The sequence below is a fragment of the Pseudonocardia nematodicida genome (assembly GCF_040105385.1).
GTDB classification, from domain to species: Bacteria; Actinomycetota; Actinomycetes; order Mycobacteriales; family Pseudonocardiaceae; genus Pseudonocardia; species Pseudonocardia nematodicida.
Genome location: NZ_JBEDNQ010000004.1, coordinates 1 through 54,770, shown reverse-complemented (window position 1 = coordinate 54,770; position 54,770 = coordinate 1). Strand labels below are relative to the sequence as shown.

The window sequence follows — 54,770 nt, the reverse complement described above, 5'->3', positions numbered from 1 at the left end:
CGCGACGGCGTCCGGCACGTCGTGGTGCGCGGGCCGTCGGTGACCGGCTACGCCCAGCTCGACGGCGAGTACGCCGAACTGGCCGTGCACCCCGGCGTCCGGCGGGCCGGGGTCGGGTCCGCGCTGGTCGCCGCCCTCGAGGGGCTGACCGCGTCGCCGCACCTGTGGGCGCACGGCGACCTCGACGCCGCCCGCGCGCTGGGGGAGCGCCGCGGCTACCGGCGGGACCGGGTGCTCTGGCAGATGCGCCGCCCGCTGGCCGGTGCGGACGCCGAGCCGCTGCCCGACCTCGCGATCCCGGACGGCGTGACCGTGCGCGCGTTCCGGCCGGGAGCCGACGACGACGAGTTCCTGCGCGTCAACAACGCCGCCTTCGACTGGCACCCCGAGCAGGGCGGCTGGACCTCCCGCGAGCTGGCCGCCCGGACGGGGGAGGACTGGTTCGACGCCGAGGGGTTCCTCGTCGCCACCGACCCCGCCGGGACGATGCTGGGATACCACTGGACGAAGGTGCACCCGGCCACCGGCGACGAGCCCGCGATGGGCGAGGTCTACGTGCTCGGCGTCGACCCGGCCACGCACGGCCGGGGGCTGGGCAAGGTGCTGACGCTCGCCGGCCTGCACCTCCTCCGGGACCGCGGCCTGGAGACGGTCCTGCTCTACGTCGAGGCCGACAACGCGGCCGCGGTGCGTGTCTACGAGAGGCTCGGTTTCACCGTGTATGCGGCGGACGTCAACTACGTGCGGTGACCATCTGTCACCGACCGGGCCGAGGTTGCGTCGATCGACACGATGAACGTGTGACGATCGTCCACCCGATCGGCGGCCTGTTCATGCTGCGTTCATCTTGCGTGGGTCCTGCGTCCAACGGCGGCTCCTAGCGTGTGCCGCCGGACGACCCGCTCGTGGTCGTCGACCCGGACTGATCGAACCGTTCACGGAGGAACTGCAGTGAAGACGATGCGGCGTGCGCCCCGAGCGCGTCTGGCGGCCGTCGGTGTCGCGACGACCTGTGCGCTGTTCGTGGCCGGGTGCGGTGCAGCGAACGAGGGCGGGGGTGGCGGCGAGGCTGCCGGTGGCGGCGTCAGCGGCACCATCTCCGGTGCCGGTGCCAGCTCGCAGCAGGCGGCCATGCAGGCCTGGATCGCCGGGTTCAACGAGGCGAACCCCGACGCGACCGTCAACTACGACCCGGTGGGCTCCGGCGGTGGCCGCACCCAGTTCGTCGAGGGCGGCACGCAGTTCGCCGGCTCCGACGCCTACATCAAGGACGAGCAGCTGGAGCAGGCCCGCGAGCGCTGCGGCGGCGAGATCATCGAGATCCCGAACTACGTCTCGCCGATCGCGGTCATCTACAACCTGCCGGGCGTCGCCGACCTGAACCTGTCGGCCGCGACCATGGCCGGCATCTTCAACGGCACGATCACCACCTGGAACGCGCCGGAGATCACCGCCGAGAACCCGGGCGTCGAGCTGCCGGCCACCGGGATCACCCCGGTGCACCGCTCCGACGAGTCGGGCACCACCGAGAACTTCACCGAGTTCCTCGGCGCCGCCGCCGGCGACGTGTGGACCGAGGAGCCGGACGGCAACTGGCCGATCCAGGGCGGCGAGGCCGCCCAGGGCACCTCCGGTGTCGTCGGTGCCGTCGGTGCCGGCGAGGGCGCGATCGGCTACGCCGACGCCAGCCAGGCCGGCGACCTCGGCACCGCGAAGCTGCGGGTCGGCGACCAGGACGTCGAGGCGACCCCGGAGGCCGCCGCGCAGATCCTCGAGGAGTCGCAGCGGGTCGAGGGCCAGGGCGACGGCTCGTTCGCCTTCGACCTCAACCGCACCGCCGAGGGCGGCGCCTACCCGATCGTGCTGGTGTCGTACCTGATCGGGTGCCAGACCTACTCCGACCAGGCCCAGGCCGACGTCACCAAGGCCTTCTTCGACTACGTCGTCAGCGACGAGGGTCAGCAGGCCGCCGCCCAGGCGGCGGGGTCGGCTCCGCTGTCCGAGACGCTGCGTGGTCAGATCACCCCGGTGATCGACGGCATCACGGCCGCGGGCTGAGAACCGGGCCGACCGAGTCGCATGTCATCTAGCCAGGAACCCCGGGCGGTGGTCATCATGGAGCCGCCGCCCGGGGTTTCGGGCGCCTCGAACCCCTGCCCAGCGCACCCCTTGCACCCACAGGGATCATCGTGACCACTGCGCCTTCCACGGACGCCGAGCCCACGACCGCCAAGCCGGTCAGCCAGCTCGGGGACCGCATCTTCGCCGGCTCCGCGAAGGGGGCCGGGATCCTGATCCTGGTCGTCCTCGCCGGGGTCGCGGCCTTCCTGCTGATCGAGGCCTTCCCGGCGATCACCGCCGACGAGTCGCAGCTTCCCGGCGGCCTCGTCGTCTACGTCGCCCCGCTGATCTTCGGCACGCTGCTCAGCGCCGTCATCGCGCTCGTGGTGGCGACGCCGCTGGCGGTCGCGGTGGCGCTGTTCATCAGCCACTACGCGCCCCGCCGGCTGGCCCAGGGGCTCAGCTACATCGTCGACCTGCTGGCCGCGGTCCCGTCGATCGTCTACGGCCTGTGGGGCGCGTGGACGCTGGCGCCGCTCTCGCTGGGGCTGACGACCTGGCTGGCCGACAACCTCGGCTGGATCCCGTTCTTCGCCGGGCCCCCGTCCGCGACCGGCCGCACGATGCTGGTCGTGGGCCTGGTGCTGGCGGTGATGATCCTGCCGATCATCACCGCGGTCACCCGCGAGGTGTTCCTCCAGGCGCCCAAGCTGCACGAGGAGGCGGCGCTGGCACTCGGCGCCACCCGCTGGGAGATGATCCGTCTCGCCGTGCTGCCGTTCGGGCGGTCCGGCATCATCTCCGGCGCGATGCTGGGACTGGGACGCGCGCTGGGCGAGACGATGGCGGTGGCCATCATCCTGTCCGCGACCGGCGTCGTGACGTTCAACCTGATCAGCTCGCAGAACCCCTCCACGATCGCCGCGAACATCGCGCTGCAGTTCCCGGAGGCCTCCGGCCTGCGCGTGAACGTACTGATCGCCTCCGGTCTGGTGCTGTTCCTGATCACCCTGCTGGTCAACATGCTCGCCCGCTACATCGTCGAGCGCCGCCGCGACTTCTCCGGAGCGAACTGAGATGTCCACCGGAACCGAACGGAACCGCACCGAGGCCGAGAACGTGACCGGTACCGGCCTCGAGGCCCCTGCCACCACTCCGGCGGTGCTGCGCCGCAAGGGCACCCTGCCGCGGTGGGCGATGCCGGCCCTGCTCGCGGGGTGTGCCGTCGTCACGGCCGGAGCGGTCGCGGCGATCGGCTTCAGCATCGGGCTGTGGCTCTTCCTGACCGTGGTCGTCTACGCGGTCGCCACCCTGCTGGTGTCGCGGGCCGTCGAAGGCGGCCGCCGCGCCGCCGACCGGGTCGTGACGGTCATCGTGACCAGTGCGTTCCTGCTCGCCATGATCCCCCTGGCCTCCGTGCTCTGGACCGTGGTCTCGACGGGCTGGGCGCGGTTCGACGTCCAGTTCTTCACCAACTCGATGCGTGGCGTCGTCGGTGAGGGCGGCGGTGCGCTGCACGCGATCCAGGGCACCCTGATCATCACCGCGCTCGCGGCGGTGATGTCGATCCCGGTCGGCGTGCTGACCGCGATCTACCTGGTCGAGTACGGCCACGGCGGCCGGCTCGCCCGGGCGATCACCTTCTTCGTCGACGTCATGACGGGCATCCCGTCGATCGTCGCCGGCCTGTTCGCCTACGCGCTGTTCGCGCTGCTCCTCGGCCCCGGGGTGCGGTTCGGCTTCGTCGGTGCGGTGGCGCTGACCGTGCTGATGATCCCGATCGTGGTGCGGGCCACCGAGGAGATGCTCAAGATCGTCCCGAACGAGCTGCGCGAGGCCTCGTTCGCGCTCGGCGTGCCGAAGTGGCGGACGATCCTCAAGGTCGTCATCCCGACCACCGCCGGCGGCATCGCCACCGGCATCACGCTGGCGATCGCCCGCGTGATCGGGGAGACCGCGCCGCTGCTGGTCACCGTCGGCCTGGCGACCGGGGTGAACCTCAACCCGTTCGACGGCCGGATGGCGACCCTGCCGGTCTTCTCCTACTACTCCTACGCGGTGCCGGGCGTGCCGCGTGAGCCCTTCATCGACCGTGCGTGGACCGCGGCCCTGGTACTGATGGTCATCGTGATGGTGTTGAACATCATCGCCAGGCTGATCTCCCGCTACTTCGCCCCCAAGACCCGATAGGACTGCGTCGCCATGGGAAAGAGCGTCGAAGCCAAGGACCTGAACATCTACTACGGGTCGTTCCTCGCCGTCGAGGGCGTCAACATGACCATCAAGCCGAAGTCGGTGACGGCCCTGATCGGCCCGTCCGGCTGCGGGAAGTCGACCTACCTCCGGTCGATCAACCGGATGCACGAGGTCATCCCCGGCGCGCGCGTCGAGGGCCGCCTCGAGCTGGACGGCCAGGACCTCTACGGGGCGAACGTCGACCCGGTCGGCGTCCGCCGGCAGATCGGGATGGTGTTCCAGCGGCCGAACCCGTTCCCCACGATGTCGATCTACGACAACGTGATCGCGGGCATGAAGCTCAACAACAAGCGGGCCTCGAAGAAGGAGTTCGACGAGACCGTCGAGCGCTCGCTGCGCGGGGCCAACCTCTGGAACGAGGTCAAGGACCGGCTGGAGAAGCCCGGCTCGGGCCTGTCCGGCGGCCAGCAGCAGCGGCTGTGCATCGCCCGCGCGATCGCGGTGCGCCCGGACGTGCTGCTGATGGACGAGCCGTGCTCGGCGCTGGACCCGATCTCCACCCTGGCGATCGAGGACCTCATCAACGAGCTGAAGAACGACTACACGATCGTGATCGTGACCCACAACATGCAGCAGGCGGCGCGGGTCAGCGACTTCACCGGGTTCTTCAACATCGAGGGCACCGGCAAGCCGGGCAAGCTGGTCGAGCTCGACGAGACCAAGACGATCTTCTCGCAGCCGAGGCAGAAGGCCACCGAGGACTACGTGTCCGGCCGGTTCGGCTGAGCGTCCTTCCGGTACGACCGGCCCCGGAGCCCTCGCGGTTCCGGGGCCGTCGTGCGTCTACAGCGCGATCTCCTCGGGGGTACTGCCGGTGACCGCGTAGACGACGTGCGAGGCCAGGTGCACGGTGTGGTCGGCGAACCGCTCGTGGAACCGGGCCAGCAGCGCGAGGTCGACCGCCGCCGGCACCCCGGCGGTCCAGTCCGCGCCGAACATCAGCTCGAAGACCTGGCGGTGGACCTCGTCGACGGCGTCGTCGTCGGTCTCGAGCTCGCAGGCCAGCACCACGTTGCGGGTGCGGAGCACGGTGACGGCCTTGTCGCCCATGGCGGCGACCCGGGCGCCGTACTCGGTGAACAGCGCATGCGCCTCGGGCGGGATCGCCGACCCGTCCCCGGTGCGCGCGACCGCCTCGGCGATGTGCCGGGCCAGGTCGCCCATCCGCTCGAGCGCTTGGGCGCAGCGCAGCGCGGTGACGACCGAGCGGAGCGGCGCCACCACGGGCTGGTGCAGGTTCATGGTCTCGACGGCCAGCAGCTCGATGGCGGCGCGGTGGCCGTCGATGATGGGGTCGCGGGCGACGACCTGCTCGGCCAGCCGGTGCCGGTCCTCGAGCAACGCGGTCGAGGCGTTGCGGAACGCGGCGGCCACCAGCGGGGCCATCTCGTCGAGCATGGACTGCAACTGCGTCAGGTTGTCGTCCAGCGTCTCCCTGCGCATGGCTGGAACCTTAGGTGCGGCGTCGGAGCGGCTCGGCCGGGGTCCGGTGAACGGTTGATGAACGGACTTCTCACGCGGCGGCGCGGACACCCAGGCGCAGATCCACCTGGAAGCGCTCGGTCGAGCCCAGCACGGTCGAACGGACACCGGTGACCTCGAACCACTCGAGCGCCTGGCTGACCCGGTCCATCCCGTTCCGGATCGCGTCCTCGACGCTGTCGTTCGACGTGCCGATCACCTCGGTGACGACACAGCCCGAATGCTCCATGGGGCAGAAGTGCCCCCATCGCATTCGTGCCAAACCCGATCCGGACACCGCTCACCGACCGGCACGTATGTTCGCCGGACCGGACTGGGCCGTTCAGACGGCGAGCGGACCGGGCATCTGGCCGGTCACGACATACACGATGCGGCGGGCGACGGCCACGGCGTGATCAGCGTAACGCTCGTAGAACCGCGCGAGCAGGGCCACGTCGACGGCGGCCGACACCCCGTGCGTCCAGTTCCGGTCCATCAGCACGGTGAACATGTGCTGGTGCAGGTCGTCCATCGCGTCGTCGTCGGCCTCGAGCTCGGCAGCGGTCTCGAGGTCGCGGGAGCGGATCACCCGGCCCGCCTTCTCCGCGAGGGCGACACCGACCCGGCCCATCTCGGCGAAGTACGGCTTGATCTCGTCCGGGACGACCGCCTGCGGGTGCCGCCGTCGCGCGGCCTGCGCGACGTGCAGGGCGAGGTCGCCCATGCGCTCGATGTCCCCGGCGCCGTGGATGGCGGCGACGACGACGCGCAGGTCGGTCGCGACCGGGGCCTGCAGCGCGAGCAGTCCGAAGGCCTGGTGCTCGGCGGAGGCACGGACGTCGTCGATCCGGATGTCCTCGGAGATGACCTGTTCGGCCAGCTGCAGGTCCGCCTCCAGCAGGGACCGCGTGGCGCGCTCCATGGCGTGGGCGACGGCGTCGCACATGCCGGCCAGGCCGGAGGCGAGCTCGTCCAGCTGCTCCTGGTAGGTGTCGCGCATACCCACGAGCCTAGAGCCGGGCGCGTCACAGTTCAGCCGTAGGAGGTGAACCAATCATGAACGCTGTGCGACGCAGGCTCTCCGGGCCGTGGGCGGATCGGTGTCAGGAGCACCCGGCGACGTCGTCGTCCGGTCCGGGACCGTCCACGACCGGCGGGCCGGCCGCGGACGCGTCGTCCTCCGCGCCGGACGGCCCGGGCAGCGGCTCCTTCTCCCGCAGCGCCGAGAACAGCTGCCGGGCCTCGGTGCGCTGCAGCTCGAGGTGGCCGCGCGTGTTGGGGCCGTCGGCCACCGGCACCGGGAGGAGGCGGGGGCCGGCGTCCGTGGCGGTACCGGCACCGCTCAGGCCCCGGGCGACGGTGAGGATCTCGCCCGCGTCGACGCCGTCCGCCACGACGGCGTCCGACAGGCCCTCCGCGGCCCGGCCGGCGGCGCCCGGGGTGAGCAGCGTGCCGGCGGACAGCGCGTCGCCGAGCGCGGCGGCCAGCACCCGCTGCTGGCGCTGCACCCGGTCGGCGGGCGAGGTGTCGGCGGTCGCGGTCGCGGCGGCGAAGCGGATGGCCGCCAGCCCGTCCAGGCCGACGGTGCCGGCCGTCTCGACGATCGGTCCCAGCACCGGGTCGACCACCGGCCGCTCGGTGCACACCTCGATCCCGCCGACGGCGCCGACCAGGTCCGGGGTGCCGGCCAGGTCGAACGCGACGAACCCGCGCACCGGCATCCCGGTGAGCTGCTGCACGACGCCGACGGTGCAGGCGGGACCGCCGACGTCGTAGGCGGCCGCGAGCGGGGTGCGCGACTCGGCGGGGACGGTCTCGCCGTACCGGCTGGTCCCGGGGTCCCAGCGCGCGCAGGGCGGCCGGGCGACCTCCAGCGTGGCGGGCAGCGACAGCGCGACGGCCGGTCCGCCCCCCGCCGGCTGGTGCAGCAGCACGGCGGTGTCGGTGCGGGCCGGCTCCGGGACCTCCTCGCGGTCGGCCTGCAGGCCGACGACGAGCACGTTCCGGTCACCGGCCTGGGCCGCGGCGTCGGAGACGGAGTCCGAGTCGGGGGAGAGCGCGGCGACCTCGCGGACGCCGTCGTGGACCACGCTGCGCCCGCTGAAGCCGAACGCGGTGCCGGTCAGTACGAGGACGGCCGCCGCCGCGGCGACGATCCGCCACGGCCGCATGCCGGACCAGGGGCCGGCGGCGCCGCGTGGCGGGGCGGCCTCCGGGGGCCCGGACTCCGGCGCGTCCGCGTCCGCGTCCGCCGCCCCGTCCGGGGACGGCGGCGGGGATTCCGGGGGCTTCCGGGACTCGGCGGATTTCCGGGGTCTCGACGGCTGCGGTGCGGCCGGGGACGGTGGTCCGTCCCCGGCCGCACCGGGCGCGCGGCGACGGTGCCCAACGCCGTCGCGACGGGCGCGGGCGGGCCCGTCGGCCCCGGAACCGGGGTCGGGCGTGACCGGCGGCGGGGCGGCCGGACCGGGCCGGCGGGGCGCGTCGCCGGGTGCGGTCCGGTGTGGACCGCTCGGGGCCGCGTCGGTCCCCGGGCGGCCCGGCCCGGGACCGCCACGGGGATCGGGCGGCACCGGGCCGCCGGGCTCCCGGGGCACCGGCCCGCCGCGGACGCGACGCACCCGGGTGGGCGGCGCGGGAACGCCGGGGACCGCCTGCGGTCCGGCCTCGTCCCCGCGGGACGCGGGAGGCGCACCGTCCGGTCGCCGGGGTGCGTTCCGCGGCGGGCCGTCCGGCGGCGGGACGCCGGGCCGGTCGTCGCCGGTTCCACCCGGCGGAGGGGGATCACGGTCGTCGTCGGCGCGGCGGGCACGCCGGGGACGGCGCGCGTCGTCGCCGTGCTGCACCGGGCCTCCTTCTCGCCCGCTCGCCCGAGGTGGTGGTGCGGCGGCGGTGCGCGTGGTCACCGGCCGCGCACGCCGGGGGCCACCGGTCGCGGGACGACCGGCATCCCGAGGTGAATTCTAGGAGGCCGTGACGGGCGGCGGGGTCTCGGGGCGGAACCGGCGCGGGGCCGGTTGGGGGATCGCCCGGCGCCCGGCCGCGGCTCCGGCGAGCAGCACACGGCCGTCGTCGGCCCGGTGTGCGACGGCGTTGCGGCCGGCCTGCTTCGCCGTGTACAGCAACAGGTCCGCCTCCCCGACCAGCGGTTCGACGGGGCCGTCGCCGCTACGGCCGTGCGCGACCCCGATGCTGATCGTCATCCGGAGGTCCGGGTGCAGCTCGCTCCAGCCGTGCGCGGCGACACGTTCCCGGGCCGCCTCGCAGGCGGCGACGCCCTCCTCACGGCCCAGGCCGGGCAGCACCAGGGCGAACTCCTCGCCGCCGTAGCGCGCGCAGAAGGCGCCGCGGGGCAACGCGCGACCCAGTTCGAGGACCATGCGCTGCAACACCCGGTCACCGAAGGGGTGGCCGTGGGTGTCGTTGACCTGCTTGAAGTGGTCGATGTCGGCCAGAGCCAGGCAGACCTGCTGCCCGGGGGCGGACACGAGCAGGTCGGACAGGCGCTCGTCGAGGTAGCGACGGTTGTAGGCGGCGGTCAGGCTGTCGCGGCGGCTCTGCTCGTGCGCTTCGGCGTGCTCGCGCCGCAGCCGGTCGAGCTCGTCCTCGACGGTCGCGGTGCCGGTGCTGCCGTGCAGCAGCCGGACGGCCTCGCGCAGGTGCAGGTAGGCCTGCTCGAAGCGGCGGTTCTCCGCCAGCCGCTCGGCGGCCGCGGTGTGCAGCGCGGCGCGGGCGGCGGGGGAGGACGGCGCGACGCCTGCGGTGTCGTCGCCGGCCGGCTCCGGCGGAGACGGCGGCGTCACCGGGACCGGATCGGGCAGGGTGCGCCACGTCGAGCGCACGAGCCTGCGCACCGTCCACGCCGTGTCGGTCACCGTCCACCTCCCGTCCCGGTTCCTGTCCCGTCGACCTATCAACATCATTCGGCGCAGCCGGCGCACCGCTTGAGGGCGCCGGCACGTGCGGTACCCGTTCCGGTTGCCGCGTCCCCCGGGCCGGGGAACGCCATGATCGCGCGCAGCGTTCAAGATCAGCCGCCGGAGTGCCCGACGTCCGCCGCGAAGGGCACCGACGGGTCGTCCGGGTCGTCGAGCCAGTGTTCGGGCAACACGACGCGACCGGGCGAGCCCTGCCGGCCTCGGGGGCCGTCCGCCTCGGCGGGGAACGGCTCGTGCGGGTCCAGTCCGGACTGCAGCTCGTCGAGGTGGTCGATCGACTCGACCATGCCCAGGCTGCGCCGCAGCTCCGGACCGACCGGGAAGCCCTTGAGGTACCAGGCGATGTGCTTGCGGACGTCGCGGATGCCCTTGTGGTCGCCCATGTGCTCGCAGAGCAGCACTGCGTGCCGGCGCAGCGTCGCCGCCACCTGACCCAGGTTCGGGGCCGCCGGGAGCTCACGCCCGGCGAACGCGGCCTCGAGGTCCCCGAACAGCCACGGCCGGCCGAGACATCCCCGACCGACGACGACGCCGTCGCACCCGGTCCGGGCGACCATGTCCAGCGCGTCCTGGGCGGAGAAGATGTCGCCGTTGCCGAGCACCGGGACGTGCGCCGGGACCGCCTCGCGCAGCCGGGCGATGGCCGACCAGTCGGCCGCGCCCGAGTAGCGCTGCGCGGCGGTGCGGGCGTGCAGCGCGACGGCGACCGCGCCCTCGTCGACCGCGATCCGGGCGGCTTCGAGGTGGGTGTGGTGCTCGTCGTCGATGCCGATCCGCATCTTGACGGTGACGGGCAGGTCGCCGGCGCCCTTGACGGTGGCGCGGACGATGCGGCGGAACAGCTCCCGCTTGAACGGCAGCGCGGCGCCGCCGCCACGGCGGGTGACCTTCGGGACCGGGCAGCCGAAGTTCATGTCGATGTGGTCGGCGAGATCGCGCTCGGCGACCATCTCCGCGGCCCGGCCCAGCGAGGTGGGATCGACGCCGTAGAGCTGCATGGAACGCGGGCTCTCGTCGGCGTCGAAGGCGATCATCCGGAACGTCAGCGGGTTCTTCTCGACCAGCCCGCGGGCGGTGATCATCTCGCAGACGTAGTAGCCGGCGCCCTGCTCGCGGCACAGGCGTCGGAAACCGGGGTTGGTGATACCGGCCATCGGCGCGAGCACCACCGGCGTCTCGACCTCGTGGGGGCCGATGCGCAGCGGGGGCAGCACGCGCCGCCGGGGGGCGGGGGCGTCGGTCCGGTCGTCACGGACCGTCGTAGCGGTCACGTCGACCATTGTCCCAGGCATCGACTGCCGGGGTCGCCCCCGCCCACCGGGTGGCGCCTCGCGTGCGCCGAGATCAGAAGTCGACGGTCACGCAGGCCGGGCGGCCACCGGCGGTGCCGGCGTGGCCCGCGTGGGTGGCGGTCGGCTCCTCGTGCAGGACCACCGAGGCGGCGCGACGGTCGTCCGGGAAGGCCCACGGCACCGTGCTGGTGGCCTCGCCGGCCCCGTTCTCGTCGGTCGTCACGTCGAGCCAGATCTCGTTCTGGGCGTTCGCGTAGGCAGGGTCGACGCTGGGGGTGACCGGGTCGAGGGAGTACTGGAAGTGCGGGCCGGCGTCGCCGCCGTCGGTGGGGGTGCACGGCTCGGTGTGCGCGTGCGAGCCGTAGGTCCGGTTCGGTACCAGGCCCTCGACCCGCAGGGTCGTGGTGGTGGAGCCGTCGGCTTCGGAGTTGGTCACCTCGACGGTGGCGCCGGCGGGGACCAGCTCGGTGTCGTAGGTGAAGGCGGGGCCGTCGCCGCCCTCGGTGTAGGTGGCGGCGACCTGGACCTGGCTCGTCCCGGTCTGCTGGGTCTGCTCGGTGGTCTGCGCTGCGGCGTCGGCCTCGTCGGCCGGGGCGTCGGCGCCGGCGCAGGCGGTCAGGACGAGTGCGGCCGATGCGGCCAGCAGGGCGATCCGCGCTGGGGTACGGACAGTCATGATCGACAGCATGGAGTAACCGGACTAATCGGGCGAGCCGAGTCGGTCGGATACATCAGGTCGGGTGTCGGCTACCGTGAGCGGGTGACTGCTCAGGTTGCGGAGCGTGTCGACGACGATCCCCTGGACGCGATCGCCGAGCCGGTGCCGTGCGTGCGGTGCTCGAACGGTGCGTTGCTGACCATCGTCGGGAGGTGTCCCGACTGCATCTCCGACATGGGGCGCAACTTCCCGGACGAGCGGGAGGCCTGGAAACAGGAGCTCACCGCGGCCATCGAGAGCCGCGAGGAGTGATCCTCCGGCGCTTGGTGTCGGAGTGACGAGATCGTCCGGACGGGTTGTACGGTGATGTCGGTCCGCTCCGGCGGTGGGTGGGTCAGGGCCTCTAGCTCAATCGGCAGAGCAGCGGACTTTTAATCCGCGGGTTCGGGGTTCGATCCCCCGGGGGCCCACACAATCCCCAGCTCACAGCGTCGGCGTGATCGTCCGACCAAGATCGCAGTACCACTTTGGGGCCACTTACTCGTTCTCTTCGGTCTCGAACATGCCTTCCAGGACCTCGGCGGTCTCACGGTCGGTGAGCCGGCGCCCGAGGTAGCGGTCCTGCGTCATGCTGATCTTGGAGTGGCCGAGCTGGTCGCTGATCTTCCGCGCGGACACGTTCGAGTCGTCCAGGAAGCTCGCCACCGTCTTTCGCAGCGTGTGACTCACGAGTCCGTCGAGCTCGGCGTCGTCGCGGACCTGACGCCAGACGCGGCGGACGTTCGTGGGATCACGCCAGCCACCGAGGGAGTCCGGGAACACCGCTTCTACGCCCGGACCGATGGCCAGACGTCGGCGCTTGAGCATGGTGATCGCCCACGAGGGGAGCGGTACCAGTCGCTCGCCGTTGCGGCCCGACTTGGTGGACGGCAGCCGCAGCAGGCCGACCCCGGTCCGGCGGACGAGGCGCCAGCGGATGTCGACAGCTCCCGCGTCGAGGTCGACTTCCGACCAGCCGATGGCCAGGGCCTCGCCGATCCGGACCCCGGTCGCGAGCATCATCCGAGTCAGGTCGGGCAGGTCCCAGTCCCGGGCCTTCTGGCTCTGCTCCACGGCGTCGAGCCAGGCGGTGCGTTCAGCGGCGGTCAGTGAGCGCGGCGGCCGGCGGGGCTCGGAGTCGATCCGGGCCACCTCACGTACCGGGTTGTAGGCGATCGCGCCGTGCCGGGCGGCGAGCTTCATGACGCCCGAGATCACGATCTTCGCCGTACGGGCGCGGGAGGCCGAGCGCTTCTTGATGACACTGAGCGCGCGGTCGACGACGGGCGTGGTGATCTCCCGTATCCGCATCTCGCCGAGGGCCGGCTTCACGTGGCGCCGGTAGATCGAGCGGTAGATGTCGAGCGTGCCCGGGCTTCGCCGTCCGGACTCGACGGCCTCCTCGACCTCGGCAAGCCACATGTCCGCGACCTTGCCGACCCGGGTGTCCGGCACGACCTCCGACTCCTTCACCGGCGTATGGCGGTCGACCAGAGCGGCCCGGAGAGCGCGGACGGCGGCGGCCTTGGACTTGCCGCGCCGCTTCACCTGGCGGGACACGCCGTCGAAGTCACGGAAGCGGGTCTCGGCCACCCAGCCGGAGCCGTCCTCCCAGGTGGTGATGGCTCCGTAGCTGCCGAGCGGCATCGGTGGCCGTGCCATCAGGCCACCCCGTCGTCGAGGTTGTCGAGCCACGTCGCGACGTCGGTGGGCCGGTAGCGCAGGTGCTTGCCCACCCGGCGGCACGGCGGCCCGTAGCCGGTCTGGCGCCACGAGTAGAGCGTCTGCACCGGGACCCGCAGGTACTCCGCGACGTCCTGCACCGTCCACAGCGGAGCGATGAGCTGGATCTCGTCCATGTCGGGTCTCCTGTCAGGCTGCGTGATCGTCGGTTGCCGAACGGCCGTCGGGTAGTGCGTCGGTGGTCGCCAGGACGGCAGCGTCGTAGTCGGCGCGCCATCGACTTCGCTGGTTGATCGCGTGCAGCAGCAGCACCGTGCGCGGCGGCACGTCGGTGTCGCCGGGCTTGGTGGTCTCCCAGGCGAACGGGCCGTCATCGACGGCGTAGGCGGGCTGGACTCCGGCGCGGTCGAGGAGTTGCCGAACGAATGCGGTCCGCTCGGCCCGGTGATCGGACAGGCTCTTGTTGGACCACTTGCGCGAGACCAGGACGCGTCGTCCGGCGATGCCGAGGTGTTCAGGCTTGTGCGCCTTGCCCTTGCAGTGCCCGGGCACGGTTCCGGGCCGGGCGCTCTTGGGTTCGATGCCGTAGATCAGCCAGATCGGGCAGCGCGGCGAGCAGGGGGTGGTGGCGAGTTCGGCGGCCAGGCGGCGGGCGTGCTCGCGCTGCCGGGTGGTGGCGGTGTCGTCGAGGCCGGCGGCCTGCCCGACGGACTTGGTGAGGTACTTGGTCAGGTAGCCGATGTGGCGCCCGGCTTCTTCGGAGCCGCCGAGGATGCCCTTGACGTGGACCTGGGGTCCGAACACGACGGTGTGCGCCGGGGTGGTCAGGGTGTCGGGGTCGGTGGCCTCGTCCCAGGTCGGGAGCGGGGCGCGGGTGTCGGGGTCGACGAAGGCGCGGTGGTGGTTGTCCCAGCGCGGCAGCTTCTCGCCGCTGTAGCGGATCTCGTCGTGCGCGGGCCACCACACCTGGTGGTAGGTGGCGGCCGTGATCGCGCGTAGTTCGGCGCGCGGGATGGTGCCCCGGATGGCGGCGTGGAAGTGCGGGGCGCCGCGTTTCTGGGGTTCGACGGTGCCGAAGTACTGGACGTCCCAGCCGACGCAGCGGCGCGCGTTCTGCCAGAACCGGTCGAGCAGTTTCGGGAAGTGGATCGCGTCGCGGGCGGCACGGCGGTAGTCGTAGCTGTCGGGGTCGAGCGCTGCGCCCTGCTTGTCGACCCGCCCGTACGAGTCGAGCGTGAGCGTGAGGAAGGTGGAGGGCCGGTACTTGCCGCCGAACACGCGCCCGACGGTGCGGTCCTCCACCGGCCGACGCGGGAGGTTCGGCGCATCCTGCCGCCGCCGCGTGGTCCGGCGCACGGTCTGCGGAGCGGGGTCGAGCGGGGCCAGGCGGCCGCGGACGCCGAGGGCGCGGAGTTCGGCGTCGATCTCGGCGACCGTCTCACGGATCTCCTCGCATTCGGCGTCGTCACCGGCGGTGCGGGCGTCGGTGTAGGCGACGTGCAGGTCCGCCCGCACCGCCATCAGTTCCTTCTGCGCCGCGGTCGGGTCGGCGGGTTTGGCGATCGGTTCGTTCTCGAGGTGCCAGCCCTCCCGGCACTGCACCATCCGCAGCCGACGCGCCTTCTCCGCACACGGGCGGCACTGGTCCTCCCGCGTCGACCCGCACGGCACGGGGACGACGTCGACCCGGCCCGAGGTCTGGTCGATCCGGCGCATCGCGAGCGGGCGGACGCAGACCCCGTGATCCTCCGCGAGCTGCGTGGCCACCTCGTTCGAGAGCGCCAGCATCGCCTTCTGGGCGCGAGTGAGCTTGTCCTGATCGATCGGCTCCGCAGGTGTCTCCGGCGCGGTCACGCAGCACCTCCGGCCTCGTGCTCGGTAGGGGACGGCAGCGCCAGCACCGGCGCCGCGGCGGTGCGCGGGAGTGCTCCGGAGACGAAGCCCTCCAGCGCCTTGATCGCCTCGTCGGACACCCAGCCCGCCCGCACCCGGAGCGGTTCGCGGATGCCCTCGCCGAACAGGTAGCCGACGCCGGCCTCGGACTCGCCGATCCGGTTCGCCCACGCTCCGCGGTCGTACGCGTGATCACCCAGCACCATCCCGACGTGGCTCTTGGACGCCACCCGAAGGCACACCCGGCGCGGGAACAGCTCCCGGACCGGGACGGTGTCCTTCGTCGGCTCCTGGACGTAGCCACGCACCGTGAAGCCCAGCGCGCGCCCCTGGGTGGTCAGCAGCGCGATCCGCTCGGTGATCGCCTCCCGAGTCTTGCGGTCCCCGACATAGCGGATCAGCGCCCCGATCTCGTCGAACTCGATCAGTTCGAGCGGTGTCTCCCGGGTTATCGGGACGGTCCGCACCGAACCGGCGTGCGCGCGCTTGCGGGCCTCCATGGACTCGACGAGCTCGTCGAGCATCTCCAGGGTGTCCCGGCTGGTCACGGTGTAGCGGTGGAACAGCCGGCGGCCGTAGGCCAGCTCCATGCCCTTCGGGTCGATCCCGTTGACCCGCACCAGGCCGTCGCGGATCGCCGGGGCGATGGCCAGCAGTGGGGCCCACATCAGCGAGCCCTTGCCCGCCCCGGTGGCCCCGGCAACCAGCGTGTGTCCGCCGATGAGGGACTGGTGCCAGTCGGTGCCGTACTCGGTGCGCCCCGACCACACCCGGCGCAGATCCACCGCCGCGCCGTTGACACCGGCCAGGTGCTCGACCGCCGGAGCCGCGGTGACCCCGGCCAGCAGGTTGCGCCGCTGGAAGTCGATCGACACCACGTTCGGCGCCAGCTCCCGGACCTGACAGCGCGCGACCCCGCGGGCGACGGCCAGCGCACGAGCGGCCTCGTCGAATGCCTCCGGGGTCTGCCCGGGCACCAGCCGGACCCGGACCTCGTCCCACGACGGCCCGGACCGCACCCCGAGCACGCGCGGGATCTGGTCACGACGCGGCCGGTGGCGGGGCGCGGTCGAGGTCCGGGCGAGCGGGTTCACCTGCAGGACGACCGGCGTGCCCGGGTCCGGGACGGTGAGGTGGCAGGCGCGCAGCCAGCGCGGGAGCCGCGGTGCGTAGAACGCCCAGCGCAGCCACCAGGCCCGCAGCCGGCGCCCGGCGAGCCGGTCGAACGTCGGCACCGACGCCATCCGCCACCACCCGAGCCCGACACCGGCGACCACGGCGGTGACCAGCAGGGAGGGCCAGCCGAACAGCCAGCACCATGCCGCGACACCGGCGACGGTGGCGGTCGTGCGCCAGTGCCGGGCGAGCCAGACGACCGTGATCGCGGTGGCCTTGCAGACCAGCCAGAGCGCGATGAACACGACGGCGACGACGGCCAGCGCCTCCAGGACACGGCCGAGGACCTGGCCGAGCAGGTAGAGCAGGTACAGCAGCACCGCGGCTCCGGCGCCGAGCAGGACGAGCGTTCCGGTGGTGGTCATCGACGTCCTCCCTTCCGTCGGACGGTCGTGAGCGGGACGAGGGCGAGCTGATCGAGGTGGTCTGCGCAGCGACGACGGCGCGGGTCGGGCCGCTCCTGCAGGGGGGTCCGGCAGACCTCGCAGCGGGGCGGACGCTCCGACTTGGCGGTCATGCGACGTCACCCCCGATCTCCGGGGTGGTGATGGCGAGCCCGGCACGGTGCAGGACCCGGCGCTCACCAGGTGTGGTGCCGCCGACGACCCCGAAACGACGGGCCGGGTCCTCGGTGGCAAGGACATCGGCCAGGCAGGCGGCACGGACCGGGCAGCCCCGGCACACCCGGCGCGGCGGCTCGGTCGACGCGGCCCGGTCATCGACGGGGAAGAACAGCTCGGTGTCGAGGCCGAGACACGCCGCATCGTCACGCCAACCACGCCCAGCCGTGGCGTCGGCGAGAACGAGGCGCAGCAGCGGGAACCGGCCGGCGCGGGCGCTCACCGAACCGCTCCGTCCACCAGACCGGGCACCAGGGGCTCGGTCAGGCCCAGCTCGTGCCAGTTCGACATGGCGCCGGCGACGTCGGAGGTCGGACGCTGCTCCGCGCGCGCCGTCCAGTCGGCAGCCGTGTCGGCCCAGAACCGCACCTCGCGCTCGGCCGCGCAGCGAGCGACGACGACGGCCTCGATGAACACCGCCGGGGTGTCGTGCCGGCGGACGGTGTCGCGCTCCAGGACGCCCCACCAGCGGGCCCGGCGGGCGTACAGCTCGGCCAGCCGGTGAGCGCGCGCAGCGTGACCTGCTGCGTCCCCGGCCCGTGCGGGACCGATGTCGAGGATGGCCTTGGAGACGCGGCCGAGCCCGGCCTGGACGAGCCGGGACACCGGCACCACGGCGGCGATGTGGTCGGTGGTCTGGGCATGACGGGGTAGGGAGACGTGCGGGGTCATCTACGCTCGGTGTCCTTCCGAACTTGTGTGCCTGCCAGGGCGACGGGTGAGGGAGATCCGGAGGGGAGCCCGGTGCTAGCGGGCTTCCCTCCACCTATGCGACGGCTCCGGACACACTGATCAGGCCGCGTCCTGGTTCTTGCTCGGCGCCGGGCGGTGGTTGCCCGGAGCGCGCATCCCGGAGGCCCGGAAGCTGTAGGCCACGCGGGGCCGGCCACCGTTCTCCTGCACGTACGGGGTGACGGTCAGGCCGTCGAACTCCACCGGCCGGAACGGCAGCCCGGCCGCGGTGTCCGGCGGGACCGGCTGGTGGGTGGCGGCGATCTTCACCGTCACGGTCTTGTCGGATCGACGGGCGTTCGGGTCCGCGTCGAGGACCGACACCGACCACACCGGCAGCCCGGACTCCTTGTCGAGCTGCTGCACCGGGCGGCCCGGGGCGGACTTGTCGAAGTCCCGGACCGGCTCGACCTCGGACACGATGAACGCGCCGTGCGGGAACACGTCGCCCATCGCGACTGGGAACTTGTTGGTGATCGCCATCTCGGACCCTTCGTTTATCCCTCTAAACTCGGATGGCCGGACTGACCCCGAGTTGGTTGAGGGGGGGTAAACGCAGAGTGGCCGGTTCGCCAGGCGGTGTCAAGACCCCCTAAACTCGCCGACGTGAGCGGTCCTGACGACTTCGACGCCGTACGCGCCGACCCGGACCCGATCAGCCGCGGGCGTCGGGCCACGGCGCTGATGTCGCTGTACCAGCAGCGGGCGACCGAGCTGGCCCGATTGCGCCGAGAAGCCATCGAGCAGGCGCACGCCGAGCAGGAGATGACCTACTCGGAGATCGCGAACGCGCTCGGGATCACCAAGGGCCGCATCACCCAGATCCGTAGCGGGGCGCCGGCTCGCGAGCGTGCCTTCTTCGGAGTAGGGCCGGTGGCTGTCGGGGTGCCGCTGCGCGAAGGCACGGACACACGGATGCGGTCCTACGTCGACGCCACCGACCTGACCAGCCAGTCGGAGGCAGCAACGCTCCTCGGGACGCTGTCGCTGGCCGCCGAGCCGGTCACGATCGCTCCGGACCAGCAGGAGCCTCCGACGGGCGACACCATCGTGATCTGCGGGCCGAAGTCAGCACCCGTCGGCGCCGAGCTCCTCGACTCCGACCCGGCCCTGGGCATGGTGCGCGAGTCTGACCGCTGGTGGATCGCGGTCCGTGAGACGGGGGAGCGGCTCGGGTCCCCGCTCGGGGACTCCCCGCCGGCCGAGGCTGACCTCGGATACCTGTCTCGCCGTCGCGACGGTGGTCGGGTCGTGGTGCACGTCGCGGGCATCCACAGCCCGGGATCGCTCGGCGTCCTGCACTACCTCGCCGGGAACCTCCGTTCGCTGCATCGCACAGTCGGCGAACGAGACTTCAGCTTGGTCGTGCGCTGCGATCTCGACGGCCCGAGGATCGCCGACTCGGCGCTGGTCAGCGGACCGCACTTCTGGTGATGCGCGCAGCCACGGCTCAGCTCGCAGGAGGCGAGCGTAACGCTGACCGTGTCCTGGTCGCCGAGGACGCTGTAGTCGTGCTCGACGGGGCCACTGCGTTCGAGCCCGTCGACCTGGACCCGGGGGAGTACGCCGAGGCCATCGGCCGGGAGATCGTCCGGCGGCTCCCTGGCGCGACAATCACAGACGCTGTAGCCGGAGCCATCGAGGACACCGCGGACGCCTACGATCTGCGCGCCGGGCAGTCGCCGTCGAGCACGGTAACCGTGCTGCGGGTCCGCGAAGAAGAGGCCGACCTGTACGTCTTGGGTGACAGCCCAATCCATTACGGCACTGGCGGGTGGGTGAACTTACTGCGAGACGGTCGGCTCGACCACCTTGCGCCGGCGGAACGAGCCGCCTATGTGGACGCGCTCCGAGCCGGTAGAGGCTACACCGCGCTGCACAGGCGGATCCTTGTGCAACTCCAGCAAGAGCAGCAACGGCATCGGAACCGACCCGGCGGGTATTGGATCGCCGAGGCCAATCCCGATGCCGCACATCACGGCGTCACGCGCGCCGTCCCGCGGGAGGAGATCTCCTGGGCGGTCCTGGGCACCGACGGAGCTACTGATCTGCTCACTGACCGAGCGGACACGGCATGGCCGCATATCGCCGCCTACGACGACGCTCAGCTCCAGGACTTGCTCGTCCGGCTGCATCGGTGGGAACGCGATGCCGACCCGAATGGCCAGCGACTCCCACGAGCCAAACGCCACGATGACAAGACTCTTGCGGCAATAACCGTCACCTATCCGTAGCGCTAGAACCCAAGGACAGCCATTCGTCCACGGAGTGCTGACTTCTGGATTCTCAAGATCTCGGGCCGCTCGTGCACGGCGCGAAAGGTTGTAACAGCCAGCTCAATGGCTCGACGCCGGTGTGAGTCAGCATCTGTTTCGTCTAGCTCCTGTCCGCCATGCACCAGACGGCTCCTTGCCCTGTACAGCCCTTGAAGCTCTCGCATGAGTGGCTCGCGGAGGGGCGGATTATCGGCGTGGATGATATTTGCCATTGCGCCACATACGCGGAACGTGCTCTCGCCTTCAGACGTTCCGAAGAGATTTTCCCAGGCGATGATTGAGTCGATAAATCCGTCCATCGGGTCTGGACGGTTAGTGGCAGCGTTTACTAGGCGTCGCATTCCCATGTCGAGCGACTCAGGTTGCTGAACGACGCGGGCTGCCCAGTGTCTAAGGAGGCCTTCATCGTCCCGTGTGATGGTTTGCCTGGGGAAGAGTCCCGAGAAATTTGCATTCTGCCCTATCGCCGTACCGTTTGCATATGTCAGCGGGTTCGCGACGGTGCTGCTCAGATATATGGGAGCAATCATCTGCTCGGCTGATCTAGCGAGAAGAAGCGAGAATCTAGCTTGATCGAATCGCCTGCTTTGCTCTTTATAAAAGGCTGAGTACACCTTATCGAAAGTACCGAATCGCCTATGTGTTTCTTCAACTGAGTCGCTAGGAGGAGGCCAAGGCTCGGCGCCCAGCATTCGTACGTCGGTAGGGATTTCGAGGACGCAGAACTCCTGCCAGTCAGAATGTAGGAGCCGCCGGTCTGGCTTGGTGGCCGGCCTCAGTTTGAACATCCCTAGGTCAACGTGCTCCTTTACGTCGATATTCGATACGGCGAAGATTGAGCGAACCTGCGTGAGCTGCCCAGAGGCCAGTCGGCGCGCGCATCGTATGGTCTCTTCGGTCGCGCTAAGAAGTCGGTCGAACGATCCAGAATACTGAAAATGTAGTTCATCGAGAACGTTCTGAACCAAGGAGTTGACTGCGCCAGCTAGTTGGTAAGTGCCACCGAAGCCATTTGACCAGATTGTATCACTCTGAATGTTGAAAATCTTTGAAACTGATTCAGTGTCATGCGGCTCGTCGCCGACGGGGAATAGTTTAGTAAGTTCGGAGTCGTTCAAGAATGCCGTACAAAGTCGGGTGTAGGCGTTGTGTCGGAATGCGCTGTACTCGAAGAAGTGTCCAGGTCCACTCTGGCCGTGCTCGTCCCTGTGTGAGGAGTTGATTAGAGTGAGGGCATAAACGTCACGACAAATTGAGTACAGGGCATCTACAACTTCGTCGCCAGTCTCAACGGCGGACTCTTGTTCGTTCCTACACTGAAGCCGGAATCCACGAATGGAATTCGAAAGAGGATTCTGTTCCGTACACTGGAACAGTAACTCGACAAATTGGTGAAGCTGATGCGAGTCGACACCTCGAAGGTGTCCGCCAAGGTCGTCGAGCTCTGACGCTACTTCAGCCTGCGTGGGTGACAGGACTTCCGGAAAATCTGGCGAGTCAAGACCCAAGGTGTACGCGACAAACTCCGAGCCGAAGGCCCATGCGGCGCTATGAAGCACAACTCCAACCGTAGCGCATTGCCGAATCCGCCTCTATGGGATCAAGGCGCCGCCTCCGGCGGCGCGGGGCCGGCCACGCCGGCCCCGTCGCTCGCTCACTACACCTCCGGCCCGTTCGCGGCGCCGTGACCGGCTACCCGACCCCGTGCAGCGAGTCCGCCCTCGCTCTCCGATGACTCTGCACCCCATCGCGGGTCTACCGAGTTGACCAAGCACGTCGGAGGGAGCCAGATGCTGGAAGCACGAACGGCGGTCGTCTACGTTGCCGCCGGTTCAGTCGGTAGAGCAGTCGCACGAGCCTTCGCGGACAAGGGCGCGCGCGTCCATCTCACGGGCCGAACACTTACTTCGCTGCACGGGCTCGCCGATGAGTTAACGGCATCAGGTGCCAGCGTCTCCACCACCGCGCTCGATGTCACTGACGCTGCAGCGATGTCCGACCATGCTCGTTCGATGAAGGAGTCGGACGGCCGAATCGACATCGCCTTCACTGCCGTCACCTACGACGAGGTCCAGGGCACGGCCCTGCACGACATCCCCGTCGACGATGTCGAGCGGACACTGATGACGACCTCACGTGCTCACCTGCACGCCGTCCGGGCGATCGCGCCCTACATGATCGAACAGCACGACGGCGTCATCCAGACCATGGTCGGGTACGGCCCGCCCCATCCGCTGATGGGGTCGACCGCACTTGCCTGGCAACTGGTCGAGGCGATGTACCGCCAGTTCGCCGTCGAGCTCGGGCCCTCCGGTGTGCGGGTCCAGTGGTTTCGGACTGGGGGATTCCGAGAGTCGATCCTCGACGCCCCTGACTACGGCAGTAGCTACGCCCGAGACACCTCGACGGCTGAGCTGCTGGCATCCCTGGAAGAAGGGACTGCGCTGGGGCGTATCCCGTCGGTTCACGACGCCGGAGCGTTCGCTGCCTTCGCGGCGAGCTCGGCCGGCCGTTCCCTGACGGCTACTGGGTTCAATATGACCAGTGGGGCGTTCTCCGACTGACTCTCAATAGCGACTACGACCGGGCTCCGCCCGCACCCGACACCGCTCGGAGATCCGGGTAGTGCGACGGGGCTGCTGATCTCCTCACGGCGCGCCGAGACGGCAGCCAGACCGAGGGGCGGGGAACAAGGCTGGACCCCGTACCTTGCACCCCACCCCTCGGCCCGGCAGGGACGAGCCCGCGCCGCGAGGAGATCACCAGCAGGCCGGGTGCATGGTCGAGAAGCCCCGCGTGGGACGCTTTTGGGACACGAAACGACGCGAGAAGGGTCGGATTTGACCCCGAACGACCACCAGTCTGCGGGTGAGAGTTCGCAGGTCACCCTAGGTTTCGAGGCCCAGCCGTCAGCACGGCTTCAAGATCCGCGGGTTCGGGGTTCGATCCCCCCGGGGGCCCACCAGGCGTTTCTCTTGATCCACAGCCTCGATCGCGGCGTTCGTGGAATCAATTGTGTACATGCCTGCCGGCAGAGTTTCGACGGTGTCGCGGTGAGTGTCCTGGCTGATTCGACCCCGCGGGCCACGTCGGGGTGCGTGTGGCCGTCTCGCGTTACCGAGACAGGCGGCCGTCCGCGGCGAGACACGCTCGGCGAATGGACGGGGCGGCCGCACCCTGCGAGAGCGGAGTGGACTGTGCCGCGCTCGACCGCGGGTGATCGACGGCAGCCCCCCGGCACCTCCCGCGCTGCCGTCGCATTGATCTCGACATGCTGGACCTTGGTCGCACGCACCGCTATGAAGACGGTTCACGATCGGTCGTGCTGGACGGTTGCGCGGCAGACACAACGAGCGGGTCGGGGGAGACGCATGCCTGAGACGCCGGTAGGCGGCTTCCCCGCAGCGTGGGCTACGGGCTGCGACGCGCTGTACTCCGCCGAGCGTCTGGACGCTCTGAAACGCACCGGTCTCGGGGCAGACGCGGATCAGGAGATGGACCGCATCGCCGCGTGGGTGAAGCGGGCGTTGTCCGTGCCGACGGCGCTGGTGTCGCTGGTACAACCCGACCAGCAGGTGTTCCCAGGGATGGTCGGGATGCCCGAGCCTGTCGCCACTAGCCGTGCGACCCCCCTGTCGCACTCGTTCTGCCAGTACGTCGTTGCGGCCGCGCGCCCGCTGGTGATCAGCGATGCGCGTACCGATCCGCTGGTGGCCGACAATCTCGCGATCCCGGATCTCGGGGTCATCGCCTACGTCGGGATGCCGCTGACCGACGAGAACGGCCAGGTCCTGGGCTCGCTCTGCGCCATCGACGGCCGGCCACGCGACTGGCGTGTAGAGGAGATCGCCACCCTCCGCGAGATCGCGCGATCCTGCTCGACCGAGCTGCGACTCCGGCTCGCCCAGTACGACGCGCTCCTCGAGAGCGGCCGCCGTGATCGCGAGGAGGACACCCGACGCCGGTCCCACGAGCGCAGCCGCATGCTGCTGACGGCGTCGCAGGACTTCACCGACACCACCACGGTGCAGGACGTGCGTGACCGGATCGGGGACCTGCTGCGTAGTGAGCTGCACCCCGTCTACGCCGAGACGGTCCTGCGGGATGCCAAGGGGCGGCTGCACAACCTGCCGGTCGGAACCGAGACACCGACGGGGACCGAGTCCGGCGATGTCGACCCGACGGCTCCCGCGACATTGACCTCGTCGCCGCGCGAGCGGACACCGTCGGCGACCGCGATCCGGGAAAGACGGGTCGTCCACTACAGCGATCTGGCCTCCTTCGCGGCCGACCATCCACCGGAGGTCGTCGCCATGATTCGCGACCGTGGCCTGCACACCGTCGTCGCTGCTCCGGTGCCGGGAAGATCGGAGCCGGACGGAGCCATCCTGCTGGGCTGGGACCGGCCCGATGCCGTCGAGACCTCGGATCTGCTGACGATCGCCACGGTCGCCGGTTACGCCGGTCAGGCGCTGCTACGCGCGCGAGTCCTGGAGCATCACGCCACTGTCGCCCACGAGATGCAGGACGCCCTGCTCACCGTGCTACCCGAGGTCGAGGGGATCACGATGGCGGCCCGCTATGCACCGGCCGACAGCCGGCACAACGTCGGCGGAGACTGGTACGACGCGGCGCCGCTCGCCGATGAGCGGGGGCTCGCCTTCTCCGTGGGCGACATCGTCGGGCACGACCTGCCGGCGATCACGTTGATGGGACAGACACGGTCGATGTTGCGTCAGGCCGCGTGGGACCACCCCGGGGAGGGACCTGCCGCGATCCTCTCTGCGTTCGAGCTGGCCAACCGTGGCTTGGGGCTCGGGGCGAAGGGCACCGCGGTCGTCGCTCAGCTGAGCGTGGACGGACGAACGGGCCGCATGATGCGCTGGAGCAACGCCGGTCATCCGCCCCCGATCCTGCTGCACCCGGACGGACGCACCGAGTCCCTCGTCGACCATGACTCGCTCTTCGGATTCGACCTCATGCTCGCTGAGGACCGGCATGACCACGTCCGCCGACTTGTACCGGGAACGACGGCCTTCCTGTACACCGACGGTCTTGTCGAGCGGCCGGGACAGGACATCGATGCCGGAACCGACGCGCTGGTCGAGGTGCTCGACCGTGCGCGGAGCGGGTCTCCGGACGAGATCGTCGACGCAGCGATGGCGATGCTGCCCCCGGCCGCCCGCGACGACGCTGTCGCGTTCGCGATCCGCATCGACTGATCGCCCCGCACTTCGATGCGGTCACGTCGCCGCAGGTAGCCGGGCCGGCATCTCGTCGAGGCGGCAATTATGGTGCTGTCGGCGTCGGCCCGTTCCCACGGTGCCGACGGCGCTCCTGATCGCTCGTCGTCGCAGGGAGAGTGTGCTGGAGATGGAAGACAGTTCAGTCGGTCTCCCGGCATACGTGCGGCTGGTGGGGGACATGCCGGCGCGGCTCGCTGTCGCAGTCGCGGCAAGGGCGATCGACCCCGCAGAGGCTCACGATCTCGTCCTCCGTGCCCGGTCCGTGCTCGACGTGCGGCTGGCCGAGGGTCGGGAGCACAAGACAGTCCCCGGAGCGCCCCGATAGCGCGACCCCCGGCACGGGAGGCAGCGGTCGGACTCGTTCGAGAAGCGTCCGCTGGGACTGCTCGGTGGACGCGCTGTCGCCCTGCTCGTTCGACGACTCGATCGAGTTGTCCTGAACGATCGACCGGCCGCCGCCGCCCATCGAGTCCTCGTTGGCGAAGTCGCTGAGGCCGAGGACGTCCGAGATGTTGAACGCCGGGTTCGCCTCGGTGACCGGCGCAAAGCTGGTGTTGCCCTGTTCACCGCCGGCGGTCTGCTCGCTGACCGAGGTGCCCTCGGTGGTCTGGCTCTGCTCCTGAGTGAGGAGGCGGCGGTCGTGGACATCGTCTGAGGGCAGACACGCCTCGCCGCTCCTCTCGGGTGTGATGATCCCCGGCGGATGAGCGGCACCGGCATCACCGCCTGGTGAATCGCGGGTCCGGTTCCGGTGCCGCGAGTGCCTTCGCGCCCCGGCCGGCGCTCCACCGGGCGAACCCGGGGACGTCGGCGATCATCCTGAGCGGCAGCGGCGGACGGGGATCGGCGCCCGTCTCCAGCCTGCCCGCGGTGGCGCGTTCGGTACGCACCTGGAACCGCTGCTCCCGATCGACCAGTGGCCGCCGCACCCGTTCCACCGCCGCAGCGGCGGCGTCGACGGCCGCCGGATCGACCCGGTCGGCCGTGAGCGGGCCGACGAGCCGGTTCGCGGCTTCGGCGGCGTCGAGCACGGCGAAGTTGATGCCGTTGCCCCCGACCGGTGAGATGACGTGCGCGGCGTCCCCGATCAGCAGCAGGCCGGGTTCGGTCCAGCGGTCGAGCCGGGTGATCCGGATGGGAAGCAGCGCCAGGTCGTCCACGTCGGACAGCAGCTCGATCCGGTCCTCCAGCCACGGCAGACGGCGTCGCAGCAGCGCGCGCAGCGGCGCGGCCCCGGTCTCGCGCAGGGCGGGGAAGCTGTCCGCGCGCAGCGTGAAGCCGATCTGCCAGCCCTCGCCCTGCCCGAGACACGCGATGCTGTGGCCGGGTTCGGTGACGAGCTCGAGACCGGACGTGTCCGGGTCGGTCGCGCGGCGCGGCAGCGCGATCCACGCGATGTCGATGCTGGAGTTGAGCTCGGTGGCGGTCACCGAGGCGAGGCGCCGGACCCGGGAGTTGCGTCCGTCGCAGCCGACGACGAGATCGGCCGGCAGGATCTCGCGGTCGGTCCCGTCCGCCACCACGACGCCGCGGACCCGGCCGGTCTCGTCACGCACGAGCTCGGAGGCACGGCTGCCCATCCGGACCTCGAGACCGTAGGGGCGGCCACGCTCGACCAGCCACGGCAGGAACCTGGCCTGCGGGACGAGGGCGTAGAAGGGGAACTTCGCGCTGGTCCGGCGATAGTCGGCCAGCACGTAGCGGCGGTCGGGGGTCGCCCACACGAAGGCGTCGGCGCGGGCGTGCGGGATCTCGGCGAGCAGCGGCTCGGCCAGGCCGAGCCGGTCGAGATAGTCCAGGACGGGCGGGGCGAGCGAGTCGCCGCGGAAGCGGCGGTCGAAGTCGCCGCGGGACTCGACCACGGTGACCTTCACGCCGGCCCGCGCGAGCAGGTACCCGAGCAGGACGCCCGCGGGCCCACCGCCGACCACGACGCAGCCCGGGGAATCGCTCATGGGTCAGGACCGTACGGCCGAGCCGGCGCCCGCTGCCCGATCAGGTCGTCGCCGCAACCCGGGCCAGCTTGCGGCCGACCTTGAGGTAGTAGTCGCCGGTCCGCCCGTCGAGCTTGTCCTTGGCGACGGTCGCGAGCGGCTCGCGGGCGTCGTCGGCGCTGAGCGTGACCTGCTCCTGCCCGCCGTCGGACTCGATCACCAGGCGTAGGCCGTTCTGCTGGGCCACCCGCCGGACGTCGCCGTTGCTCTTGGCGAACCCCAGGGCCTTGACCACCTCGGTGACCGACACACTCGCGTCGGCGACCGTCGGGAGGTCCGCGACCTCGCCGAAGGTGCGCTTCGAGAACCGGGCCACGAACTCCTCGCGGGCCCTCATCGCCGCGTCGACACCGTGCAGGGCGGCGGTGACCTCACCGGCGAGGATCTTCTTCAGGTCCATCGGGTGCAGCGATCCGGCCGCGATCCGCTCGGCGGTCACCGCGAGCTCCGGGTCCAGCCACTCCGACAGGGCCCGGAAGTAGGGCTCGACCAGCCGGTCCGGCACGGACATGATCTTGCCGAAGATCTCGCCGGGCGGGGCGGTCAGCGGCACGTAGTTGCCCTTGGACTTGCTCATCTTGGCGCCGGTGCCGTCGGTGCCCTCGATCAGCGAGGTGGCGACCACCAGCTCGGGGACCTGGCCGCAGATGTCCATGACCTTGCGGCACATCTGCATGTTGAGGAACTGGTCGATCCCGCCGACCTCGAGGTCGCACTCGGTCTCGACCGAGTCGAGCGCCATCGCGACCGAGTACATCAGCTCGGCCAGCGTCAGGCCCTGGCCGGCCTCGAGCCGCTTGCGGAAGTCCTCGCGCTGCAGCGGCATCGACACCGGAATCTGCGCGGTGATCTCGATGATCTTCGGCAGGTTGACCTCGCGCAGCCAGTCACCGTTGTGCCGGAACTGGGCCCGGTCGAAGTCGAAGAACGGGGTGACCTGCTCGCGGTAGGTCGCGAGGTTGCGCGCGATGTCGGCGTCGGTGAGCGCCGGGCGCTCGTCGGAGCGGCCGGACGGATCGCCGATCTTCGCCGTCATGTCGCCGACGATGAACACCAGGTCGTGCCCCATCCGCTGGAAGCGGCTGAGGATCAGCATCGGCACCGAATGGCCCAGGTGCACCTCGGCGCCGGTCGGGTCGATGCCGAACTTGGTGACGAACCCGCGGCCCTTCCGTTCGGCCTCGATGATCCGCTCGGCCAGCGCGTCCGCGGAGGGCTGGAGCTCCTGCGAGCGCGCGGCGATCAGGGCGGCCTGCTCGGCGGGAGACAGGTCCGACAGGTCCAGGCTGCGGCGCTGCGTGGTCTCGGTGAGCAGCTCCCGCACGGTGGCGTCGGCCGCGAGGTCCCCGTTCCGGAGCAGGGCGGTGGCGCGGTCGACGGACTGGCTCAGGCGGGTCATCACAGCTCCTGCGTGGGGTGGTCAGCCGGTCCATTCTATCGAGCGTGCCGGTCGCGCCGGCTTCCCCCGTGTCCGGTCGATCGCGTCGCTGCGCTCGACGAGAACGCCTGGATACGGGCGCGCGCACCCATCGGCGAAGCGCCGATCAGAACATTCCCGGCATCTGCCCCCTGGCGGTAACGGCGACTGCACACCGTGCGAGACCGTCATATCTCGGGCCGGCCGAGCGATCCCGCAGTGCACACGTCCGTCACCCCGGAGGCTCCCGGGTCCAGCCCGTTCGACTCCCCGCAGCGCCCCGTGCCGTCCCACTATCGACCCCCGGAGAACGGGCAGGGGCCGCAGCGCCACCCGGCCGGCCACGCCCCGTACGGCCCGCCCGCCGGCGTCGGACCGCAGTGGCAGCAGGCGCCGCGGGTCGACGCGCGGCACCGGCCGGGCCCCGGCGCCGAGATGGCGGCGTGGCGGCCGGGTGAGCTGTCGGCGCCACCGCGGGCGGCGACCGGGCTGGCGATGACGCGCCGGAACCCGGTCGGTGTCTGGCTCGGCCTGCCGCCGATCACCTTCGGGATCTACGGCCTGGTCTGGTACTACAAGATCCACCGCGAGATGGCGGAGTTCGACCCGCGCCGCCCCGTGCCGGTGGCCGGCCCGATGCTGGTGCTGATCTTCCTGGGCTGGACCGTCGTCGCCCCGCTGGTGTCGTTCTACAACACCGGCCGCCGGATCGCCGACGCCTACGCGGTGCCGGAGCGGACGCCGGTCGTGCTCGCCGGCTGACCGCCCGACGCCGGTGATCCCCGAGTCCGCGACCCGGGCGAGCCCGGGGACCGCCCGCCGTCAGCCCTGGACGATCCCCGCGAAGTCCCGGTCGAGGCTCGCGAGCGAGTCCGCGATGTGACCGCGCCGGGCGGCGATCCATTCGTCCTGTGTGGTCAGCCGCGCCTGTGCCTCGGTGATCATGCGGTCGAGCTCGGCCGGCTGTGAGCCGCCCGACGTCGCCCGGTTGTTCACGATGGCGACCGGGTCGAGCGCGGCCCGGAACTGCTCCTCGGTGAGCGGGAGCTCCTGGCCCGGGACCGTCTCGGTGTAGATCCGCTGGGCCTCGGCGTACGGGAAGTCGAGCGGGCGGATGTCGTTCGCGCGGGCGAAGTCGACGATCTCCGACGCGACGTGGTGCCCCTCGCGGAACGGCAGGTCGTGGTCCCGCATCAGGACGTCGGCGATCTCCTGGGACGCCGTCCAGTCGCTGTTGACCTCCTCGAGCGCGCGCTCCGGGTCGATCACCAGCGCCTGCAGGGCCTCGTCCAGGCCCTCGAGTGCGGTCGCACCCGCCTCGACCATCTCCGAGTTGTTCGAGACGTCCTTCGGGTCGGGCATGCCGGGCGTGATGTTGTGCGTCTGGACGACCGGCCCCTGCGCGAGGGTCACGGCGTGCGAGGCGTCGCTGCGGGTGTCGTTGAGCAGACCCGGGTTGGCCTTCTGCGGCATCGCCGAGGAGACGTAGGTGTTGCCGTCGCCCTCCTCGAGCAGGATCCACGGGCGGGTCTGGGAGTACTGGGTCAGCACGTCCTCGACGAGGTTCCCGGTGCGCAGGGCGACCGAGGTGACGATGGAGCCGACCTCCACCGGCTGGTCCATCGAGGAGATCTGCGACGCGTCGTAGGCGTTGTCGACGACGCCGGCGAACCCGAGGTACTCGGCCATCCGCTCCCGGTTCAGCGGCCAGCCGGTGCCGTTCAGGACCGTCGTCCCCATCGCGGAGCGGTCGATCCGGGCGTAGGCCTGGCGGATCCGCTCGGCATCACGGTCGAAGCCCGCGGCGTGGCCGAGCAGGTAGTGCGCGTAGCTGTTGGGCTGGGCGGCGACGCCGTTGGTGTAGTTCGGGACGATGGTGCCGGTGTGCTCCGCGGCGAGCTCCACCAGGGTCCGCGACGTGGTGTTGAGCTGGTCGGCGAGTCCGAGCATCTCGTCCCGCAGGATGGCGGCGCGGTAGGTCGCGTGCATGTCCTGACTGGACCGTCCGGCGTGGAGCAACGTGACGTCCGGTCCACCGGCCTCGATGAGCAACGGCTCGAAGTTCACGACGGTCGACGGGCGCTCGGCGTCCGGCGCCTCGGCATCGAGGATGACCTTCCGCAGGGCGGCGGCGATGTCCGTCGCCTTCTCCGGGTCCAGCAGCCCCTCGTCGCTGTTGATGACGGTCGTCGCCTTGTTCATCTGGGCGAGCCAGAAGAACTGGTCCCGGTCCTGTTCCTGTTGCTGAGCCGTGACGCCGGCCGCCGGTCGGACGTCGAGGCTCTGTTCCTGGGAGGAGGCGAGTCCGGTGGTCAGCAGCAGGCCGACCACGGCGGGGACGGCGAGTGATCGCGCATGGCGCCACAGGGGTCGCCGGGAGGTCCTCGTCATCGAAGTGTCCTTTCGTGGTGCTCGCTTCTTCGCGGTCACGACGAACACGACGGTTCCCGGTGGTCTGGGCGTTTTCCACCCGATGGCCGATTTCTTGGGGCGGCCTTGGGATTGCGAGACCGCTTCTCAGCGGCCCACCGCGGCACACGCCATACCGAGCCGGTTCTCCCGTGCCGAGCGCAGCGGGGGCAGCAGCAGGGTGGCGGTGCCGGCGGATCGTCACCGACTCCGGGATGGTCGAGGAATTCCGGCGAAGCCGGGTGCGCGACGCGAACGCCACGCGCCCGGGATCGCGCGGGGGATCAGAGCAGGCCGTTGCTGCCGGACGAGCTGTTGCCGCCCAGCAGTTCGCCGACGAGCCCGTCGACGAGGCCGTCGTTGCCGGACCGGTTGTTGTTGAACCGGTTGTTGTCGGACCGGTTGTTGTCGGACCGGTTGCTGTCGGACTGGCTCGAGCCCGAGAGCATCGTGCCGCTCGACTCGGAGGCGCCGGTGGTTCCGGCGAAGGCGGCGCCGGGAGCGGCGACGGCGAGCGGGAGCACGGCGGTGCCGACGAGGGCGGCGCGAACGGACTTGCGCATGGGTCCTTCCTTTCAGACTACTCGGCGGAAGATCCTCCGCCACCCTCGACGGTAGGACGGGCGAACCGGACGCGATCGGTGGATCCGGGACCGTCACCGGATCGTGTCGAGCTGTCGGGCCCGGCCGGCGGGAGCGCTCCGTGGATGGAGGGCGGCGCACCTGGCATCAATCGTTTCGCAATGCAACAGTATGCGGACGCCACCGGAGGAGGTCGACGATGACCGACGTCAGCACGCTGGAGGAGTCCCTCACCGTCCCCCCGCCGGAGGTCGTCGACGACCTCGCCCGGCTCGACGGCGACATCTGCGTCCTGGGTGCCGGCGGCAAGGTCGGGCCCTCGGTCGCCGGCATGGCGGCCCGGGCGGTGCAGGAGGCGGGCACCGGCACCCGGGTCTACGGCGTGGCCCGGTTCACCGACCCGGCCGCCCGCGCGACGCTGGAGCGGCACGGCGTCGAGCCGGTGTCCGCGGACCTGACCGACGACGCGGACCTCGCCGCGCTGCCGGACGCCCGCAACGTCGTCTACATGGCCGGGGTCAAGTTCGGCACCCGCGGCCACGAGCACCGCACCTGGATGATGAACACCTACCTGCCGGGACGGGTCGCCCAGCGCTTCCGGACGTCGCGGATCGTCGCCTTCTCGACCCTGCTCGTCTACCCGCTCGCCGACGTCACGACCGGTGGGTCACGGGAGACCGATCCGCCGGGGCCGGTCGGCGAGTACGCGGTCTCCTGTGTCGGGCGCGAGCGCGTGTTCGAGCACTTCTCCCGGGTCAACGGGACGCCGGTGCTGCTGTTCCGGCTCGGCTACGCGATCGAGACCCGCTACGGGGTGCTGCTGGAGATCGCCCGGTCGGTGCGGGACGGCGTGCCGATACCGCTGGAGATGGGGCACGTCAGCGTCATCTCCCAGCGCGACGTCGCGGCCTACGCGCTGCGGTCGCTGCACCTGGCGTCGTCGCCGCCGCGGGCGCTGAACATCACCGGGCCGGAGATCGTGTCGGTCCGGCGCCTCGCCGAGCGGTTCGGCGAGATCCTCGGCCGCGCGCCGGTGTTCGAGGGCACCGAGTCCGGCACCGCCTACGTGATGGACGGGACGCAGCTGCAGCGCGAGTTCGGGTTCCCCGGCACGACGCTGGCCGAGATGGTCTCCGACGTGGCCCGCTGGGTGGTCCGGTCGGGCCCCACGATCGGCAAGCCGACCATGTTCCAGCAGCGCGACGGCGTGTTCTGATGCAGGCGCTCGCCGGGGCCGGTGCGATGCTCAACCGGATCACGATCGCCGACGACGACCGGTCCCTGTTCGAGGACTGGTACAACTTCCAGCACCTGCCCGAACGGGTCGGGATCCCGGGCTTCCGCCGGGCCCGCCGCTGGGTCGACGCCGCCGGCTCGCGGGACGGCCGCACCCGCTTCCTCACGATCTACGAGACCGACGACGTCGACGTGCTCGCCTCGGCCCCCTACCTGCGGGCCCTGGACGCCCCGACCGACCTGACCCGCCGGGTGGTGCCGCTGTTCGCCGAGTTCCGGCGGTCGGCCTGCCGGGTGACCGCCGTCTGCGGATCCGGCGCGACGGGCCGGTGCGTCGCCGTCGATCTCGACCCCGCGACGCCCGTCCCCGACGGCCTCACCGGCGCGCTGGCGCGGCTGCGCGACGAGCACCTGCTGCACCTGGGGTCGCTCTACGAGCCGGACGCCGCGATCGGCGCCGCCAAGGCCGCGACCAGCGAGGGCCGGGCCTCGGCCACCCAGCAGGACGCCGAGGCGGCGCTGCTGCTGCTCGAACCGCAGCCCGGGGTGCCGGCAACGGCGTTGCTCGGGGCGCTGGACCTGGTCCCCGCGGCCGACCCCGAGGAGTACGAGCTGCTGTTCGAACTCCGGCAGGACGAGCCGGGGGCCCGGCGATGAGCTCGCCCGCGTCCGCGGTCACCCCCGCCACCGCCTACACACCACGCGAGCGGCACCTGATCCTCACGTTCGCGATCGTCGGCGCGTTGATCGAGAGCATGGAGCTCAACCTCCTGAGCTACCCGCTGCGCGACCTGGCCGGCTCGTTCGCGGTGAGCACCCAGTCGGTGGTCGCCGTGATCACCTGGCAGAGCCTCGCCTCGATCGCCGGCGGCTTCCTGTTCGGCTGGGTCGCCGACCGGTGGGGCCGCCGGGCGAGCTACGTCGTGTTCACCGCGCTCTACTCCTTCGCCGCGATCGTCGGCGGGTTCGTCCACGACTACACGCTGTTCACCCTGACCCGGGTGGTCGCGGGCCTGGCGATGGGCGGGGCGTTCGGCGTCGTCTTCGCGATGTTCGCCGAGAGCTGGCGCTCACCCCGGCGCGGGTTCATGGGCTCGGTGCTGCAGGGCATGTTCCTCGCCGGGACGCTGGTCACCCAGCTGATCCTCTTCGTGACGATCTCGACGCTCGGGTCGGATCCGGGCTGGCGGACCGGCTTCGTCGTCATCGGGGGCGTGTGTCTGGCGATCGCCGGCGCCGCCGCGGTCTGGCTGCCCGCGTCGACGGTCGTGCTCACCGTCGGGACGCTGCTCGGGATCGTCTCCTACGTCGTCGCCGGGACCACCTCGGACCGGATCGGCCGGCGGCGCGCCACCCTGGTCGCGTCGGTGGTCGGTGTCCTGGCCTTCGCCGGGTTCGCGTTCGCCGGCACCGGGAGCACGGTCGTCGCGGTGGTCGCACTGATCGGCCCGGCGATCGGCTACGCCGGTTTCGGCGTCCTCGGGACGTGGATCTCGGAGTTCTACCCGACCCGCTACCGGGCCTTCGGCAGCAACGCCACCTACTACGTCGCGCGCGGCCTGGGGTCGGGCCTGTTCCCGCTGGCCGCGGTGTCGATCGCCGGGGGAGACCTGCGCATCGCACTGGCGCTGGGCGGGGTCGGTGCCCTGGTAGGGCTGATCGGGTGCCTGTTCGTCCCGGACACCGCACACCGGGTGATCACCGCGGCCGGCTGAGCGCGCGGGGTCGAACTACCCCTGTGTGCCCCTCACCGGGTGCAGGTCCCACCCCGGCAGTGCGACGCCCGGGGCCCGCCAGGCGTGCCGGACCGCGGCGGTGTGCGCGAACAGCGGTTCCGGCAGCGCGTCCGGGCCGGCCCACCGCCAGGCGTCGACCGCGTGCGGTTCGGTGACGACGAGCTCGGCGCCGGCCGGGGCCTCGACGTGCACCGCGAACGTCACCCCGCTGCCGCCGGTGCGCACGCAGACCGCGAACAGCCGGCCGGCCGTGCCGACGACGCCGGTCTCCTCGGCCAGCTCACGCAACGCCGCGCCCACCGGGGTCTCGCCACCCTCCAGGTGCCCGCCCGGGAACGACCAGGACGGGGTCTCGCCCGCGGTGACGCGGTGCCCGATCGCGACCCGGCCGTCGTCGCGGGTGAGGACGACGCCGACACCGCTGACCGGGCGGGGGAGCGCGCTGTCTTCCATGCACCGGACCCTGCCACGCATGCTGGGACGCATGGACCCCGCGTCGCTGGCCGCCGAACGCGCGCGCGTCGCCGGCCGGGTCGGGTCCCTGCGCCGGGAGCTCGACTCGCTCGCCGGCGAGCAGGCCCTGACCACCCACGACGACGAGCACGACCCCGAGGGCGTCACGATCGCCGTCCAGCGGGCCCAGCTGCAGGGGCTGCTGGCCGCGGCGGAACGCGAGTGCGACGACCTCGACCGCGCCGCACGGCGGATGGCCTCGGGCGACTACGGGACCTGCACCGGCTGCGGCGGGCCGATCGCCCCGGAACGGCTCGACGCCCTCCCGGCGACCACCACCTGCATCGCGTGCGCGACACGCCGTCGCGGACCTCGATCCCGGCGTTGACCCGCGGATCGTCAGGTAACCGTCAGGTTCACGGAGCCGTCCTGGGGAGATCTTCGCGGAACCCTGGAGAGCATGACCGCGCACGGCCCCGAACGTCCCCGCCCGCCCCACCGCACCCGGCGGGTTCTGCAGGGGATCGGGGCGAGCGTGCTGGCGGGAGTGCTGGTGGCCGGGATGCTGGCGCCGGTCGCCGTCGGTGCCGCCGTGGCGACCACCGAGCTCACCGGGCTCACCGACGAGGCCGCGGGCGCCCGGCTGGGCGACGGCCGGATGGGCGCCACCACCGTGCTGCTCGACGTCGAGGGCGAGCCGTTCGCACACCTCTACGACCAGCACCGTGAACCGGTCGGCCGGGAGGGCATCTCCGACCCGATGGTCGCCGCGATCGTCGCGATCGAGGACCGCCGGTTCTACGACCACGACGGCGTCGACTGGTACGGGATGGGCCGCGCCGTGGTCACCAACACCGCCGGGGGCTCCACACTGGAGGGTCAGGGCGCCTCGACGCTGACCATGCAGTACGTGAAGAACTACCGGCTCAACGTGCTCGCGACCACGCCCGAGGAGGAGCGCGCCGCGATCGAGAACTCCCCGCAGCGCAAGCTGTCCGAGATGCGGCTGGCCCAGCGCGTCGAGACGGTCATGGACAAGGACGAGATCCTCGCCGGCTACCTGGATCTCATCTACTTCGGACGCGGCGCGTACGGCGTCGAGGTCGCGTCCCGGTCCTGGTTCGGGACCACCGCCGACCGGCTCGACGTGCCGCAGGCCGCACTGCTGGCCGGGATGATCCAGGCCCCGGAGCGGTTCGACCCGCTGAACTCGCCGGAGGCCGCGAAGGACCGCCGGGACACCGTGATCGCCGCGATGGTCGACGTCGGCTCGATCACCGCGGCGCAGGGTGCCGAGGCCCGGGAGACCCCGGTCGAGGTCCGGCCGGACGCCGGGGTCCCCGGGCAGGGCTGCGACGAGGCCCGCGAAAGGACCGGGCACTTCTGCCGCACCGTCGTCGACACCCTCGGCGAGGCGGGGATCGACGCGGGCGTGCTCCGCAACGGCGGCTACATGATCCGGACCACGATGGACCCGCGGGCGACCCGCGAGGCCTACGACGCAGTCCGCGAGGCCGGCGGCGCGGACGGTTCCACCGACGTCGCGAACGTCGCCGCGCTGGTCGAACCCGGCACCGGACGGGTCGACGCGCTGGTCTCCAGCAGCCCCTACGGGTTCGACGCCGGGGCCGGTGAGACCGCCTACTCGTTGCCGACCGTCCCGCTGCACGCCGCCGGCTCGGTCTACAAGGTCTTCACCGCGGCTGCGGCGCTGGAGCAGGGCATCGTCACCCCGGACAGCGACCTCGCCGTCCCGGACACCTACACCTCGCGGGCCTTCCGCAACGGCAACGACCCCTACACCGTCCGCAACGCCGCCGACTACCCCGAGGGGATGACGCTGCAGCGGGCCCTGGCGACCTCGCCGAACACCCCGTTCGTCGAGCTCACCGACCGGCTCGGCTCGCTGCAGCCCGCGGTCGACATGGCCTGGCGGCTGGGACTGCGGAACTCGATGCAGGCCCCGACGCCGGACGGCGGCACGGTCGGCGAGGCCGTCATCGCCCAGCGGCGGGCGTCGTTCACCCTCGGGCCCGAGGCGACGAGCCCGCTGGAGCTGGCGAACGTCGGCGCCACCATCGCGGCGGGCGGTGTGCACTGCGACCCGGTCGTCGTCGAGTCGGTCACCGACCGGGACGGCGACGACGTCGCCCTGCCCGGCCCGGCCTGCGACCGGGTGATCGACGAGTCGGTGGCCCGGGACCTGGTCACCGCGCTGTCCGGCGACGCGACCTCGGGCACCGCGGCCGGGGCGGCGTCGGCGGTGGGCTGGAACCGGCCGGTGATCGCCAAGACCGGGACCGCGCAGAACAACTCCTCCGCGGCGTTCCTCGGCGCCACCGCCGAGCGGGCCGGTGCGGTCATGACGTTCCCGACCGGGGCCCCGCGGCCGGTGTGCACCGGCCCGCTGCGCATCTGCGGCAGCGGCAACCTCTCCGGTGGGGCGGTGCCCGCCCGGGCCTGGTTCCAGATGGTCTCCGCCCTCGACGACGGCCGGGGCTCCGCACCGCTGCCCGGCGACGCCGGCGACACCTGAGCCCGCCGACGCCCGCGCGCCGATCCGGCGTTCGCGCGCGCCGGGGGAGGCGCACGCCTGCGGTGACCGGCCGGCCCGTCCCGTACCGGTGCGTGGAGGGTCCGCCGGCCGGCTGCGGGCTGCCGCGCCCGCGCACTCCGGCCACCGGCGGGCGCCACGACACCCCGACCGGCTCACGATCCGCACCGGTGGGACCGCGCGGGCGCTCCCCAGCCTCCGCGGGGCCCGCCGATCACCTGCCACGATTCTGCTCCGCCCGGCAGGGATCGCCGACGGTCCCGGACCGATCGTCAGCGAAGCGTCAGGGTGCCGGTGCGCCGGGTGTGGGCCGGATCGGCGCGATCGGCTCCGGCAGGCCGTCGGCGGCGTCCGGGCGGACGCTGACCGTCGGCGCGGGCGCGGGGGCCTCGGTGGACGCCTCGAGCGGCTCGGGATCGGGCTGCAGCGTCACCCCGCACCCGCCGGCGAGCAGCAGCCCGGCGAGGAGCGTGATCGTCGTCGCGCGGTGTCGTGTCATCCGGTCACCCCCGGCAGCTCCACGACGATCCGGGTGCCGCCCCCGGGCCGTTCCTCGATCCAGACCGCGCCGTCGTGCCGGTGCACGTGCGCGGCGACCAGCGAGAGCCCCAGGCCGGTGCCGTTGCCGTCGCCACGGCGGTTGGCCAGGGTGCCGCGGGCGAACCGCTCGAAGACCTCGGCGCGCTGCTCGGGCGGGATGCCGGGGCCGGCGTCGTCGACCTCGATGCGACCCCGGCCGGCCCGTGCCGAGACCCCGATCCGCAACGCCCCGCCGCCGTGCGCGTCGGCGTTGTCGAGCAGGTTCCCGAGGACCTGGTCGAGCCGTCGCCGGTCCGCGGGCACGGTCACGGAGCCGGGGGCGTCCACCGCGGGACGGCGGTCGCCGGGCCGGATCGCGACGGCCCCCCGGACGAGCTCGCCCAGCTCCTCGGGCTCGCGTTGCAGGGTGTCGCTGCGGGCGATCTCCAGCAGGTCGAGCACCATCCGGCGGAACCGCTGGATGTCGCCGTCGAGCAGGTCGACGGCCTGCTGCGCGGTCGGCGGCAGCTCCGCGCGCCGCCGGGTCAGCACCGCCACCGCGTTGACCAGGGTGGTCAGCGGAGACCGCAGCTCGTGGCTGACGTCGGCGGCGAACCGCGCGTCGCGGGCCACCCGCTGCTCCAGGTTCTCGGCGGTCCGGTTGAACGTGGCCACCAGCGGGGCCAGCTCGGCGTCGGACCCCTCGGGCAGCCGGGCGGCGAGATCACCGCCGGCGACCCGGCCGGCGGCCCGGGTCAGCTCGGTGAGCGGCAGCAGCGCCCGCCGCCCCGCCCAGAGCCCGATCGCGAGCCCCAGCACCCCGCTCCCGGCGACGCCGAGGATCAGCACCACGCCGAGGAAGCGCAGCGACGCGTCGAGCCGCTGCAACGGGAAGACCTCGACGAACACCGCCCCGTCCGGCATCGGCATCGCCACGACGAGGCTGGGGATGCCCTCGACCAGCAGACGCTGGCGGGCACCGGTCCCCGACAGCGCCAGGTCCAGCAGGGGGCGGGGGAGCTGTGCCAGGTCCACGTCCCGGCCGCTGGTCATCCACGTGCCGTCCCGCCGCAGTGCGACGGTGGTGTCCGGTTCGCCGGCGAGGCCGGTCAGCAGCTCGTCCAGGCCGCTGCCGTCCGGGTTCGTGGCCAGCGCGCGCTCGATCAGGCGCACGTTGACGTCGGCCTGCCGGGTCGCGGCGTCGACCTGCCGGTCGACCAGGTAGGAGCTGGCGAGGTTGTAGGTGACGGTGGCGAACAGCCCGGTCACGACCAGCGAGACCAGCGTGAACGCGACGCCGACCCGCTGCCGCAGCGGGAGGCGGCGCAACGGCAGCCGGTCGAGCACCGCCGAGGGCCGAGCGATCACCCGCGCCGGCCGGGAACCGGCTCCGACGCCGGCTCCGGGACCGGCTCCGACCCGGCTTCCGGTGCGGCGGCGTCGGCGTGGCCGGCCTTGTAGCCGGACCCGCGGACGGTCAGCACCACGGTCGGGGTGTCCGGGTCCGCCTCGACCTTGCGCCGCAGCCGCCGGACGTGGACGTCGAGCAGCCGGGTGTCGCCGTGGTACTCGTAGCCCCACACCCGGGAGAGCAGCTCGTCGCGGGTGACGATCCGCCCACCGGCGGCCGCCAGCTCGGCCAGCAGCCGGAACTCGGTGCGGGTCAGGTGGATCGGTCGGCCGGCGCGCAGCGCGATGCCCTCGTCCGGGCGCAGCTCGACGTCGCCGAGCACCACCCGGCGCGGTGCCGCGGGGACCGGCCGCCGGCGGCGCAGCAGGGCCCGGATCCGGGCCGCGAGCTCCCCGGCGACGAGCGGCTTGGTCACGTAGTCGTCCGCGCCGGCCTCGAGCCCGGCGATCACGTCGGAGGAGTCCGACCGCGCGGTCACGACGATGATCGGCAGGTCGCCGGCCTCGCGGAGGCGCCGGCACACGGTCAGCCCGTCGACGCCGGGCAGCATCAGGTCGAGCAGCACCAGGTCGATGGCCTCGCCCGCCCGGTCGAGCGCCTCCTCGCCGGTGAGCACCGTGACGACGTCGAACCCCTCGTCGTCCAGGGCGAGGCCGAGTGCCTTGCCGATCCGGACGTCGTCGTCCACCAGCAGCACCCGGGTCCGGGAGCCGCCTCCGCCCTGTGCCACCCGGAGCTCGCCCATGATGCCCCTGATTTCACCCGATGACGTGCCCCGCGTCGATCCGGGATGCCCCACCGGGGGGATCGTCAGCTGATTGCAAGCACATCCTCGTGCGTCCGGCGCCGGGCGACCAGCACGGAGTTGACGACGTCGGTGTGCGGGTGGACCTCCAGGAGCACCTCCAGCGCGGGCAGGTCGGCGGCGCGGACCTCGGGATAGAGCAGGGTGCGCAGCCCGGTGGCGGAGCGCACCAGCAGCGTCGTGCCGGGCCCGGCCGCGGCGGCCAGCCGCGCGGTGATCGCGTCCTTCGCGACGGCGTCGGCGCCGACCAGCGCACCGAGCAGGACGACGTCCGCGGCCGCCAGCTCGCCGGTCAGCCGCGGGTCGGGCTCCGGCGCGGACAGGTCGGCCACCAGGCTGCGGACCCCGGGGGTGCCGGTCGCCTCGGCGACGGCCTGACCGGCGTCGGCCGCGTCGGCGTCCCGGTCCACGTGCAGGACCCGGGTGCCGTACCGGCGGGCGAGCACCAGCCCGGTCAGCGGCAGCGGGCCGGACCCGAGGACGACCGCCCGGCGCGGCACCGGCCGTCCGGCCGCGGCGAGCGCGCCGAGCTCCAGCCGGACGAGGTCGTGGTAGTTCTGCAGGTAGGGGAAGCGCGCGAGCTCGGCGCGCGGGTCGGCGGCGTCGGCGATCCGGCGGGCCCAGTGCCGCTCCATCAGCCCCTCGCCGGTCGCGCAGAGCGCGCGGATGCCGTCCGCCTCGGGACCGATGCGGTCCAGGATCCGCTCCGCCGGGACCGCCGGTGGGTGACAGCAGAGCCCGACGAGCTCGCCGAACGCGGCGTCGACCACCGGACCGGGGCTCAGGTCGGTCCGGCGCAGCAGCCGTCCCAGGTCGAGCAGCCGGCTCGCCGTCGCCGCGGCCCCGTGCTCGTCGTGCGGCCGGCGGGGTTCGGGGTAGAAGCCCTCCACCGACGTGGTCTCGCTGCGCTCCGTGGTCACGATGATCCACACTAACAAATGAAAATCGTTACGGACAGCGGTCGTGCGAGTGGTCGGTCACGAACATCTGGAGCGGATGCTCCAGAATCGGGCGGACACCCGATCTGCTGGAGGGAACAACGATGTGGGGATGGCTCGCGCTGGCGATCGGCGCCGAGGTCACCGGGACGCTGGCGCTGCGCGCCTCGCAGGGGTTCACCCGGCCGCTGCCCACGCTGCTCACCCTCGCCGGATACGGGCTGGCGTTCTGGTCGCTGTCCCAGGCGCTGACCCGCGGCATGGCGCTGGGCGTGGCCTACGGCGTCTGGGCGGCGGTCGGGGTCGCGCTGGTCGCGGTGATCGGGGCGCTGTTCCTCGGGGAGTCGCTGACCTGGGTGCAGGTCCTCGGGATCGTGATGGTGATCGGCGGAGTGCTCGCGCTGGAGCTGGGTGGGTCCGCGCATGCCTGACCGGGCCGAGCCCGCCGACGGGCGGCGGCGCAAGGGCGAGCGACGCCGGCGGGCACTGCTCGACGCGACCCTGCGGCTGGTCGGTCGTTCCGGAACGGCGGCCGTGTCGCAGCGCGCGGTGGCCGCCGAGGCGGAGGTCCCGCCGAGTGCGGTGCTCTACTACTTCGCCTCGGTCGACGACCTGCTCGTCGCCGCCCTGGGGGCGGTCAACGACCGCTGCCTCGCCGACCTCGGCGCGGTCCGGACGATCGAGGACCTGGTCGTGCTGATGCGGCGGTGGGCCCGGCAGGACCGGAACTCGATGATCGCGGAGTACGAGCTGCTCCTGCTGGCCGCGCGGCGTGACGACCTGAACTCCGAGCTCCGCCGCTGGGACGACGCGCTGGACGGGGTGGCGTCCCGGCTGCTCCCCGATGCCCCCGAACGGCGGCCGCTCCTGGTGGCCGTGGTGAACGGGCTCTGCATCGCCGCGGCGACCGGGTCCCCGCACACCCCGGAGGCGCTGGCGCGCTTGTGAGCCGTCAGGCGAAGGGTTCGAGCGGGGAGTCCAGCCACGGCACCTCGAGCCCGAGCCACTCGGTCACCAGGCCGAAGACGTCGAGCAGCCACAAGGTCACCAGCACCACGGCGCCGGTGGCGGCGAGCAGCAGCAGCCGCAGGACGATGTGCTGGCGCTTCTGCCAGTCGTTCCAGCGGTCGTAGTGCCGCCGGGCGAACTTCAGGACCCGCCGCGCGCTCTCGAACTCCGACGACAGCACGGCCAGCCCGGTGAACACGACCAGCCAGCCGGGGCCGGGGTAGGGGATCATGATGATGCCGACGATCACGATCAGGGTGCCGAGCACGCCGATGGTCCAGCGCCAGCAGCGGTCCACCACGGGCCGGTGCCGGAAACCGTCCCGGAAGCCCCGGTAGCGCCGCTGCGCACCGTGGTAGCGGGCCCGCCAGCCGCGCGCCGCACGGTCGCGACTCGGGCCCGGGTCCTGCTCGGGGGCGGTCCCCGGAACCCGGCCGTCGCTCATGTCTGTACATCGTTCCAGACGGCCCCGCCTGCGCGCGGCGCCGGGCGGGATACCGTGACCCGTATGAGCACGGTCCCCCCGGGCGAGCGCCACTCGGAATCCGTGGAGAACTACCTCAAGACGATCTTCCTGCTGGCCGAGCGCTGGGAGGGGTCGGTCGGGGTCTCGGCACTCGCCGAGCGGCTGGGAGTGTCCTCGCCGTCGGCGTCCGGAATGGTCCGGAAGCTCGTCGACGCCGGCCTGGTCGACCACGCCCGCTACGCCGGGATCACCCTCACCCCCGCCGGACGGGCGTCCGCCCTGGCAGTGGTGCGCCGGCACCGGCTGATCGAGATGTTCCTGGTCACCGAGCTGGACCTGGCCTGGGACGAGGTGCACGAGGAGGCCGAGGCCCTCGAGCACACGGTGTCCGACCGGCTGCTCGACCGGATCGACGACCGGCTCGGCCATCCGCGGTTCGACCCGCACGGCGACCCGATCCCCGGCCGGGACGGCTCCCTGCCCGAGATCCGCGCGCGCCGGTTGCCGGAGCTGACGTTCGGCGAGGGCGGCGAGCTGGTGCGGGTCGACGACACCGATCCCGAGGTACTCCGCTATCTCGACGCGCACGACGTCCGGCTGGGTGACCGGGTCGATCTGGTGACGCGCAGGCCGTTCGAGGGCCCGTTCGTGGTGCGGCTGCGCCGGTCGGACACCGGCGACCGGGCCCGCACCGACGCCGAGCAGGAGTGGGGGCCCTCGCTCGCGCGGGCGTTGTGGGTCGGTTCGGGCGAACCGTCCGGCGCCTGAGGTCCTGTCGGAGGCCGCGGCAGCGGTTCCGACCCCGGATACGGCCGTGGCCGGCGCCCCCGTTCGGGAGCACCGGCCACGGTGATGCGGTTTCCGGCTGTCGGTCAGTCCTTCCCGGACGACGCCGGGGAGTCACCGGACACGGGTTCCGTGCCGTCGACGTCGCCGACACTGCCGTTCGTGCGGACCGTCGCCATCTCGGCGACAGCCGTCTCGGACAGCATCGGATCGTTCGCCTCGGGCACCGCGGCCTCGGCGTCGGCGCCCTCGTCCGCCGTGCCCGGCCGCTGGGCGCTGCGGCGCAGTCCCTCGCGAGGCGACGGCTCCTCGGGCAGCGCGACCACGAACCGTTCGTCCCGCAGCGCCCGGCTGAGTCCGACCGCCATCAGGGCGAGGACGACCACCAGCGGGAGCCCGGCCAGGATCGAGGCCGTCTGCAACGCCGACAGCGCATCGGCGCCGGTGGCGGCCCCCGCACCGAGCAGCACCGCCGCGATCACGCCCTGGAGCACCGCCCAGAACAGACGCTGCTGCCAGCGAGGGTTCGGATCGCCCCCGTTGGTCAGGATGTCGATCACCAGCGATCCGGAGTCGGACGAGGTGGCGAAGAACAGCACGACCACGAGGATGGTGAGGACCGACGCGATCGCGATCAGGAAGTCCGCGACGGGCAGCTGCCCGAGCAGGACGTAGATCGCGGTCTCGGCCGAGGCCTCGGCCAGCGGGTTGGCCGGGTCGTTCTGGATCAGGTCCAGCGCGCTGTCACCGAAGATGGTCAGCCAGACCATGGAGGCCCCGATCGGGGCGAACAGGCAGCCGGCGATGAAGTTCCGGATCGTGCGGCCGTAGGAGATCCGGGCCAGGAACATGCCGACGAACGGCGACCAGGAGATCCACCAGCCCCAGTAGAACAGCGTCCACGCGCCCTGCCACTCCTGGGCGGTGCCGTTCCCGTTGTCCGGGAAGGTCTGGAAGCTGAGCCCCGGCACCTCCTGGACGTAGGTGCCGACGTTCGCGGCCAGGCTGTTCAGCAGGTCGCGGGTGGGGCCGAAGAAGAACACGAACAGCATCAGGGCGAACGCGAGGAACAGGTTGGTCAGCGCGAGACGCCGGATGCCCTTGTCCAGGCCGAGCATCACCGAGGTGATCGCGATCGCCGAGATCGCGAGGATCAGGATCACCTGCAGCGAGGTGGTGTTCTCCCAGCCGAACAGCGTGTTGAGTCCGGCGCCGACCTGCTGGGCACCGATGCCCAGAGAGGTGGCCAGGCCGAACAGCGTGCCGAAGACGGCGAGGATGTCGACGAGGTAGCCGGGCCAGCCGTTGATCCGGTCCTTGAGGATCGGGTACAGCGCCGAAGCCGGGCGGAGCGGCAGACCCTTGCGGAAGGCGAAGTAGCCCAGCGAGAGGCCGAGGATGATGTAGATCGCCCACGGGTGCAGGCCCCAGTGGAAGAACGTGTAGAGCATGGCCTCGCGGGCGGCCTCCTGGCTACCTGCTTCGGCGACCGGAGGGGCGGTGAAGTGCGAGATCGGCTCGGAGACGGCGTAGAAGACCAGTCCGATGCCCATGCCCGCGGTGAACAGCATCGCGAACCAGGAGATGGTCCCGTACTCGGGCGTCGAGTCCGACGGTCCGAGCTTGACGGCGCCGTACCGGGACACCATGAGGACGATGACGAAAACGAGGAACGCGGTGGCCGAGAAGATGTAGAGCCAGCCGAACGTCTCGGTGATGAAGCTGTTCACGGCGCCGGCGACGTCCCCGAGCGATCCCGGGGAGATCACGCCCCAGAGCACGAATGCGACCGCGAGAACCGCCGAGGAGATGAAGACGGGTGGACTGGTGTGTTTCTTCAAATACTGCGCAACCACTACCGGACCTCCCGATCGGTGTTTCTGGTGTCAATCGGACGAACCGCCCGTATGCTCGAGTGCTGACTGTAGGTGCTCAGCCGTCGGCGGGGCATGTTCCGATGCCGGCGATGCGGCGTGCGACGGCCCGTTCGGGGTGCCTGACGAGGCGCTGACCAGCACGATCGATCGGATCGGGTGCTTCCGCTCACCGGGGAACGATTCGGTCACGAATTCCGGCCAGTGGTTCGGACACGGGTCGGGCCCGGCCCCGCCGGAGCGGAACCGGGCCCGTGGACGTGCGCCGTGGCCGTCAGCGAGCGGCGTCGGCCGCCCCGCGCTCCGAGCCCGACGACGCCGACTTCAACGTCCCGTCGGAGTTCTCCAGGTGCGCCCGGACGAACCACTGGTACTGCTCGAGCTGCCCCGCCTGCGCGATGAGCATGTCCTGGGTGACCGGGTCGAGGGTCTCGGTCTTCTCGATCTGGGTCCGGTGATCGGCGATGACGCCGGTGTAGACCACGTCGAGCGCGCCGAGGTGGGCGATCGCGTCGTCACGGCCGATCGAGTAGTCGTCCCAGGTACGGGCCTTGACGAGCGCGCCCGGGGTGCCGTCGGGGGAGCCGCCGAGCGTCGCGATCCGCTCTGCGACGTCGTCGACCATCTCCCGGACGCTGTCCACCTGCGGGTCGAGCATCTCGTGCACCGCGATGAAGTTCGGGCCGATCACGTTCCAGTGCACGTGCTTGAGGGTGAGCTGCAGATCGTTGAGCGCGTGCAGCCGGTTCTGCAGCAGGTCGACGACGCGCTCGGCGTCGCCGCGCTCGAGGCCCGGAACGGTGTAACGGATGGTGGCCATGATCGAGTGAGTCCTCTCGTCGTGACGGGTCTGCGGAGACGTCCTAGGACGACGCCGGGCGGGCGTCGTCGGTCTCGACGGGTTGCTCGTCGAGGTGCACGCCGTCGCCGTCCGGGGTCTCGTCCACCGGGGTGTCGCTCTGCTCGGTGGGGACCGGGTGCGGCTCCCTCGGAGCCTGGTCGGACGTCGTCATAGCGAGTGGGTACCCGGGTTTCGCGGCCTTCATGTCCGGGTGGGCGGGATCACCCGCCGCGCCGTCGCGCGGAACCGGCCGGGACACGGGACAGTTGCCGCAGCAACGACATCGAGGGGGCCGGGCCGATGAACAGCGAGATCGCGCCGCAGGGGTTGCACCACGTCACCGCGATCGCAGGTGACCCGCAGCGGAACGCGGACTTCTACGCGGGCGTGCTCGGCCTGCGGCTGGTCAAGCGGACGGTGAACTTCGACGCGCCGGAGGTCTACCACCTCTACTACGGCGACGCGGCCGGCAGCCCGGCCACGCTCCTGACGTTCTTCCCCTGGCAGGGGGTGGAGCCGGGGCGCCCCGGCGCGGGGCTGGCCACGTCGACCTCGTTCGGGGTGCCGCCGGAGTCGCTGGGCTGGTGGCAGCGGCGGCTCGTCGACCTCGGCGTGGACGCCGACGCACCGGTCGCACGGGACGGCGAGGAGGTCCTGACGCTGCGTGATCCGGACGGCCTCGTGGTCGACCTGGTGGCGGCCCCGGGTGACCACCGCTCCGGCTGGGACGGCTCCGGGCACGTCCCGGCCGAGCACGCCGTGCGCGGTCTGCACGCGGTGACGCTCTCGCAGGACGCGGGCGAGCCGACCGCGCGGATGCTGACGGAGTTGCTGTCGATGTCCCACACGGGCGGGGCCGGCGCACGGGACCGGTTCGCCATGTCCGGCGGGGACGGGGTGGTCGTGGACGTGCTGTCCGGGGCCGGCGCCCCCGGGGTGGTGGCCGGTGGCACCGTGCACCACATCGCGTTCCGGGTGCCCGACCGCGCCGCGCAGGAGCGCTGGCGGGACGAGCTCGTCTCCCGCGGCATCGAGGTCACCGAGATCCTCGACCGCTGCTACTTCACCTCGATCTACTTCCGCGAGCCCGGCGGGGTGCTGTTCGAGATCGCCACCGACGGGCCGGGCTTCGACGTCGACGAGCCGCTGCTGGAGCTGGGCCGGGCGCTGAAGCTCCCGCCGTGGCTGGAACCGGACCGCGCCACGATCGCGGCGAACCTGCCGCCGCTGCGGCTGCCCGCGGGCGGGTGAGGTGACTCAGGAGTCGAACTGCTCCTCGCGGGCACGCGCGCCGCGACCGGTGAGGTGCTCGAGGGTGTTGGTCACCCGCAGCAGCCGGTCCAGGGCCGGGCCGCGGTTGTCCAGGTGCAGGGCGATCCCCGCCTCCGCGGTGCGCCTGCGCACCATCAGCAGGGTGGACAGGCCGTAGGAGTCGCAGTACTGCACGCCGGCACAGTCGAGCCGCAGCTCGCGCACCGAGTCGGACTCCAGCATCCCGTTGACGGCCGTCGCGAGCGCGTCGGCGCTGTCGTAGTCGAGGTCCCCGGCCAGCGTCACGTAGGCGACGTCCGGCTGCGGGCTCGTCCAGGTGAGGGACAGCTCTCGCGGGTCGCTCATGCGGGCCTTCCGGTTCGGTGCAGGGGAGCGTCGTCGGCGCCGGGGGTGGGCGGGGATGCGGGTGCTGCGCCGTGGTCGATCGCCGCCCGGGCTGCGGCCGCGGAGCGCAGCAGGCGCGCCGCCCGGGAGAAGTCGCGGAGCTCGGCGCCGAGCAGCTCGAGAGTGGGGGCCAGCACGGAGGCGGGCACCGAGCGCGCGGTGAGGACCTCCGCGGTCCAGTCGAGGAAGTCGCCGAAGAGGTCCGGGTCGCCGGTGTAGAGCGCCACGGCGAGGAAGTCGACGATGTGCCGGACGTCCTCGGCGGTCCGGAGCACCTGCTCGTCGTCGTAGCCGGCCATCGCGGGCACCCGCTCGCGCAGCTTCTCGGTGACCGTCGCGACCAGGGTCGGGGCGTTCCGGGTGACCAGGGTGTACTCCTGGTCGGACAGGTGCGGCAGGTCGTCCATCGGCTGGGCGTGCGGGTTCGCGGGTGCGGGAAGCCCGCCGCGCAGCGTCTCGGCCGCGGTCCGGGCGTCCGGCGCCCAGGCGTCCGCGCCGAGCAGCCGGGCGTACCGGCCGTCGGTGCCGAACGCCGGCCCGCCGACGATCACTGGGACGCCCGCGGCCTGGCAGGCCGAGATGGTCGCGTGCGCGGTCGGCAGCCGGGTGGCGATCGACGACGACAGGGCGACCGCGTCCGGTCCGGTCCGGTGCAGGTGGGTGATCAGGTGCGCGGCCGGCACCTGGGCTCCGAGGTAGTCGACGGTGAAGCCGCGCAGCCGCAGCACCTCGGTCAGCAGCCGCGCGGGCAGGGCGTGCCACTCACCGTCCACGCAGGCCACGGTGATCCGGCCGAGATCGCCGGCCGACCGGCCGCGGGTCAGCGCCAGCGTGCCGATCACCCGTTCGTTGATCGCCGTCGCCGCGTGTTCCTGGGCGACCGAGATCCGGTTCGCGGCCCACTCCGCCCCGACCCGCTGCTGCACGGCGCCGATGAGGTCGAGCAGGACGGTCTCGGCCTCGACGCCGTCGCGCAGCGCGTCCACCACGACGTCGACGGCGGTGTACTCGTCGCCGCGCAGCACGGCGTCCCACAGCAGGTCGGCGTAGCGCCGGACCGCCGAGGTGCTCGTACCGTGCCGGCCGTGCTCGGTCATGCGGTGTACCTGCCCCGGCCGTGCCCGCCGACCGCGGTGAGGTGCTGTCCCCGGGGGGCGGTGATGGCCAGGACGGCCATGTCGTCGTGCGCGTTGCGGCCGACCCACTCGGCGGCCAGCATCCGGACCCGCTCGACGACCGCCTCGGCGGGCATCCCGGCGCACTCGGCGGCCGCGCGCTGCAGGCGCTCCTCGCCGAACTGGTCACGCCCCAGCGGGCCGCCCTGCGCCTCGGTGATCCCGTCGGTGTAGAGCAGACAGGTCTCACCGGGAGCGATCCGCGTCTCGTAGGTGGTGGCCTCGATCGTCGGCAGGGCGCCGACGAGGGTGCCCGACGTCGCGGCCTCCTCGACCCGGCCGTCCGCGCGGATGATCAGGGGTGGCGGGTGGCCGGCACAGGTGAGCCGGAGCCGGACGTCGGACCCGATGCGCGAGACCGAGGCGAGCACCAGGGTCACGAAGCGGGCGTCGTCGTCGGTGAGCAGGGCCTCGTTGAGCAGGCGGAGCATCCGGAGGTGGTCGCCCGACATCGGGCGCAGGGCGTGCAGCGCGCTGCGGATCTTGCCGGTGAGCACCGCCGCCTCGAGCCCCTTGCCGCAGACGTCGCCCAGCACGGCGAGGGTCTCCTCGGTGCCGTCCACCGCGGGATGCACGTCGTAGAAGTCGCCGCCGACCCGCTCGCTGTCCTGCGACGGCCGGTAGCCACCGGCGTACTCGACGCCGGCGACGTGCTGCAGTCTCGGCGGGAGCAGGTCCCGCATCAGGGTCTCGGTGATCGCGGCCTGCTGGGCGAACATCCGGGCCGCCGACATCGCCAGGCCGGAGCGCGCGGCGAACTCGTTCGCGGTGGCCTCCTCGCCCTCGCTGAAGGGGCCGCAACCGGCGCGGCGCAGCAGGACCAGCGCGCCGGCCGGGATGCCGTGCCCGGGCAGCGGGGTGACGACGATCGAGCCGACGTCCCCGAACCCCGCCGGCGTCAGCCAGGACGGGGCGATCGCCGGGTCGATCCAGCGCGAGGGCACCGGCGGGAAGCCCTGCAGGGCCTCGGCGAGTCCGGGCACCTCGTCCGGGTCGAACCGCAGCAGCGTGCTCCGCGACGAGTCGGCCCGGTCGCGCACCACGGTCACGACCTGGAACCGGCCGTGCGCCGCGGGCGTGATCACCAGGGCGCCGTCGGCGAGCCGCCCGACCGCGAGTTCGCCGGTGACCTCCATGCAGCGCAGCAGGTTCAACGAACCGAGCAGGGCCGCCGACGCCTCGGACAGGAAGGCCGCCCGCGCCTGCTCGAGCTTGAGCTCGTCGCGCACCGAACGCACGTCGGTGACGTCGATCAGCCACCAGGTCACCGAGCCGTCGTCCTGGCGGACGGGCTGGGCCTCGACCGTGCGGCCGTCGACGACGTCGGCGAACGGTGCGGACGTGCCGTCGGCGGTGGCCAGCCACGGCACGACCCGGGTCAGCGGCTCCCCGGTCCGGAGCTGAGGCAGGAGGCTCACCGCGGCGGCGTTGGCCTCGCGCACCATGCCGTCCGGGTCGACGGTCAACGCGGCGCAGGGGGCCTCCAGCCATCGCGCGTCGACCGTGCCGGTCGCGTCGCGGGTGGTCGGCTCCGTCTCGCTCACGTCAGCTCCTGGCCTCTCGGCCGGTCGTCGGCGCCCGGGGGATCTCGGGGCGGAACGCCACACGGTACCGCGTCGCACCCCGGGCACCATCGTGGTCGGGCCCGCTCGTCGGACAGGGGCGACCGGCGACCGAACGGCTCACCGATCGCCCGCCGGTCGCCTGCCGGGTCGTGTCAGGTGCGCGATCCGCCCCGCTCGGTGAGCCGGCGCCACGCGTCGCGCCGCTCCCCGCTGTCGCGGATCGCGTCCACCTCGGCCAGCATCCGGCGCTGCTCGGCGGTGCCGCCGCCCTCCGCGACGAGCCGCTCGGTCTCGGCGAGCGTGCGTGCGGCCTCGACGTCCTCCGGCGTCCCGGGCAGTCGCTGGTCGCGGTCCTCCGACCCGTCGGCGTCGGTCACGTGCCGCTGCCGCCCGGCATAGGGGTTGTCGTCGGGCAACCGCCCGCTGAACCGCCCGTAGGCGCCGAGGGTCAGCAGGACGAGCGCGACGACGAGACTGAAGATCACGTTCGGCATGCGGAACGCCAGCGGGTTGAACGGCGTGTTGACCAGGATCGCGTTCACGACACCGGAGAGCAGGAACAGCGCCCCGACGGTCACGCTGACCGTCGAGGCCAGCCGACCGCCCCGGATCGCGGCCGCGATGAGCACGGTCCCGAACACCAGCGAGATCGCCGACAGCAGGTTGTTGGTGGTCATCCCCAGCAACGGCTGGCCGGTGGTGGAGAAGAAGTCCAGGTTGTCGGTGAGACCGAGCAGCCCGAAGCCCCAGAGGACGAGGCCGATCACGGCGCTGCTGATCCGGTGCAGGCCGTTCAGCCGGCGCGCGCCGGGGGATGGTGACGACACAGTGGGTTCCTCCGTTCGTTCGAGCGGGGCAGGAGTGGGATAACCGCTGCGCGGGCCGGACAAACCGCTCCCGGCGCAGGTGGGGGGTCGCGTCAGGGTGGTCGGGACCGCGGCCCCGGGCCCTCGGCCACGGGTCGTGCCGACCGCGGGTCCAGCGCGTCGACCGACGCGGGGTCCCGCAGCCGCGCGTCACCCGGCCGGCGTAGCGACCGCACCCCGGCATCGGCCAGGGTGACCAGCGGGACGGCCAGCAACGCTCCGGGGACGCCGGCCACGATCAGACCCGCGGTGATGGGCAGGACGACGGCGAGCGGGTGCAGCCGCACCGACCGGCCGAGCAGCAGCGGCTGCAGGACGTAGCCCTCGACGTTCTGCACCAGGACGAGCAGGCCGAGCACCAGCACCCCCGCCAGCCAGCCACCCGAGGCCAGCGCGACCAGGACCGCGACGCCTCCGGTGACGAACGCACCGATCGTGGGGACGAAGGCCCCGAAGAAGATCAGCGTCGCCAGCGGGACGACCAGTGGTACGCCGATCAGCCACAGCCCGATGCCGGCGGTCACCGCGTCCACGGCCGCGACGACGACGGTGGCGCGGGTGTAGCCGACGAGCGAGGCGAACGCCCGCCGTCCGGCGACGTCCGCCCGGTGCCGGACCGAGCGCGGCACACCGGCCAGCAGGAATCGCCAGATCCTGGGGCCGTCGTGGATGAAGAAGATCAGCACGAACAGCATCAGCAGCGTCTCCGCGACCAGCTCGCCCGCGGTGCCGACCGCGCCGATCGCGTTGTTCGCCACCGCGGCCTGGTTGCTCTGCAGCGTGGCCAGCGCCGACTGGGTGAGCGCGGCCAGGTTGGCGTCGTTCAACCGGAACGGCGGGCCCGCGAGCCGCTGCTGCACGGCGACGACGGTCTGGCCGAGCTGGGCGGTGAGCTCCGGGAGCCCGGCCAGGAAGGCGTCGACCACCCACCACAGCACACCGACCGCCACCGCGAGCCCGCCGACGACCACGACGCCGGTCGCGATCGCCCGTGGCAGGTGGGGCGTCCGGTCCACGATCCGGGCGACCGGAGCGAGCAGCGCCGCGAGGATGAGTGCGAGCACGACCGGGACGACGATCACCGAGAGCTGCGCCAGCAACCACAGCACGACGGCGGCCGCCGCCGCGACGAGCAGCCCGCGCCAGGCCAGCCCGGTGGCGGTGACCAGTGCGCGCGGGACCCGGGGGACCGGCTCGTCGCTCACGGGTCCACTTTCCTCCCCGAGCATTGCATCACGCATCTGTTTCGGGCGTGCGGGAACTCGTGGGACTCAGCGGCGTTTCAGGTGCAGCGGGGACCGTCGGTGGCGACACGGGCGGGACGGGCCCGCCGGTCGGGAGAAGGACACATGACGCTGCTCGACGTGATCGTGCTGATCGTGGTGATCGCCGCCGCGATCGGCGGCTTCCGCCGTCTGGGCGGGGTGGCGCGGGCCGGCCGGCTGCTGGGACTGGTGGTCGGGGCCGGGATCGGCGCGGCCTGGGGTTCGCACCTGGCCCGGGTCGGTGAGACGGCGGGCTCCGCCTGGCTGCTGGGCCTGCTCGGCATCCTCGCCGGGCTCCTCGTGGGCTCGGTGGTCGGCGGGTTCCTCGGCGGCCTGGTGAGCAGGCTGCTGGAGCGTGCCCACCTGTCGTTGCTGGACCGCGCGGTCGGTGCGATCGCCGGTGCCGCCGCCGCGCTGCTGGTCATGTGGCTGGTGTCGTGGGTGGTGCCCGCCGTCGTGGGCCCGCAGGCACTCGCGCCGGTCACGACCCTGGTCGACGCGCTCGGCGGGCACAGCCGGGTGCTGGCCTCGGTGTCCCAGGTGCTGCCGTCGACGACGGCGGCCGCGCGTGACGTCGTGGACGCGGCCCGGCCGCCGGCGACCTGACCGCTGCACCGTTGTGGCGGGTCGCCAGCCGGTGACCCGCGGACCGACCGCCGCCGGAGGTGACGGTCCGGGTGTGAGGAGAAGGCATGAGCGACGACGACACCGGGCGTCCGCGCGACGAGGAGTCCCGGACCCCGGAGCCGGACGGCCGTCCGGCGGACGAGCAGCCGACGGGCCGTGAACCGGTCGGACGGGACGCCGCGCACGGGGAGGAAGCGGTGGCCGCGGCCGCCGGCGGTACTCCGCGCCGGAGGCGGTTGGCCGCGCTGCGCAGCCGCTCGGGAGCAGCGGTGGTCGCCGCGGCGCTGGCCGGGCTGGTCGTCGGAGCGGTCGGGGGTGGACTGGTCGTGGGGGCGGCCTCCGGCGGACCGGGGCACGGACCGGACCGGTCGGTGTCCGCCGACGGATGGCGCGGTCCCGGCGATCACCACCGGTGGGAAGGCCGCCGCGGACCGGACGACCACGTGCGCGGCCCCGGAGACCACCCGGCGGAGCCCGCACCGGGACCCGACCGGACGCCACCGGCTCCGGCGGCCCCGGACCAGGAGCCGGGTGCCTGAGCGGGCGTCAGGTGGGGAGGTGGAGTTCGGAGGAGTGCTCCTCGCCCGGTCGCGACGCGCATTCGCCCCCGACGCGCTGGTGGACCCGGCGAGGAGCACTCCACCGGGTCAACGCGTCAGAGCCCGCACGGATACCCACCTGATGCGGTGATGGAGTGGTGACAGCGCGCGTGGAGCGGGGGCGCACCGATCTCGGCAGAGGGGTCACGCACTGCATCCCTGAGCACGAAGATGCTGGTCAGGCCCGTTCCGGGCCACGGCCCGACCACCGAGCAGACCACGTCCGACGCGTCGGCCCAACTAGGAGTGTCCGGGGTCACACAATGCGCCGGGGTGCCCGATCTCCATGTGAGAGCCGATCACCAATCAGGGGTGGCGCCCGCGCTGAGGCCCTGACCTGCGGGGATGATCATCGTTTGCCCGGAGGTACCCCCGGTTTGACCTTGCCGGACACCCTGGCGTAACTTCTTCCTTGTCAGCGAGTGAGCCGGACAGAACGGGCCCGAGAGGCCCGGTCAACAGGCCCCGCAGACAGTACGACCCCCTGGTCGTTCCGGTTCAACCCGGAGCGGCTATGGTTGTGGTCGTGACAAGGTGATCCACCTTCGGATCCGGCTTATCGGTCGGTGATGTGGTGTGGGTGTCCTTTGAGAACTCAACAGTGTGTCGAGCTATGTTTGGCGTTTTTATGCCAGATTGTTTGACGGTTCGTTGCCC

54 protein-coding genes and 1 tRNA gene (1 of these 55 running past the window's edge) are annotated in these 54,770 nt (G+C 72.0%); 23 read left to right on the top strand and 32 right to left on the bottom strand.

Annotated features, from left to right (window positions below):
• The 5 genes from mshD to pstB all read left to right on the top strand — a co-directional run.
• Positions 1 to 750 carry the 3' portion of a mycothiol synthase gene (mshD, locus tag WIS52_RS10665; protein ID WP_349298015.1) on the top strand. It extends 138 nt beyond the left edge of the window, so only the last 750 of its 888 coding nucleotides appear in the window; its start codon lies off the left edge, out of view; it ends in the stop codon at positions 748 to 750.
• Positions 751 to 960: 210 nt separating this feature from the next.
• Positions 961 to 2,058: a phosphate ABC transporter substrate-binding protein PstS gene (pstS, locus tag WIS52_RS10660; protein ID WP_349298437.1), complete on the top strand. Its 1,098-nt coding sequence runs from the start codon at positions 961 to 963 to the stop codon at positions 2,056 to 2,058.
• A gap of 131 nt (positions 2,059 to 2,189) precedes the next feature.
• Complete coding sequence (gene pstC, locus WIS52_RS10655) at positions 2,190 to 3,137, top strand: phosphate ABC transporter permease subunit PstC (RefSeq protein ID WP_349298014.1); 948 nt, start codon at positions 2,190 to 2,192, stop codon at positions 3,135 to 3,137.
• A 1-nt stretch (position 3,138) separates the two neighbouring features.
• Positions 3,139 to 4,251, top strand: coding sequence for a phosphate ABC transporter permease PstA (pstA, locus tag WIS52_RS10650; RefSeq protein WP_349298013.1), 1,113 nt, complete (start codon positions 3,139 to 3,141; stop codon positions 4,249 to 4,251).
• Between the two features lie 12 nt (positions 4,252 to 4,263).
• Positions 4,264 to 5,043 (top strand): phosphate ABC transporter ATP-binding protein PstB, encoded by a 780-nt coding sequence (gene pstB, locus WIS52_RS10645; protein WP_349298012.1) that lies wholly within the window; start codon positions 4,264 to 4,266, stop codon positions 5,041 to 5,043.
• Between the two features lie 57 nt (positions 5,044 to 5,100).
• Here the strand turns inward: pstB and phoU (WIS52_RS10640) are convergent, their stop codons facing one another.
• The 7 genes from phoU (WIS52_RS10640) to WIS52_RS10610 form a co-directional block, all read right to left on the bottom strand.
• The gene (phoU, locus tag WIS52_RS10640) at positions 5,101 to 5,760 is read right to left on the bottom strand and encodes a phosphate signaling complex protein PhoU (protein WP_349298011.1); all 660 of its coding nucleotides are present in this window, start codon (positions 5,758 to 5,760) and stop codon (positions 5,101 to 5,103) included.
• A 70-nt stretch (positions 5,761 to 5,830) separates the two neighbouring features.
• Positions 5,831 to 5,998, bottom strand: a complete 168-nt coding sequence (locus WIS52_RS10635; RefSeq protein WP_349298010.1) for a dodecin domain-containing protein — start codon at positions 5,996 to 5,998, stop codon at positions 5,831 to 5,833.
• A gap of 123 nt (positions 5,999 to 6,121) precedes the next feature.
• Entirely contained in the window at positions 6,122 to 6,778 is a 657-nt protein-coding gene (gene phoU, locus WIS52_RS10630) for a phosphate signaling complex protein PhoU (protein WP_349298009.1), read from the bottom strand.
• A 103-nt stretch (positions 6,779 to 6,881) separates the two neighbouring features.
• Complete coding sequence (locus WIS52_RS10625; RefSeq protein WP_349298008.1) at positions 6,882 to 7,949, bottom strand: LCP family protein; 1,068 nt, start codon at positions 7,947 to 7,949, stop codon at positions 6,882 to 6,884.
• A gap of 792 nt (positions 7,950 to 8,741) precedes the next feature.
• Complete coding sequence (locus WIS52_RS10620) at positions 8,742 to 9,653, bottom strand: GGDEF domain-containing protein (RefSeq protein ID WP_349298007.1); 912 nt, start codon at positions 9,651 to 9,653, stop codon at positions 8,742 to 8,744.
• A 155-nt stretch (positions 9,654 to 9,808) separates the two neighbouring features.
• A complete protein-coding gene (gene dusB / locus WIS52_RS10615) occupies positions 9,809 to 10,996 on the bottom strand; it encodes a tRNA dihydrouridine synthase DusB (RefSeq protein WP_379611679.1) in 1,188 nt (395 codons plus the stop codon).
• Positions 10,997 to 11,060: 64 nt separating this feature from the next.
• On the bottom strand, positions 11,061 to 11,684 hold the full coding sequence (locus WIS52_RS10610; protein WP_349298006.1) for a superoxide dismutase: 624 nt from the start codon (positions 11,682 to 11,684) through the stop codon (positions 11,061 to 11,063).
• 84 nt (positions 11,685 to 11,768) lie between these two features.
• Between WIS52_RS10610 and WIS52_RS10605 the strand changes: the two genes are divergently transcribed.
• Together WIS52_RS10605 and WIS52_RS10600 are read left to right on the top strand one after the other, a co-directional pair.
• On the top strand, positions 11,769 to 11,978 hold the full coding sequence (locus tag WIS52_RS10605; protein WP_349298005.1) for a hypothetical protein: 210 nt from the start codon (positions 11,769 to 11,771) through the stop codon (positions 11,976 to 11,978).
• A gap of 85 nt (positions 11,979 to 12,063) precedes the next feature.
• Positions 12,064 to 12,136: transfer RNA gene (locus WIS52_RS10600), tRNA-Lys, on the top strand.
• Positions 12,137 to 12,203: 67 nt separating this feature from the next.
• On the opposite strand, the gene WIS52_RS10595 is transcribed toward WIS52_RS10600, so the two are convergent.
• The 7 genes from WIS52_RS10595 to WIS52_RS10565 all read right to left on the bottom strand — a co-directional run bounded on the left by WIS52_RS10595 (position 12,204) and on the right by WIS52_RS10565 (position 18,292).
• Positions 12,204 to 13,367: a site-specific integrase gene (locus WIS52_RS10595; protein WP_349298004.1), complete on the bottom strand. Its 1,164-nt coding sequence runs from the start codon at positions 13,365 to 13,367 to the stop codon at positions 12,204 to 12,206.
• The gene (locus tag WIS52_RS10590; protein WP_349298003.1) at positions 13,367 to 13,564 is read right to left on the bottom strand and encodes a helix-turn-helix domain-containing protein; all 198 of its coding nucleotides are present in this window, start codon (positions 13,562 to 13,564) and stop codon (positions 13,367 to 13,369) included. Before WIS52_RS10590 ends, WIS52_RS10595 begins: the two co-directional genes overlap by 1 nt.
• Positions 13,565 to 13,577: 13 nt before the next feature.
• Entirely contained in the window at positions 13,578 to 15,176 is a 1,599-nt protein-coding gene (locus tag WIS52_RS10585; RefSeq protein WP_379611681.1) for a replication initiator, read from the bottom strand.
• 62 nt (positions 15,177 to 15,238) lie between these two features.
• The gene (locus tag WIS52_RS10580) at positions 15,239 to 16,822 is read right to left on the bottom strand and encodes an FtsK/SpoIIIE domain-containing protein (protein ID WP_349298001.1); all 1,584 of its coding nucleotides are present in this window, start codon (positions 16,820 to 16,822) and stop codon (positions 15,239 to 15,241) included.
• Positions 16,823 to 16,970: 148 nt separating this feature from the next.
• Positions 16,971 to 17,300 (bottom strand): WhiB family transcriptional regulator, encoded by a 330-nt coding sequence (locus WIS52_RS10575; protein ID WP_349298000.1) that lies wholly within the window; start codon positions 17,298 to 17,300, stop codon positions 16,971 to 16,973.
• On the bottom strand, positions 17,297 to 17,749 hold the full coding sequence (locus WIS52_RS10570; protein WP_349297999.1) for a hypothetical protein: 453 nt from the start codon (positions 17,747 to 17,749) through the stop codon (positions 17,297 to 17,299). The genes WIS52_RS10575 and WIS52_RS10570 overlap by 4 nt, the downstream gene beginning before the upstream one ends.
• A 120-nt stretch (positions 17,750 to 17,869) precedes the next feature.
• Entirely contained in the window at positions 17,870 to 18,292 is a 423-nt protein-coding gene (locus WIS52_RS10565) for a plasmid replication, integration and excision activator (RefSeq protein WP_349297998.1), read from the bottom strand.
• A gap of 123 nt (positions 18,293 to 18,415) precedes the next feature.
• Here WIS52_RS10565 and WIS52_RS10560 point away from each other — a divergent pair, with 123 nt between their 5' ends.
• The 4 genes from WIS52_RS10560 (at position 18,416) to WIS52_RS10545 (ending at position 25,307) form a co-directional block, all read left to right on the top strand.
• Positions 18,416 to 19,243: a sigma factor-like helix-turn-helix DNA-binding protein gene (locus WIS52_RS10560; protein ID WP_349297997.1), complete on the top strand. Its 828-nt coding sequence runs from the start codon at positions 18,416 to 18,418 to the stop codon at positions 19,241 to 19,243.
• Positions 19,243 to 20,043 carry a hypothetical protein gene (locus tag WIS52_RS10555; RefSeq protein ID WP_349297996.1) on the top strand — a complete coding sequence of 267 codons (801 nt, stop codon included), beginning with the start codon at positions 19,243 to 19,245 and terminating at the stop codon, positions 20,041 to 20,043. The genes WIS52_RS10560 and WIS52_RS10555 overlap by 1 nt, the downstream gene beginning before the upstream one ends.
• Before the next feature lie 1,832 nt (positions 20,044 to 21,875).
• Positions 21,876 to 22,649: an SDR family NAD(P)-dependent oxidoreductase gene (locus tag WIS52_RS10550; protein ID WP_349297995.1), complete on the top strand. Its 774-nt coding sequence runs from the start codon at positions 21,876 to 21,878 to the stop codon at positions 22,647 to 22,649.
• Positions 22,650 to 23,456: 807 nt separating this feature from the next.
• On the top strand, positions 23,457 to 25,307 hold the full coding sequence (locus WIS52_RS10545) for a GAF domain-containing SpoIIE family protein phosphatase (protein WP_349297994.1): 1,851 nt from the start codon (positions 23,457 to 23,459) through the stop codon (positions 25,305 to 25,307).
• A 743-nt stretch (positions 25,308 to 26,050) separates the two neighbouring features.
• On the opposite strand, the gene WIS52_RS10540 is transcribed toward WIS52_RS10545, so the two are convergent.
• Together WIS52_RS10540 and tyrS are read right to left on the bottom strand one after the other, a co-directional pair.
• Positions 26,051 to 27,286, bottom strand: a complete 1,236-nt coding sequence (locus tag WIS52_RS10540; protein ID WP_349297993.1) for an FAD-dependent monooxygenase — start codon at positions 27,284 to 27,286, stop codon at positions 26,051 to 26,053.
• Positions 27,287 to 27,326: 40 nt separating this feature from the next.
• Positions 27,327 to 28,724, bottom strand: a complete 1,398-nt coding sequence (gene tyrS, locus WIS52_RS10535; protein ID WP_349297992.1) for a tyrosine--tRNA ligase — start codon at positions 28,722 to 28,724, stop codon at positions 27,327 to 27,329.
• A gap of 237 nt (positions 28,725 to 28,961) precedes the next feature.
• On the opposite strand from tyrS, the gene WIS52_RS10530 reads away from it, so the two are divergent.
• Positions 28,962 to 29,504, top strand: coding sequence for a DUF4234 domain-containing protein (locus tag WIS52_RS10530; protein WP_349297991.1), 543 nt, complete (start codon positions 28,962 to 28,964; stop codon positions 29,502 to 29,504).
• Between the two features lie 60 nt (positions 29,505 to 29,564).
• On the opposite strand, the gene WIS52_RS10525 is transcribed toward WIS52_RS10530, so the two are convergent.
• Both WIS52_RS10525 and WIS52_RS10520 read right to left on the bottom strand, forming a co-directional pair.
• Entirely contained in the window at positions 29,565 to 31,133 is a 1,569-nt protein-coding gene (locus WIS52_RS10525; protein ID WP_349297990.1) for an argininosuccinate lyase, read from the bottom strand.
• 302 nt (positions 31,134 to 31,435) lie between these two features.
• Entirely contained in the window at positions 31,436 to 31,714 is a 279-nt protein-coding gene (locus WIS52_RS10520) for a hypothetical protein (RefSeq protein ID WP_349297989.1), read from the bottom strand.
• A 218-nt stretch (positions 31,715 to 31,932) separates the two neighbouring features.
• On the opposite strand from WIS52_RS10520, the gene WIS52_RS10515 reads away from it, so the two are divergent.
• From WIS52_RS10515 to WIS52_RS10505, 3 genes are read left to right on the top strand one after another with little or no spacing between them, the layout of a single operon-like run.
• Complete coding sequence (locus WIS52_RS10515) at positions 31,933 to 32,949, top strand: NAD-dependent epimerase/dehydratase family protein (protein WP_349297988.1); 1,017 nt, start codon at positions 31,933 to 31,935, stop codon at positions 32,947 to 32,949.
• Positions 32,949 to 33,626, top strand: a complete 678-nt coding sequence (locus WIS52_RS10510) for a hypothetical protein (protein ID WP_349297987.1) — start codon at positions 32,949 to 32,951, stop codon at positions 33,624 to 33,626. Before WIS52_RS10515 ends, WIS52_RS10510 begins: the two co-directional genes overlap by 1 nt.
• Entirely contained in the window at positions 33,623 to 34,684 is a 1,062-nt protein-coding gene (locus WIS52_RS10505) for an MFS transporter (RefSeq protein ID WP_349297986.1), read from the top strand. The genes WIS52_RS10510 and WIS52_RS10505 overlap by 4 nt, the downstream gene beginning before the upstream one ends.
• 15 nt (positions 34,685 to 34,699) lie before the next feature.
• Here the strand turns inward: WIS52_RS10505 and WIS52_RS10500 are convergent, their stop codons facing one another.
• Positions 34,700 to 35,158, bottom strand: a complete 459-nt coding sequence (locus WIS52_RS10500) for a nucleotide triphosphate diphosphatase NUDT15 (protein ID WP_349297985.1) — start codon at positions 35,156 to 35,158, stop codon at positions 34,700 to 34,702.
• A gap of 19 nt (positions 35,159 to 35,177) precedes the next feature.
• Between WIS52_RS10500 and WIS52_RS10495 the strand changes: the two genes are divergently transcribed.
• Positions 35,178 to 35,546 carry a TraR/DksA family transcriptional regulator gene (locus WIS52_RS10495; protein ID WP_349297984.1) on the top strand — a complete coding sequence of 123 codons (369 nt, stop codon included), beginning with the start codon at positions 35,178 to 35,180 and terminating at the stop codon, positions 35,544 to 35,546.
• Positions 35,547 to 35,618: 72 nt separating this feature from the next.
• Positions 35,619 to 37,694, top strand: coding sequence for a transglycosylase domain-containing protein (locus WIS52_RS10490; RefSeq protein WP_349297983.1), 2,076 nt, complete (start codon positions 35,619 to 35,621; stop codon positions 37,692 to 37,694).
• A 301-nt stretch (positions 37,695 to 37,995) separates the two neighbouring features.
• Here WIS52_RS10490 and WIS52_RS10485 read toward each other — a convergent pair whose 3' ends face one another.
• The 4 genes from WIS52_RS10485 to WIS52_RS10470 form a co-directional block, all read right to left on the bottom strand.
• Positions 37,996 to 38,211, bottom strand: a complete 216-nt coding sequence (locus tag WIS52_RS10485) for a hypothetical protein (protein WP_349297982.1) — start codon at positions 38,209 to 38,211, stop codon at positions 37,996 to 37,998.
• Positions 38,208 to 39,599, bottom strand: coding sequence for a HAMP domain-containing sensor histidine kinase (locus tag WIS52_RS10480; RefSeq protein ID WP_349297981.1), 1,392 nt, complete (start codon positions 39,597 to 39,599; stop codon positions 38,208 to 38,210). The genes WIS52_RS10485 and WIS52_RS10480 overlap by 4 nt, the downstream gene beginning before the upstream one ends.
• Positions 39,596 to 40,387, bottom strand: coding sequence for a response regulator transcription factor (locus WIS52_RS10475; RefSeq protein WP_349297980.1), 792 nt, complete (start codon positions 40,385 to 40,387; stop codon positions 39,596 to 39,598). Before WIS52_RS10475 ends, WIS52_RS10480 begins: the two co-directional genes overlap by 4 nt.
• Positions 40,388 to 40,452: 65 nt before the next feature.
• On the bottom strand, positions 40,453 to 41,367 hold the full coding sequence (locus WIS52_RS10470) for a nicotianamine synthase family protein (protein WP_349297979.1): 915 nt from the start codon (positions 41,365 to 41,367) through the stop codon (positions 40,453 to 40,455).
• A gap of 122 nt (positions 41,368 to 41,489) precedes the next feature.
• Between WIS52_RS10470 and WIS52_RS10465 the strand changes: the two genes are divergently transcribed.
• Together WIS52_RS10465 and WIS52_RS10460 are read left to right on the top strand one after the other, a co-directional pair.
• A complete protein-coding gene (locus WIS52_RS10465) occupies positions 41,490 to 41,816 on the top strand; it encodes a DMT family transporter (RefSeq protein ID WP_349297978.1) in 327 nt (108 codons plus the stop codon).
• Positions 41,809 to 42,333, top strand: a complete 525-nt coding sequence (locus WIS52_RS10460) for a TetR/AcrR family transcriptional regulator (protein ID WP_349297977.1) — start codon at positions 41,809 to 41,811, stop codon at positions 42,331 to 42,333. The genes WIS52_RS10465 and WIS52_RS10460 overlap by 8 nt, the downstream gene beginning before the upstream one ends.
• Before the next feature lie 4 nt (positions 42,334 to 42,337).
• Here WIS52_RS10460 and WIS52_RS10455 read toward each other — a convergent pair whose 3' ends face one another.
• Entirely contained in the window at positions 42,338 to 42,838 is a 501-nt protein-coding gene (locus WIS52_RS10455; protein WP_349297976.1) for a TIGR02611 family protein, read from the bottom strand.
• A 63-nt stretch (positions 42,839 to 42,901) separates the two neighbouring features.
• Between WIS52_RS10455 and WIS52_RS10450 the strand changes: the two genes are divergently transcribed.
• On the top strand, positions 42,902 to 43,627 hold the full coding sequence (locus tag WIS52_RS10450) for a metal-dependent transcriptional regulator (protein ID WP_349297975.1): 726 nt from the start codon (positions 42,902 to 42,904) through the stop codon (positions 43,625 to 43,627).
• Between the two features lie 104 nt (positions 43,628 to 43,731).
• Here the strand turns inward: WIS52_RS10450 and WIS52_RS10445 are convergent, their stop codons facing one another.
• The 3 genes from WIS52_RS10445 to WIS52_RS10435 form a co-directional block, all read right to left on the bottom strand.
• On the bottom strand, positions 43,732 to 45,414 hold the full coding sequence (locus WIS52_RS10445; protein WP_379611670.1) for a BCCT family transporter: 1,683 nt from the start codon (positions 45,412 to 45,414) through the stop codon (positions 43,732 to 43,734).
• A gap of 379 nt (positions 45,415 to 45,793) precedes the next feature.
• Complete coding sequence (locus tag WIS52_RS10440; protein ID WP_349297973.1) at positions 45,794 to 46,339, bottom strand: Dps family protein; 546 nt, start codon at positions 46,337 to 46,339, stop codon at positions 45,794 to 45,796.
• A gap of 43 nt (positions 46,340 to 46,382) precedes the next feature.
• A complete protein-coding gene (locus WIS52_RS10435; protein WP_349297972.1) occupies positions 46,383 to 46,532 on the bottom strand; it encodes a hypothetical protein in 150 nt (49 codons plus the stop codon).
• Positions 46,533 to 46,660: 128 nt separating this feature from the next.
• Between WIS52_RS10435 and WIS52_RS10430 the strand changes: the two genes are divergently transcribed.
• Entirely contained in the window at positions 46,661 to 47,611 is a 951-nt protein-coding gene (locus WIS52_RS10430) for a ring-cleaving dioxygenase (RefSeq protein WP_349297971.1), read from the top strand.
• 6 nt (positions 47,612 to 47,617) lie between these two features.
• Here WIS52_RS10430 and WIS52_RS10425 read toward each other — a convergent pair whose 3' ends face one another.
• From WIS52_RS10425 to WIS52_RS10405, 5 genes are all read right to left on the bottom strand, one after another.
• Complete coding sequence (locus WIS52_RS10425) at positions 47,618 to 47,977, bottom strand: STAS domain-containing protein (RefSeq protein ID WP_349297970.1); 360 nt, start codon at positions 47,975 to 47,977, stop codon at positions 47,618 to 47,620.
• On the bottom strand, positions 47,974 to 49,113 hold the full coding sequence (locus WIS52_RS10420; protein ID WP_349297969.1) for a cobalamin B12-binding domain-containing protein: 1,140 nt from the start codon (positions 49,111 to 49,113) through the stop codon (positions 47,974 to 47,976). Before WIS52_RS10420 ends, WIS52_RS10425 begins: the two co-directional genes overlap by 4 nt.
• Positions 49,110 to 50,735 carry a PP2C family protein-serine/threonine phosphatase gene (locus WIS52_RS10415; RefSeq protein ID WP_349297968.1) on the bottom strand — a complete coding sequence of 542 codons (1,626 nt, stop codon included), beginning with the start codon at positions 50,733 to 50,735 and terminating at the stop codon, positions 49,110 to 49,112. Before WIS52_RS10415 ends, WIS52_RS10420 begins: the two co-directional genes overlap by 4 nt.
• Positions 50,736 to 50,908: 173 nt before the next feature.
• Positions 50,909 to 51,583: a DUF4383 domain-containing protein gene (locus WIS52_RS10410; RefSeq protein ID WP_349297967.1), complete on the bottom strand. Its 675-nt coding sequence runs from the start codon at positions 51,581 to 51,583 to the stop codon at positions 50,909 to 50,911.
• Between the two features lie 92 nt (positions 51,584 to 51,675).
• Positions 51,676 to 52,827, bottom strand: a complete 1,152-nt coding sequence (locus WIS52_RS10405; RefSeq protein WP_349297966.1) for an AI-2E family transporter — start codon at positions 52,825 to 52,827, stop codon at positions 51,676 to 51,678.
• A 144-nt stretch (positions 52,828 to 52,971) separates the two neighbouring features.
• Between WIS52_RS10405 and WIS52_RS10400 the strand changes: the two genes are divergently transcribed.
• Positions 52,972 to 53,493, top strand: coding sequence for a CvpA family protein (locus WIS52_RS10400; RefSeq protein WP_349297965.1), 522 nt, complete (start codon positions 52,972 to 52,974; stop codon positions 53,491 to 53,493).
• 86 nt (positions 53,494 to 53,579) lie between these two features.
• On the top strand, positions 53,580 to 54,053 hold the full coding sequence (locus WIS52_RS10395; protein ID WP_349297964.1) for a hypothetical protein: 474 nt from the start codon (positions 53,580 to 53,582) through the stop codon (positions 54,051 to 54,053).
• Positions 54,054 to 54,770: the final 717 nt, after the last annotated feature.

What these genes read in the sequence shown, in the direction of transcription:
- pstS (WP_349298437.1), top strand. Translation starts at nt 961, where the DNA reads ATGCGGCGTGCGCCCCGAGCGCGTCTGGCGGCCGTCGGTGTCGCGACG.
- WIS52_RS10525 (WP_349297990.1), bottom strand. Translation starts at nt 31,133, where the DNA reads ATGACGAGGACCTCCCGGCGACCCCTGTGGCGCCATGCGCGATCACTC.
- WIS52_RS10610 (WP_349298006.1), bottom strand. Translation starts at nt 11,684, where the DNA reads ATGACTGTCCGTACCCCAGCGCGGATCGCCCTGCTGGCCGCATCGGCC.
- WIS52_RS10625 (WP_349298008.1), bottom strand. Translation starts at nt 7,949, where the DNA reads ATGCGGCCGTGGCGGATCGTCGCCGCGGCGGCGGCCGTCCTCGTACTG.
- WIS52_RS10595 (WP_349298004.1), bottom strand. Translation starts at nt 13,367, where the DNA reads ATGGCACGGCCACCGATGCCGCTCGGCAGCTACGGAGCCATCACCACC.
- WIS52_RS10465 (WP_349297978.1), top strand. Translation starts at nt 41,490, where the DNA reads ATGTGGGGATGGCTCGCGCTGGCGATCGGCGCCGAGGTCACCGGGACG.
- WIS52_RS10440 (WP_349297973.1), bottom strand. Translation starts at nt 46,339, where the DNA reads ATGGCCACCATCCGTTACACCGTTCCGGGCCTCGAGCGCGGCGACGCC.
- WIS52_RS10455 (WP_349297976.1), bottom strand. Translation starts at nt 42,838, where the DNA reads ATGAGCGACGGCCGGGTTCCGGGGACCGCCCCCGAGCAGGACCCGGGC.
- phoU (WP_349298009.1), bottom strand. Translation starts at nt 6,778, where the DNA reads ATGCGCGACACCTACCAGGAGCAGCTGGACGAGCTCGCCTCCGGCCTG.
- pstB (WP_349298012.1), top strand. Translation starts at nt 4,264, where the DNA reads ATGGGAAAGAGCGTCGAAGCCAAGGACCTGAACATCTACTACGGGTCG.
- WIS52_RS10475 (WP_349297980.1), bottom strand. Translation starts at nt 40,387, where the DNA reads ATGGGCGAGCTCCGGGTGGCACAGGGCGGAGGCGGCTCCCGGACCCGG.
- WIS52_RS10460 (WP_349297977.1), top strand. Translation starts at nt 41,809, where the DNA reads ATGCCTGACCGGGCCGAGCCCGCCGACGGGCGGCGGCGCAAGGGCGAG.
- tyrS (WP_349297992.1), bottom strand. Translation starts at nt 28,724, where the DNA reads ATGACCCGCCTGAGCCAGTCCGTCGACCGCGCCACCGCCCTGCTCCGG.
- WIS52_RS10430 (WP_349297971.1), top strand. Translation starts at nt 46,661, where the DNA reads ATGAACAGCGAGATCGCGCCGCAGGGGTTGCACCACGTCACCGCGATC.
- WIS52_RS10450 (WP_349297975.1), top strand. Translation starts at nt 42,902, where the DNA reads ATGAGCACGGTCCCCCCGGGCGAGCGCCACTCGGAATCCGTGGAGAAC.
- WIS52_RS10550 (WP_349297995.1), top strand. Translation starts at nt 21,876, where the DNA reads ATGCTGGAAGCACGAACGGCGGTCGTCTACGTTGCCGCCGGTTCAGTC.
- WIS52_RS10540 (WP_349297993.1), bottom strand. Translation starts at nt 27,286, where the DNA reads ATGAGCGATTCCCCGGGCTGCGTCGTGGTCGGCGGTGGGCCCGCGGGC.
- WIS52_RS10545 (WP_349297994.1), top strand. Translation starts at nt 23,457, where the DNA reads ATGCCTGAGACGCCGGTAGGCGGCTTCCCCGCAGCGTGGGCTACGGGC.
- WIS52_RS10490 (WP_349297983.1), top strand. Translation starts at nt 35,619, where the DNA reads ATGACCGCGCACGGCCCCGAACGTCCCCGCCCGCCCCACCGCACCCGG.
- WIS52_RS10565 (WP_349297998.1), bottom strand. Translation starts at nt 18,292, where the DNA reads ATGGCGATCACCAACAAGTTCCCAGTCGCGATGGGCGACGTGTTCCCG.
- WIS52_RS10590 (WP_349298003.1), bottom strand. Translation starts at nt 13,564, where the DNA reads ATGGACGAGATCCAGCTCATCGCTCCGCTGTGGACGGTGCAGGACGTC.
- phoU (WP_349298011.1), bottom strand. Translation starts at nt 5,760, where the DNA reads ATGCGCAGGGAGACGCTGGACGACAACCTGACGCAGTTGCAGTCCATG.
- WIS52_RS10505 (WP_349297986.1), top strand. Translation starts at nt 33,623, where the DNA reads ATGAGCTCGCCCGCGTCCGCGGTCACCCCCGCCACCGCCTACACACCA.
- WIS52_RS10585 (WP_379611681.1), bottom strand. Translation starts at nt 15,176, where the DNA reads ATGCTGGCGCTCTCGAACGAGGTGGCCACGCAGCTCGCGGAGGATCAC.
- dusB (WP_379611679.1), bottom strand. Translation starts at nt 10,996, where the DNA reads ATGGTCGACGTGACCGCTACGACGGTCCGTGACGACCGGACCGACGCC.
- WIS52_RS10515 (WP_349297988.1), top strand. Translation starts at nt 31,933, where the DNA reads ATGACCGACGTCAGCACGCTGGAGGAGTCCCTCACCGTCCCCCCGCCG.
- WIS52_RS10400 (WP_349297965.1), top strand. Translation starts at nt 52,972, where the DNA reads ATGACGCTGCTCGACGTGATCGTGCTGATCGTGGTGATCGCCGCCGCG.
- WIS52_RS10510 (WP_349297987.1), top strand. Translation starts at nt 32,949, where the DNA reads ATGCAGGCGCTCGCCGGGGCCGGTGCGATGCTCAACCGGATCACGATC.
- pstA (WP_349298013.1), top strand. Translation starts at nt 3,139, where the DNA reads ATGTCCACCGGAACCGAACGGAACCGCACCGAGGCCGAGAACGTGACC.
- WIS52_RS10420 (WP_349297969.1), bottom strand. Translation starts at nt 49,113, where the DNA reads ATGACCGAGCACGGCCGGCACGGTACGAGCACCTCGGCGGTCCGGCGC.
- WIS52_RS10555 (WP_349297996.1), top strand. Translation starts at nt 19,243, where the DNA reads ATGCGCGCAGCCACGGCTCAGCTCGCAGGAGGCGAGCGTAACGCTGAC.
- WIS52_RS10580 (WP_349298001.1), bottom strand. Translation starts at nt 16,822, where the DNA reads ATGACCACCACCGGAACGCTCGTCCTGCTCGGCGCCGGAGCCGCGGTG.
- WIS52_RS10500 (WP_349297985.1), bottom strand. Translation starts at nt 35,158, where the DNA reads ATGGAAGACAGCGCGCTCCCCCGCCCGGTCAGCGGTGTCGGCGTCGTC.
- WIS52_RS10435 (WP_349297972.1), bottom strand. Translation starts at nt 46,532, where the DNA reads ATGACGACGTCCGACCAGGCTCCGAGGGAGCCGCACCCGGTCCCCACC.
- WIS52_RS10570 (WP_349297999.1), bottom strand. Translation starts at nt 17,749, where the DNA reads ATGACCCCGCACGTCTCCCTACCCCGTCATGCCCAGACCACCGACCAC.
- WIS52_RS10425 (WP_349297970.1), bottom strand. Translation starts at nt 47,977, where the DNA reads ATGAGCGACCCGCGAGAGCTGTCCCTCACCTGGACGAGCCCGCAGCCG.
- WIS52_RS10495 (WP_349297984.1), top strand. Translation starts at nt 35,178, where the DNA reads ATGCTGGGACGCATGGACCCCGCGTCGCTGGCCGCCGAACGCGCGCGC.
- WIS52_RS10485 (WP_349297982.1), bottom strand. Translation starts at nt 38,211, where the DNA reads ATGACACGACACCGCGCGACGACGATCACGCTCCTCGCCGGGCTGCTG.
- WIS52_RS10520 (WP_349297989.1), bottom strand. Translation starts at nt 31,714, where the DNA reads ATGCGCAAGTCCGTTCGCGCCGCCCTCGTCGGCACCGCCGTGCTCCCG.
- WIS52_RS10395 (WP_349297964.1), top strand. Translation starts at nt 53,580, where the DNA reads ATGAGCGACGACGACACCGGGCGTCCGCGCGACGAGGAGTCCCGGACC.